The organism is Undibacterium sp. TC9W (assembly GCF_049339865.1).
Taxonomy (GTDB): domain Bacteria; phylum Pseudomonadota; class Gammaproteobacteria; order Burkholderiales; family Burkholderiaceae_D; genus Undibacterium.
Genome location: NZ_JBMPPJ010000032.1, coordinates 1 through 57,671, shown reverse-complemented (window position 1 = coordinate 57,671; position 57,671 = coordinate 1). Strand labels below are relative to the sequence as shown.

45 protein-coding genes, 1 tRNA gene and 1 riboswitch (1 of these 47 running past the window's edge) are annotated in these 57,671 nt (G+C 49.9%); of the genes, 24 read left to right on the top strand and 22 right to left on the bottom strand.

Annotated elements, in window-relative coordinates; genetic code table 11:
* Window positions 1-143: the beginning of a PD-(D/E)XK nuclease family protein gene (locus tag ACO0LN_RS27835; RefSeq protein ID WP_422979584.1), read on the bottom strand. 2,608 nt of this gene lie to the left of the window's left edge; only the first 143 of its 2,751 coding nucleotides appear in the window; it begins with the start codon at window positions 141-143; its stop codon lies beyond the left edge, outside the window.
* Window positions 144-419: 276 nt separating this feature from the next.
* On the opposite strand from ACO0LN_RS27835, the gene trxA reads away from it, so the two are divergent.
* Together trxA and rho are read left to right on the top strand one after the other, a co-directional pair.
* Window positions 420-746, top strand: a complete 327-nt coding sequence (gene trxA / locus ACO0LN_RS27830; RefSeq protein WP_422952738.1) for a thioredoxin TrxA — start codon at window positions 420-422, stop codon at window positions 744-746.
* 239 nt (window positions 747-985) lie between these two features.
* Window positions 986-2,248 carry a transcription termination factor Rho gene (rho, locus tag ACO0LN_RS27825; protein WP_110257254.1) on the top strand — a complete coding sequence of 421 codons (1,263 nt, stop codon included), beginning with the start codon at window positions 986-988 and terminating at the stop codon, window positions 2,246-2,248.
* 169 nt (window positions 2,249-2,417) lie between these two features.
* On the opposite strand, the gene ACO0LN_RS27820 is transcribed toward rho, so the two are convergent.
* The 4 genes from ACO0LN_RS27820 to ACO0LN_RS27805 all read right to left on the bottom strand — a co-directional run bounded on the left by ACO0LN_RS27820 (window position 2,418) and on the right by ACO0LN_RS27805 (window position 9,260).
* A complete protein-coding gene (locus tag ACO0LN_RS27820; protein WP_422979582.1) occupies window positions 2,418-3,002 on the bottom strand; it encodes a hypothetical protein in 585 nt (194 codons plus the stop codon).
* A 223-nt stretch (window positions 3,003-3,225) separates the two neighbouring features.
* Window positions 3,226-4,668: an efflux transporter outer membrane subunit gene (locus ACO0LN_RS27815; protein ID WP_422979580.1), complete on the bottom strand. Its 1,443-nt coding sequence runs from the start codon at window positions 4,666-4,668 to the stop codon at window positions 3,226-3,228.
* 2 nt (window positions 4,669-4,670) lie between these two features.
* Window positions 4,671-7,826 (bottom strand): efflux RND transporter permease subunit, encoded by a 3,156-nt coding sequence (locus ACO0LN_RS27810; RefSeq protein ID WP_422979578.1) that lies wholly within the window; start codon window positions 7,824-7,826, stop codon window positions 4,671-4,673.
* A 72-nt stretch (window positions 7,827-7,898) separates the two neighbouring features.
* The gene (locus ACO0LN_RS27805; protein WP_422979576.1) at window positions 7,899-9,260 is read right to left on the bottom strand and encodes an efflux RND transporter periplasmic adaptor subunit; all 1,362 of its coding nucleotides are present in this window, start codon (window positions 9,258-9,260) and stop codon (window positions 7,899-7,901) included.
* Window positions 9,261-9,925: 665 nt separating this feature from the next.
* Between ACO0LN_RS27805 and ACO0LN_RS27800 the strand changes: the two genes are divergently transcribed.
* Complete coding sequence (locus ACO0LN_RS27800) at window positions 9,926-10,609, top strand: TetR family transcriptional regulator (RefSeq protein ID WP_422979574.1); 684 nt, start codon at window positions 9,926-9,928, stop codon at window positions 10,607-10,609.
* Window positions 10,610-10,630: 21 nt separating this feature from the next.
* Here the strand turns inward: ACO0LN_RS27800 and ACO0LN_RS27795 are convergent, their stop codons facing one another.
* Window positions 10,631-11,260, bottom strand: a complete 630-nt coding sequence (locus ACO0LN_RS27795; protein ID WP_422979572.1) for a trimeric intracellular cation channel family protein — start codon at window positions 11,258-11,260, stop codon at window positions 10,631-10,633.
* 549 nt (window positions 11,261-11,809) lie between these two features.
* On the opposite strand from ACO0LN_RS27795, the gene ACO0LN_RS27790 reads away from it, so the two are divergent.
* The 9 genes from ACO0LN_RS27790 (at window position 11,810) to ACO0LN_RS27750 (ending at window position 24,813) form a co-directional block, all read left to right on the top strand.
* On the top strand, window positions 11,810-12,076 hold the full coding sequence (locus tag ACO0LN_RS27790) for a type B 50S ribosomal protein L31 (protein ID WP_186955279.1): 267 nt from the start codon (window positions 11,810-11,812) through the stop codon (window positions 12,074-12,076).
* A 183-nt stretch (window positions 12,077-12,259) separates the two neighbouring features.
* Window positions 12,260-13,984, top strand: a complete 1,725-nt coding sequence (locus ACO0LN_RS27785; RefSeq protein WP_422979570.1) for an ArnT family glycosyltransferase — start codon at window positions 12,260-12,262, stop codon at window positions 13,982-13,984.
* Window positions 13,981-15,405, top strand: coding sequence for an MATE family efflux transporter (locus ACO0LN_RS27780; RefSeq protein ID WP_422979568.1), 1,425 nt, complete (start codon window positions 13,981-13,983; stop codon window positions 15,403-15,405). Before ACO0LN_RS27785 ends, ACO0LN_RS27780 begins: the two co-directional genes overlap by 4 nt.
* A 93-nt stretch (window positions 15,406-15,498) precedes the next feature.
* Window positions 15,499-15,583, top strand: a tRNA-Leu gene (locus tag ACO0LN_RS27775).
* A 259-nt stretch (window positions 15,584-15,842) separates the two neighbouring features.
* Window positions 15,843-18,176 carry a type I restriction-modification system subunit M gene (locus ACO0LN_RS27770; protein ID WP_422979566.1) on the top strand — a complete coding sequence of 778 codons (2,334 nt, stop codon included), beginning with the start codon at window positions 15,843-15,845 and terminating at the stop codon, window positions 18,174-18,176.
* The gene (locus tag ACO0LN_RS27765; RefSeq protein ID WP_422979564.1) at window positions 18,173-19,192 is read left to right on the top strand and encodes a PDDEXK nuclease domain-containing protein; all 1,020 of its coding nucleotides are present in this window, start codon (window positions 18,173-18,175) and stop codon (window positions 19,190-19,192) included. The genes ACO0LN_RS27770 and ACO0LN_RS27765 overlap by 4 nt, the downstream gene beginning before the upstream one ends.
* Window positions 19,189-20,493 (top strand): restriction endonuclease subunit S, encoded by a 1,305-nt coding sequence (locus ACO0LN_RS27760; RefSeq protein WP_422979562.1) that lies wholly within the window; start codon window positions 19,189-19,191, stop codon window positions 20,491-20,493. Before ACO0LN_RS27765 ends, ACO0LN_RS27760 begins: the two co-directional genes overlap by 4 nt.
* Window positions 20,494-20,534: 41 nt before the next feature.
* Window positions 20,535-23,852 (top strand): type I restriction endonuclease subunit R, encoded by a 3,318-nt coding sequence (locus tag ACO0LN_RS27755; protein WP_422979560.1) that lies wholly within the window; start codon window positions 20,535-20,537, stop codon window positions 23,850-23,852.
* A 70-nt stretch (window positions 23,853-23,922) separates the two neighbouring features.
* Window positions 23,923-24,813, top strand: coding sequence for a GIY-YIG nuclease family protein (locus tag ACO0LN_RS27750; RefSeq protein ID WP_422979558.1), 891 nt, complete (start codon window positions 23,923-23,925; stop codon window positions 24,811-24,813).
* A gap of 42 nt (window positions 24,814-24,855) precedes the next feature.
* On the opposite strand, the gene ACO0LN_RS27745 is transcribed toward ACO0LN_RS27750, so the two are convergent.
* Together ACO0LN_RS27745 and ACO0LN_RS27740 are read right to left on the bottom strand one after the other, a co-directional pair.
* Complete coding sequence (locus ACO0LN_RS27745; RefSeq protein WP_422979556.1) at window positions 24,856-25,614, bottom strand: hypothetical protein; 759 nt, start codon at window positions 25,612-25,614, stop codon at window positions 24,856-24,858.
* An 88-nt stretch (window positions 25,615-25,702) separates the two neighbouring features.
* Entirely contained in the window at window positions 25,703-26,068 is a 366-nt protein-coding gene (locus tag ACO0LN_RS27740) for a hypothetical protein (protein WP_422979554.1), read from the bottom strand.
* Window positions 26,069-26,291: 223 nt separating this feature from the next.
* Here ACO0LN_RS27740 and ACO0LN_RS27735 point away from each other — a divergent pair, with 223 nt between their 5' ends.
* The 7 genes from ACO0LN_RS27735 (at window position 26,292) to ACO0LN_RS27705 (ending at window position 34,629) form a co-directional block, all read left to right on the top strand.
* Complete coding sequence (locus tag ACO0LN_RS27735; RefSeq protein ID WP_422979552.1) at window positions 26,292-27,962, top strand: VRR-NUC domain-containing protein; 1,671 nt, start codon at window positions 26,292-26,294, stop codon at window positions 27,960-27,962.
* Window positions 27,959-30,217 carry a helicase C-terminal domain-containing protein gene (locus tag ACO0LN_RS27730; protein WP_422979550.1) on the top strand — a complete coding sequence of 753 codons (2,259 nt, stop codon included), beginning with the start codon at window positions 27,959-27,961 and terminating at the stop codon, window positions 30,215-30,217. Before ACO0LN_RS27735 ends, ACO0LN_RS27730 begins: the two co-directional genes overlap by 4 nt.
* A 268-nt stretch (window positions 30,218-30,485) precedes the next feature.
* Window positions 30,486-31,217 carry a TetR/AcrR family transcriptional regulator gene (locus ACO0LN_RS27725; RefSeq protein WP_422979548.1) on the top strand — a complete coding sequence of 244 codons (732 nt, stop codon included), beginning with the start codon at window positions 30,486-30,488 and terminating at the stop codon, window positions 31,215-31,217.
* Window positions 31,214-32,566, top strand: coding sequence for an ABC1 kinase family protein (locus ACO0LN_RS27720; protein ID WP_422979546.1), 1,353 nt, complete (start codon window positions 31,214-31,216; stop codon window positions 32,564-32,566). The genes ACO0LN_RS27725 and ACO0LN_RS27720 overlap by 4 nt, the downstream gene beginning before the upstream one ends.
* A complete protein-coding gene (locus ACO0LN_RS27715; RefSeq protein WP_422979544.1) occupies window positions 32,550-32,939 on the top strand; it encodes a DUF6463 family protein in 390 nt (129 codons plus the stop codon). The genes ACO0LN_RS27720 and ACO0LN_RS27715 overlap by 17 nt, the downstream gene beginning before the upstream one ends.
* Window positions 32,936-33,445, top strand: coding sequence for a DUF2867 domain-containing protein (locus tag ACO0LN_RS27710; protein ID WP_422979543.1), 510 nt, complete (start codon window positions 32,936-32,938; stop codon window positions 33,443-33,445). The genes ACO0LN_RS27715 and ACO0LN_RS27710 overlap by 4 nt, the downstream gene beginning before the upstream one ends.
* Before the next feature lie 395 nt (window positions 33,446-33,840).
* Window positions 33,841-34,629 carry a hypothetical protein gene (locus ACO0LN_RS27705; RefSeq protein WP_422979541.1) on the top strand — a complete coding sequence of 263 codons (789 nt, stop codon included), beginning with the start codon at window positions 33,841-33,843 and terminating at the stop codon, window positions 34,627-34,629.
* A gap of 40 nt (window positions 34,630-34,669) precedes the next feature.
* Here ACO0LN_RS27705 and ACO0LN_RS27700 read toward each other — a convergent pair whose 3' ends face one another.
* Window positions 34,670-35,425: an ATP-grasp domain-containing protein gene (locus ACO0LN_RS27700; protein ID WP_422979539.1), complete on the bottom strand. Its 756-nt coding sequence runs from the start codon at window positions 35,423-35,425 to the stop codon at window positions 34,670-34,672.
* A gap of 198 nt (window positions 35,426-35,623) precedes the next feature.
* On the opposite strand from ACO0LN_RS27700, the gene ACO0LN_RS27695 reads away from it, so the two are divergent.
* Together ACO0LN_RS27695 and ACO0LN_RS27690 are read left to right on the top strand one after the other, a co-directional pair.
* On the top strand, window positions 35,624-35,998 hold the full coding sequence (locus ACO0LN_RS27695) for a hypothetical protein (RefSeq protein WP_422979537.1): 375 nt from the start codon (window positions 35,624-35,626) through the stop codon (window positions 35,996-35,998).
* Between the two features lie 126 nt (window positions 35,999-36,124).
* Entirely contained in the window at window positions 36,125-39,001 is a 2,877-nt protein-coding gene (locus ACO0LN_RS27690; protein WP_422979535.1) for a M16 family metallopeptidase, read from the top strand.
* A gap of 89 nt (window positions 39,002-39,090) precedes the next feature.
* Here the strand turns inward: ACO0LN_RS27690 and ACO0LN_RS27685 are convergent, their stop codons facing one another.
* The 6 genes from ACO0LN_RS27685 to ACO0LN_RS27660 form a co-directional block, all read right to left on the bottom strand.
* Window positions 39,091-43,257, bottom strand: a complete 4,167-nt coding sequence (locus ACO0LN_RS27685) for a translocation/assembly module TamB domain-containing protein (protein ID WP_422979533.1) — start codon at window positions 43,255-43,257, stop codon at window positions 39,091-39,093.
* A 1-nt stretch (window position 43,258) separates the two neighbouring features.
* On the bottom strand, window positions 43,259-44,992 hold the full coding sequence (locus ACO0LN_RS27680; protein WP_422979531.1) for an autotransporter assembly complex protein TamA: 1,734 nt from the start codon (window positions 44,990-44,992) through the stop codon (window positions 43,259-43,261).
* A gap of 157 nt (window positions 44,993-45,149) precedes the next feature.
* Window positions 45,150-45,593, bottom strand: coding sequence for an ExbD/TolR family protein (locus ACO0LN_RS27675; protein WP_422979529.1), 444 nt, complete (start codon window positions 45,591-45,593; stop codon window positions 45,150-45,152).
* Window positions 45,594-45,609: 16 nt separating this feature from the next.
* The gene (gene tolQ / locus ACO0LN_RS27670) at window positions 45,610-46,305 is read right to left on the bottom strand and encodes a protein TolQ (RefSeq protein WP_162040380.1); all 696 of its coding nucleotides are present in this window, start codon (window positions 46,303-46,305) and stop codon (window positions 45,610-45,612) included.
* A 58-nt stretch (window positions 46,306-46,363) separates the two neighbouring features.
* Window positions 46,364-46,774 (bottom strand): tol-pal system-associated acyl-CoA thioesterase, encoded by a 411-nt coding sequence (gene ybgC / locus ACO0LN_RS27665; RefSeq protein ID WP_422979527.1) that lies wholly within the window; start codon window positions 46,772-46,774, stop codon window positions 46,364-46,366.
* A 129-nt stretch (window positions 46,775-46,903) separates the two neighbouring features.
* Entirely contained in the window at window positions 46,904-47,656 is a 753-nt protein-coding gene (locus tag ACO0LN_RS27660; RefSeq protein ID WP_422979525.1) for an SDR family NAD(P)-dependent oxidoreductase, read from the bottom strand.
* A gap of 198 nt (window positions 47,657-47,854) precedes the next feature.
* Window positions 47,855-47,991: riboswitch (ZMP/ZTP riboswitch) on the top strand.
* An 89-nt stretch (window positions 47,992-48,080) separates the two neighbouring features.
* Here ACO0LN_RS27660 and glyA point away from each other — a divergent pair.
* Entirely contained in the window at window positions 48,081-49,331 is a 1,251-nt protein-coding gene (glyA, locus tag ACO0LN_RS27655; protein ID WP_422979523.1) for a serine hydroxymethyltransferase, read from the top strand.
* Between the two features lie 177 nt (window positions 49,332-49,508).
* Window positions 49,509-49,961 carry a transcriptional regulator NrdR gene (gene nrdR, locus ACO0LN_RS27650; RefSeq protein WP_422979521.1) on the top strand — a complete coding sequence of 151 codons (453 nt, stop codon included), beginning with the start codon at window positions 49,509-49,511 and terminating at the stop codon, window positions 49,959-49,961.
* A 27-nt stretch (window positions 49,962-49,988) separates the two neighbouring features.
* On the opposite strand, the gene ACO0LN_RS27645 is transcribed toward nrdR, so the two are convergent.
* The 6 genes from ACO0LN_RS27645 to ACO0LN_RS27620 all read right to left on the bottom strand — a co-directional run bounded on the left by ACO0LN_RS27645 (window position 49,989) and on the right by ACO0LN_RS27620 (window position 56,778).
* Window positions 49,989-50,435, bottom strand: coding sequence for a type IV pilin protein (locus ACO0LN_RS27645; RefSeq protein ID WP_422979519.1), 447 nt, complete (start codon window positions 50,433-50,435; stop codon window positions 49,989-49,991).
* 32 nt (window positions 50,436-50,467) lie between these two features.
* Entirely contained in the window at window positions 50,468-53,956 is a 3,489-nt protein-coding gene (locus ACO0LN_RS27640; RefSeq protein WP_422979517.1) for a pilus assembly protein, read from the bottom strand.
* A gap of 158 nt (window positions 53,957-54,114) precedes the next feature.
* Window positions 54,115-54,696 (bottom strand): pilus assembly PilX family protein, encoded by a 582-nt coding sequence (locus ACO0LN_RS27635; protein WP_422979515.1) that lies wholly within the window; start codon window positions 54,694-54,696, stop codon window positions 54,115-54,117.
* Window positions 54,693-55,631 carry a PilW family protein gene (locus ACO0LN_RS27630; RefSeq protein ID WP_422979513.1) on the bottom strand — a complete coding sequence of 313 codons (939 nt, stop codon included), beginning with the start codon at window positions 55,629-55,631 and terminating at the stop codon, window positions 54,693-54,695. Before ACO0LN_RS27630 ends, ACO0LN_RS27635 begins: the two co-directional genes overlap by 4 nt.
* 11 nt (window positions 55,632-55,642) lie before the next feature.
* Window positions 55,643-56,179: a type IV pilus modification protein PilV gene (pilV, locus tag ACO0LN_RS27625; protein WP_422979511.1), complete on the bottom strand. Its 537-nt coding sequence runs from the start codon at window positions 56,177-56,179 to the stop codon at window positions 55,643-55,645.
* Window positions 56,180-56,193: 14 nt separating this feature from the next.
* Entirely contained in the window at window positions 56,194-56,778 is a 585-nt protein-coding gene (locus tag ACO0LN_RS27620; protein WP_422979509.1) for a GspH/FimT family pseudopilin, read from the bottom strand.
* Between the two features lie 460 nt (window positions 56,779-57,238).
* Here ACO0LN_RS27620 and ACO0LN_RS27615 point away from each other — a divergent pair, with 460 nt between their 5' ends.
* Window positions 57,239-57,433: a hypothetical protein gene (locus ACO0LN_RS27615; RefSeq protein ID WP_422979507.1), complete on the top strand. Its 195-nt coding sequence runs from the start codon at window positions 57,239-57,241 to the stop codon at window positions 57,431-57,433.
* On the opposite strand, the gene ACO0LN_RS27610 is transcribed toward ACO0LN_RS27615, so the two are convergent.
* A partial coding sequence (locus ACO0LN_RS27610; RefSeq protein WP_422979505.1) for a hypothetical protein occupies window positions 57,434-57,671 on the bottom strand: 238 nt, incomplete at its 5' end.

Sequence of the window (57,671 nt, the reverse complement as noted above, 5' to 3'; positions counted from 1 at the left end):
GTAGGCACGATCACCCTTACCCCGGAAAAATCCCGCTCTTGCTCGCGCCCCCAGCCCTGCTCCCTGGCGGCGCGCAAAAACGCCTGTGCAGTCTGTTGCCAGAAGAGGGGGCCAGCAGGTATCAGTTGGGGATTATGTAGCATCAAGGATTAATGGTTTTGCCTGTAGAGCAAGTATACTATGCGACGGCTACAGCATTTTGGCTGCATGCATGACACTTTTCTAAAAAATAGGTTATTATCTACCGCATAGCTAACCAAGCCTGACTCATTTTGCTTTAGTCACGGTGCGACACTATTCAACACCATTGAATTTGTGACTATCACCCCCAGATTCAAATCAGAATGCGGCGCGGTTTCAAAATACCGACATTCAGTGGCGCTGTTACCCCTTAATTTTTCCCTCTCGTTGAGGATTCCATGAGCGAAAACATCAAATATGTAAGCGATGCTTCATTCGAAGCAGACGTATTAAACTCTAACGTACCGGTATTGGTCGATTTCTGGGCTGAATGGTGCGGTCCTTGCAAAATGATTGCACCCATACTGGAAGAAGTTGCCAAAGAATATAACGGCAAAATCATCGTAGCCAAGATGGACGTAGATGCCAACCAGGCAATTCCTGCTAAGTTCGGTATCCGTGGCATCCCTACCCTGATCCTGTTCAAGGATGGTAAATCAGCTGCACAAAAAGTAGGCGCATTGGCAAAAGGCCAATTAACCTCTTTCATTGACAGTAATATTTAAGGTATTATTGCGGTCTGAAACTTTAAAGCTGCGAACAACAAGATTGTTTGCAGCTTTAAAATACAGAAACAAGAGACAGCTGCCCCGGTTGATGACCCTCAACTGCTGCATGCAAATTCAGACCTGAATTACATAATATTAAATAAAACGAAACCAAGACAGAATTCTTTCTATCCTGTTTAATCTGTAGTTCCTCTGCTCACTCCCCCACCCCATAATCCCATCCCGGGACACTCACCATGCATCTATCTGAACTAAAGGCCTTACACGTATCCGCTTTATTGGAAATGGCCATAGGACTCGATATCGATAACGCTGCGCGTATGCGCAAGCAGGAATTGATGTTCGCGATCCTCAAAAAACGTGCAAAATCAGGCGAACAAATTTTTGGCGATGGCGCACTTGAAGTATTGCCTGACGGCTTTGGCTTCCTGCGCTCGCCAGATGCCAGTTACATGGCCTCGACTGATGACATCTATATCTCTCCTTCGCAAATCCGCCGTTTCAATCTGCATACTGGCGATTCCATCGAAGGTGAAGTACGTACACCAAAAGACGGTGAACGTTATTTTGCATTGGTGAAGGTGGACAAGGTCAATGGCGAATCGCCAGAAGCCTCCAAGCACCGCATCCTGTTTGAAAATCTGACACCGCTGCACCCGAACAAGGTATTGACCTTGGAACGCGAGATGCGCGGCGAAGAAAATACTACCGGCCGTATCATCGACATGATCGCCCCTATCGGCCGTGGCCAGCGTGGTTTGCTGGTAGCGTCACCAAAATCCGGTAAGTCCGTCATGCTGCAACACGTAGCACACGCGATTACCACCAATCACCCTGACGTTACTTTGATCGTTTTGCTGATCGACGAACGTCCGGAAGAAGTAACCGAGATGCAGCGTTCAGTACGCGGTGAAGTGGTCGCATCGACTTTCGATGAACCAGCTACCCGTCACGTCCAAGTTGCTGAAATGGTGCTGGAAAAAGCCAAGCGCCTGGTTGAAATGAAAAAAGACGTGGTCATCCTGCTGGATTCCATCACCCGTCTGGCACGTGCTTACAACACCGTCATCCCTGCATCCGGCAAGGTATTGACTGGTGGTGTGGATGCCAATGCACTGCAACGTCCAAAACGCTTCTTCGGTGCAGCACGTAATGTAGAAGAAGGCGGCTCACTGACCATCATCGCTACCGCCCTGATCGAAACCGGCAGCCGTATGGATGATGTGATCTATGAAGAATTCAAAGGCACGGGCAATATGGAAGTTCATCTGGAACGCCGCCTTGCTGAAAAACGTGTCTATCCAGCCATCAACCTCAACAAATCAGGCACCCGTCGCGAAGAATTGCTGATCAAGCCGGATCAGTTGCAAAAGATCTGGATCTTGCGCAAATTGCTGTATAGCATGGACGAAATCGAAGCGATGGAGTTCATCCTCGACAAGATGAAGGCCACGAAAAACAACGCAGAGTTCTTTGAAATGATGCGCAGAGGCGGATAAGTCCCCTCCTGTTTTCAGGCTGAAGAGCCGTCACTTTTGTGGCGGCTTTTTTATTGCCTGGAGCCCTGGCAAAAGTCGTAGCAGAAGTCGTAGCAACTGCCCTGGCAAAATAAAAAAAGCTGGCTTCCAGACAGGGAAGCCAGCTTTTTTATACTGCCTGTTTTACAAATTATCCACGTACCTGATCATCTGTTTTTTCTTTGTGGATTTTTTTGGATTGGTGATTCTCAGCGTGCTCAATATTGCGCTGCTCGGCTGCGCCAACATGACCATTTTTTGCCGCAACCGCTTCTTTATGATCGACTCTTGCCTGACCTTTCTCCAGCTTTGCCACTTCATGATTGGTCAATTCGCCAGACTTGATGCCATTCTCCACACGCTGTTGCTGGTTCACATTTCTTTGCACATCAGCCTGCATGCGTTTGCTGGATACTGAATTGGGATTGCCGACCTGGGCATCATGCTTTTCCGCATAAATATCGGCACTGGCCTTATCCTGCATTCTGGCCAATTTGTTTTTTTCTTGCTGACTCAGCTTGCCATCTTTTAAGGCCTTGTGTTCTTCATGGGCGACAGCCGCTTCCTCGCGTTCCAGCTTGCCTGCTTCTTTAGTCGTCAACTGCCCGGTTTTCAAGCCATCTTCTATGCGTGTTTGCTGACTCACATTGCGCTGTACATCGCTGCTGACCGTTTGGGCAAATACAGAGCCTGACAGCAAACCAGCCAATAACAAGGGGATAAATTTCGTTTTCATGATGCAATCCTTATCTGGGGTTATAAGTTACTTGTGCTAGTCACATGCCTATAACGACTCATCAGAAAGTGCCGATGACAGCCAAGCTGTAAGAGAGAGTAACAAGCGTAAGTAGCAAAATGTAACGCCTTGAAGAATCGCAAACCCAAAAAAGCAGCGGGCCAGTCTTGTGACTGGCCCGCTGCTTTTTTAATTTACTTCTTTTACTTTATTTCTTCATGCCTTACTTGCTGGCCAAAACCTCAGGCTTGCTCCAGCCACCACCCACCGCTTTGTAGATGCTGACCACGGCAGACAATTGCGCACGCTTGCTGTCGATCAAGCTTGCCTGCGCCTGGAACAGATCACGCTGTGCATTCAAGACTTCCAGATAGCTGCTATAGCCATTCTTGTAGCGCAAATCTGCAAGGCGTAATGAATCCTTCAAGGCAGTGACCCTGCGTTCGGAAGCCACATTGACTTGCTCATTGGCCGCCGTGTTGTTGAGCGCATCATGCACATCACGGAAAGCGCCCTGCACTGCCTGCACATATTGCGCCAGTGCCTGGTTCTTGCGGGCTTCGGCCCCTTGCACTACCGCACCAATTGCACCGGCTCGGAAAATAGGTTGCGCCAGGCTGCTACCCAGGCTCCACAGTAACGATGCCGGATTGATCAAGTCCTGGAATACGCGGGACTCATAACCAGCCGTCGTCGTCAATTTAACGCTAGGGAAATATTGCGCCTTGGCCTGGCCGATATCTGCATTGGCGGCAACCAGCGCCTGCTCTGCCGACAGGATATCCGGACGGCGGTTCAGCAAATCAGACGGCAAGTCTGCCGGCATGATCAATTGCTGATGCAGACTGTCTATCTCATTGCCACGTGCAATCACAGGTTGAGCGATCGCGCTGGCAGAACGACCCAGCAAGACTGCCAGCGTCGATTCTATGTTTGACAAGGCCTGTTTGGCTTGAGCATAACTGATGTCCGATGCGGCTGCTTCAGATTCAGCTACATGCAAATCAAGTTCGCTGGTTGCACCTGCCTTGAAACGGCGTTGCTGCAAACGCAGATTTTCCTGGCGGGTTTTCAGAGTCGAATCCGCCAGGGCCAGTTGTGCATCGGCTGCGCGCAGGCTGAAATAAGTCTGCGCGACATTTGCATACAGGCTGCTTTGCACCAGACCACGATTGGCTTCCTGCGCCAGCAAACGCGCACGGGCGGCTTCATCGGCACGCGCCAGCTTGCCCCAGAAATCAACTTCATACGAAGCTGTCAAGCTCAGTTGGAAGTCTTTGCTGTACGGGCTGACACCAGTACCCAGCTTGCCAGCATTTTCACTGGTACGGGTACGGGTTGCACCAAGGTTGCCATCAACACTCGGATAGCGGTTCGAATTGGTACCGACCGCAACGGCACGAGCTTCTTCTATACGTGCTGCGGCAAGAACCAGATCCTGGTTATTTTTGCTGGCTTCATCCAGCAAACTATCGAGAACCGGGTCCTGAAAGCTTTTCCACCAGGCGGCATAATCGACTGCTGCCAGTTTGTTTTGCGTGACCACCACACCAGGGCTGGCTGGAGTTTCCAGCGCCGGGCGCTGATAGTCAGGCCCTACCGAGGCACAGCCTGCCAGCATCATGCTGGCAACCAGTACCGTTAATATGAATTTTGTTCCAGACATTATTATTCCTTCACATCTGCTTGAGGCGCATTGTGCAAAATATGGACAGGGTGCTCAAAATCCTGCTCAGTGGTTTTCAAGCGTCTGTCATTGATCAGCTTGAAGAACAAAGGCACGAAGAAGATCGCCAGGAAAGTCGCTGCCAACATACCGCCCAATACACCAGTACCCAGGGATTGACGCGCAGCAGCACCAGCGCCATGCGAGAAAGCCAGTGGTACCACACCCAAAATAAACGCCAGCGAAGTCATCAGAATCGGGCGGAAGCGCAAGCGTGCCGCTTCCAGCGCCGCAGCCACCGGTGCATAACCTTCATTCACTTTCATGACCGCGAATTCCACAATCAGAATCGCATTCTTCGCCGACAAGCCCAACAGCGTCACCAGACCAATCTGGAAATAGACGTCATTGTTAAAGTGACGCAGATAGACCGCCAGCAAGGCACCGAAGATACCGAACGGCATCGCCAGCAAGACCGAGAATGGCAAAGACCATTTTTCATACTGTGCAGCCAGGATCAGGAAAATCATCAGTACACCAGCACCCAGTGCCAGGCCAGCGGCATTGCTGCTGCGTTTTTCCTGGAAGGATGCGCCGCCCCAGTCGTACACGACATCAGCAGGCAAGACATTTTTCGCCGCTCTTTCCATCGCAGCAATCGCCTGACCAGAACTGAAGCCTGGTTTGGCATCGCCGAGCAATTTGATTGATGGCAAGGCATTGAAGCGCTGCACAGAATCAGGACCGGTAATGAACTTGATGGTCGTGAAAGCACGTACGGGTATCATCTGGCCAGTGGCAGAACGCACATACATGCTGCCTATGTCATCTGGCTTGGCGCGGTACTGGCCTTCTGCCTGCAACTGCACGGTGTAGATACGGCCATTCTTGTTGAAGTCGTTGACGTAGTAACTACCCATGGTCGCAGCCAGGGTGTTATACACGTCAGACAAGGCCACCCCCATGGAGCGTGCTTTTTCATTGTCCACATCGACATACAACTGTGGTGAATTGGCTTGCCACAAAGTTTTAACGCCCGCCAGTTCAGGCTGCTTATTGGCTTCAGCAATCAGCAATGGCAACAGTTGCGCCAGACGCTTGACGCCACCTTCACCGGCATTTTGCATATAGAACTCAAAGCCACCCGTCTGACCCAGCCCCTGAATCGCAGGCGGGGCAAAGAACAGAGGCAAACCTTCCTTGATACGGCCGGTCTTCATATAGCTTTCGCCAACCATCTGCTGTGCCGACTGGTTACGTTCTTCCCAAGGCTTCAACGGGAAGAACATGGTTGCAGCAGAAGATTTCAAACCGCCACCACCCAGGAAATCCAGACCAACCAGCGCAAAGGTAGTGTCGATGTTCTTGTTGGTTTTCATGATGGATTCAACCTGACGCACCATCGCATCAGTACGATCCAGCGAAGCACCGTCCGGCATGATGGCCGCACCAATGAAATAACCCTGATCTTCATCTGGAACCAAACCACCAGGCACGTTTTTCCACAACACGCCAGTCAAGGCAACCATGCCCAGCACCAGTGCGATGCCCAGTACGGCACGCTTCATGAAGAAGGTCACGCCATTGGTGTAACGCTTGGTCAGACGCAGGAAAGCTGCATTAAACCAGGTAAAGAAACGGTTATGATTTTCTGAGCCTGGCTTGAGCAAAAGCGCGCACAAAGCTGGTGTCAAAGTCAGGGCAACGATACCGGACAACACCACAGCGATAGAAATCGTGACCGAGAACTGGCGATACAATTCACCCGCCAGACCACCAAGGAAGGCGATAGGGCCGAAAGCCGCTACCAGCACCAGCACAATCGCGATAACCGGGCCAGTCACTTCATGCATGGCCTCAATCGCCGCATCTTTTGGTGTCATGCCTTCTTCGTTGATCAGACGCTCAACGTTTTCCAGCACCACAATCGCATCGTCCACCACAATACCGATCGCCAGCACCATACCGAACAGCGTCAACGTATTGATGCTATAGCCCAGCAAATGCAGACCAGCCATCGTACCAATCAACGATACCGGCACCGCCAGTGTAGGGATAATGGTGGCGCGCCAGCTTTGCAGGAACAGATATACCACGATAAACACCAGCACCATGGCTTCTGCCAGGGTTTTCAACACTTCAGCGATGGATTCCGTCACGAAAGGTGTAGTGTCATAAGGCGTGGCGTATTCCATGCCTTCAGGGAACTTGGCTTTCAGGTCTTTCAGGGTTTGTTCTACTGCTTTACGCGTTTCCAGCGCATTTGCACCGGTCTGCAAGAACACACCGATGTTGGCAGATGGGTGACCATTGACGCGACCGTACAGATTGTAATCCTTGGAACCCAGTTCAACACGTGCGACATCACTGATACGGATGGCAGAACCACCCTTGGCCGACTTGACGATGATATTGGCAAACTCAGACGGTTCCAGCAAACGACCTTTGGCCGTCACTGTCATCGTCAGTTCTTCGGTATTGTTTGGTGGGGCACCTACTTTACCTGCTGCATACTGGGCATTTTGCTCAGTAATCGCGTTCGAGATATCGGCAACCGTCACACCCAGTTGTGCCATGCGATCAGGACGCATCCAGATACGCATCGCATAATCCTTGGCACCGAAAATCTGGATATTGGTGGTACCAGGCACACGCTTCAATGCATCCAGCACATTTTGCGTTGCATAGTTGGACAGATACAGCGCATCGTAACGGTTATCAGGTGAGAACAAGGCAGCTACGACCAGGAAGTTGGACGAGCTCTTGGACACTGTCACACCTTGGCGTCTTACCTCTTGCGGCAGCTTGGCATCAGCCTGACGCACGCGGTTGTTGACGTTAACTGCAGCGATATCCAGATCGGTACCGACTTCAAATGTGACGTTGATCGATACACGCCCGTCAGCAGAAGAAACCGAATCCATATACAGCATGTGTTCCACGCCGTTGATCTGTTCTTCGATAGGACCGGCGACGGTACGTTCAACCACCTCGGCAGACGCGCCTGGATAGACCGCAGTCACATTCACTACCGGCGGAGAAATCTCCGGGTAGCGCGAAATCGGCAGGACGCGCAAGGCGGCCAGACCGGCCAGCACGATGATCAGCGATAAAACTGTCGCGAAGATCGGCCGGTTAATGAAAAATTTTGAGAACATGAATTATTCCTTGTAGCCTTAGCTTTGTTATGCAGCGGATTTTCAGCTTGATACTTTGGCTTAATATAGGGCTTAGTGTTTTGCCTCAGCGCTTGCTGCCGGTGCCGCTGGTGCAGACGCTGCTGCAGATGCACTGGAAGCAGCTGGCTTACCTTCTGCCGCAGGAGCACCTGGTGCGCCCGCTGGAGCCGCCGGTGTATTAGCTGCCTTGGCCGTGATTGCCACTGGCGTTACCGTCATGCCTGGGTCATGTGCCTTGATGAAACCATCCACCAATACGCGGTCGCCACCTTGCAAACCCTTGGTCACTATCCATTCACCGTGTGACCAGCCATCCAGTTCAACCGGCTTTGGTACCAGCTTGTTATCCGGCGAAACCGTGAACACGATTTTGCCCATAGGGCTGTCAATCACCGCACGTTGTGGTATCGCGATAGCTGCGCTACGGGTAGCACCGCTGAGTATCACGCGTACAAACTGGCCAGGGCGCAATGTACCGTCAGCATTAGGGACCTGGGCACGTGCATCAAAACCACCAGTAGCCGGGTTCACTTTTTCGCTGACAAAATTCATCTTGCCTGTCACTGGGGCCATGCTGCCATCAGCCAGTTTCAATTGCACATCAAACGCCATACTACCGTTATTGGTTTTCTTGCCAGGCAAGGCAATCTTGCCCGCGCCTACGTCCTTGCTCAATTTCAGGTAATCCGCTTCTGGTACGCTGAAGTTGACATATACAGGGTCAGTCTGCACGATAGTAGTCAACAGGCTGTCGGCCGAAGTCACCAGGCTACCGTTGGATTTGGCAGCAACGCCAGTCACACCATCAATAGGGGCCACAACACGGGTATAACCCAGATTGAGTTTGGCTTCATTCACCTGTGCCTGTACTTGCTTGTAGCTGGCCTCTGCTGTTTCCAGCGCAGACTTGGCATCATCAAATTCTTTCTGGCTGATGGCTTTTTCTGCTGCCAGTGGTGCCAGACGGGCAAATTCGCGTTTGGACTGGTTCAGCTTGGCTTCTGCTACGCCAGCGGATGCTTCTGCAGACGCCAGTTGCGTGCGGTATGCACCCTGATCGATCTGGAACAAGACCGTGCCGGCCTTGACGCGGGAGCCCTCTTCATACAGACGGTTTTCCAAAATACCGGCTACGCGGGCACGCACTTCTGTTTCGCGTGAACCTGCGGTTTGCGCAGCATATTCAAAATCCATACCCAGGTTGCGTGGCTGTACGGTAACGACATTCACTTCTGGCGGAGGCATCTTGCCTGGACCGCCGGCGTTTGCAGCACCTTTATCGCCACAGGCAGCCAGTACCAGCAAAGGCAGGCTCACAGCAGCGATGCGCAAAGCAGGCAAAGCCTGCGTCATATGGCTGGTAATCGAAGATAGCTTAAATACATTTGTTATTGGTTTTGCAGGGGAGCGCATGGGAGATTCTTTCTTCTAAATGGAAAGGCGGTGTGCTATTATATACATTCACGAATGTTTGTAAATAAAGTTTTTCTACAGCCCTACGGTATTACAGGGATTTTGGCAATACTGAATTTATTCTGTCCTATGAAAACTGCCGCAGGATGCAGCATTTTTTCTAAGGCCTTGTTTCTTATTTAGCTTGACTCATCGTGAGTCGTTTTCAAAATAACAAAATTGCGTCATGCCATAAAAGCGCAAAATTCATCAATACGGCATCCGGTATTAATGACTTATAGCTCCGACAGATTAAAGCCTCATGACAAGCTAATAGTGCGCAATGGTACGAGCGGGCATTGACTAAATGTTTAAGCAAGAAAACAAGTATAAAGCAGGAAAAAAATTTCTGCTTTGCAGCAATTAATTTGATCTGAAGCATTGATCTAAAACAGCTCAGGGTTTGAAAATATGCTTCAGTATCAATCAGTAACAATGCAGGTCTGGCAAATACACAAAAGGTATATATATATATATATATATATATATATATACCTGATCATCAGAGTGAAATAAAAGCAGACAGCTTTTGAACCTTCACTCAAGTGATTACATACATGACGAAGAGACAGCAAAAAAATTGTACGTAGCGATAAAAATTAGCAGCGTACGCAAAGGAAACAGAAATGGTCAGGAAAACGAAAGAAGAAGCGCAAGAAACTTATAATACTCTGCTAGACGCAGCTGAAAAAGTCTTCGCCGAAAAAGGTGTCACCAGTACCACACTCAATGATGTTGCCACTGCAGCAGGCATGACGCGTGGCGCTATTTACTGGCACTTCAAGGATAAAAGCGCCCTCTTTCAAGCCATGTGTGACCGCGCCTTCCTGCCTATGGAAGCCCTGCTCAACGAGATTGTTTCCACACCGAACAAAGACCCGCTGGCGGGTATCAAGCAATTAAATGTCCACTTCCTCAATCTCGTCACCGGCAATGCGCGCCAGCAAAACGTGTTTGACATCATTTTTCATCGCTGCGAAAAGAATAGCGAACTGATCTTCTTCAGCGCCGAAAGTGAAAAACGGGTTGAATGCCTGTCCAAAGTGCAGGCCATGATCCAGCAGGCGGTCGATCAGGGGCAACTGCATCCTGACACCGACACCTGGATCGCCATGCAAGCCATCCACGCCTATGTCATAGGCATAGTCCATGAATGGCTGGAAGATTCTTCCGCCTATTGCCTGATGCTGCATGCCGAAGACATGATAGACATGTTCCTGGCAGGCATGGTCGCCCGCCCTCCCCTGAAAAAAGCCAGACCAGCAGACAAAGAATGCGGCCTGCAACTGGTCGTCAATAACCCGGACTAAGCGAAACAAGGGAAATAGCGGCTAAACCGGCAACTTCCAGTCAAAACGTACAGCCATCATGCGCAGTACGAAGCATATGCCCACGCCAAAACCCAGGGCCACACCTTCATTGAGCTCCAGCCAGTTCAGTATCAGGTAAGCCCAGCAACCGGCAAACGCACAAGTCGCATATAAATGGCTGCGGCGGAACACCAGCGGTATCTCATTACAGATAATATCGCGCAAGACACCGCCAAAAATGCCGGTGATGACCCCCATCATGACGCAGACAAACATCGGCATCTGCGCCTCTTGCGCCAGCGACGCCCCGGTCACACTGAACAAACCCAGGCCCAGTGCATCAGCCAGCACAATGGCATTCTCAGTCACGGCATTACGCAAATGCTTGAGAAACGGGATGGCGATAATCGACATGACAAAGATCAGGATAGGGTATTCCTGATTTTCTACCCAGAACAAGGGCCGACGGTCCAGCAGCAGATCACGTAGCGTGCCACCACCAAAGGCCGTAATAAACGCCACGGTAAACACTCCCACCAAATCCATACGCTTGCGCCGCGCCTCAATAAATCCCGAACTGGCAAAAGCCAGTATCCCGGCGACTTCAATGGTATGCAACATCGAACTCATACCCAGATAGCTCGTCGTCATGTTTCTCCTTCAGGATTTGGGTCAAAAATGGGGATTTTAGCAAGTTGGACGTGATTTTGGGCCTGGAGTTTGTGTGTGAAATTCAAAACCTCTCACCACAGAGACACAGAGACAAAGAGACACAGAGACACAGATTCGTCACAGAGAAAGACAAAGGAAAATCGAGGAGGCCAAGAGTTTACGCGAACAAAACGCCCTCAAATTCGTCGGTCCTGCGCAGGCAGAAACCTACCGGGCTGGCGCACCAGCGGCGTTCGTAGCAAACTAGAATAAGTCGCAACAAAATGGACGAAAACATACTCAATAAACAACATCACCTCACTCAAGCTCATCTTATCCACCTCAAATTAATCTGTAATAAGCCACCATCTCTGACAACATACCATCGCAAAAACCCCAATTTTCATTGTATAATCATCGGCTTGGCATTTTGGGCGTCCAAAATCCAGGCAATTATTTAACCTTTGGCAAGTGATAATGCAATCGGGTCAAGAAGCAAGACGACCGACGAAGTGCTTATTGGCTACCTACACTATTTTCGAGGCAAGCATGAGAGATGGCATTCACCCAAATTATCGCGAAGTTCTGTTCCACGACGTTTCTTGCGATTTCAAATTCATCACACGTTCAACGATCAACACCAAAGACAAAGGTGAGTTTGAAGGTAAAGAATACCCACTGGTAAAGATCGAGGTTTCTGCAGAATCTCATCCTTTCTACACTGGCAAACACAAAATCGTGGATACAGCCGGTCGCGTTGAAAAATTCCGTCAAAAGTTCGGCAAAGTCGGTTCCAAGACTTCTGTCGCCAACTAATTGGCCAGGGAAACACAGCACGGTTTCATGCCTTGGCAGGGCCAGCCCTGCTAATACAAAATTGCGGAGTACGCAAGACCGTCTGTGGTTCCCAAGAATTTTTAGTAAAAAAGGCAGCTCAGGCTGCCTTTTTTACTACAGCTTTACCCTACAATAAGCATCCTTTCCCTCCAACACCCAGATATGAAGCCAGTACGACTTCCTGCTGCCGCAACAGTTGCGCTACCGCGCTGGGGAATCATCGCCCTCTGTCTCCTGTATATCCTGCCCGGCCTGATAGGCCGCGACCCGTGGAAAGGCGACGACGCTGCCGGTTTTGGCATCATGTGGACCATGGCACAAGGCAACCTCGCTGACTGGCTGTGGCCACACATCGTCGGCCTGCCCATGCCAGAAGAAGGCCCGCTGGCTTTCTGGCTCGGTGCCATCTGCATTAAATTATTTGGCTGGCTGGTAGGCGAACCTATGGCCGCCCGGATGAGCACTGGTTTTTCTTTCCTGCTCGGCTCGCTCTCAGTCTGGTATGCCACTTACCTGCTAGGCCGCAGGCAAGAAGCCCAACCATTGAAACTGGCCTTTGGCGGCCAGCCAGAAGCGCGCGACTTTGGCCGCACCCTGGCAGACGGTGCCCTGCTGATTTATCTCGGCTGCCTGGGCCTGCTGTTACGCAGCCACGAAACCAGTGCAGAAGCGCTGCAAATATCCCTGATCGCTTGCACCCTGTATTTGTGCATACGCCTGCTGGATGATCCAGCCAAACTCACCGCAGCAAAAATCGGTGGCATACTCGGCTTGCTGGTTCTGACACGTGGCTGGGTATTGCCCACCGGCTTATGGATCAGCCTGCTGGCAGTCTGCGCTTATCGTCAGCAAGCCAAGCCGTTAAAGTATCTGCTCTACATCGCTCTGCCGGTTGCCATTGTGGTAGCAGGCATCTGGATTTGTGCCATCACTCTGGTCAATCCTTATGACAGCTCACCTTATCAGGCATGGATGCTGTGGAATTATCGCCAGTTCAATTTCCCCAAATTTGAGAGCATCAGCTATCTTTTCCGCTACGGCATCTGGTTTAGCTGGCCCGCCTGGCCCTTTGCTGCCTGGGCCATCTATGCATGGCGCAAGCAAGAGAAAGCCCTGCATATCTCATTACCAGTCAGCTTCTTGATTTGCTTTGGCGTGCTCGGCATGCTCAATCACCAGTCTGAAGAAGCGATACTTTTACCCATCTTACCACCGCTGGCCATACTCGCCGCCTTTGGCTTGCCGACCATGAAGCGCAGCGCCATCAACGCTGTGGACTGGTTCTCAGTGATTGTCTTTACCACGGCTGCCGGCTCCATCTGGATGTACTGGCTGGCAGACCAGACCGGCTGGCCACAAAACATGGCAAAAAAAGTCGTGCATGTGGTGCCAGGCTATCATTCCAGCTTCAACATTTTTGTTTTTATCATTGCACTGGCGGCGACAATTGCCTGGTTCCGTCTTGTATATTGGCGCATCTCACGACAACCAGCCGTGCTCTGGCGTGCTGTTGTCCTGTCGAGCGGTGGCGTAATACTTTGCTGGCTACTTTTCCAAAGCCTGTGGCTGCCATGGTTTGACCAAAAGATCAGCTATGCACCGCTGGCGCAAGAACTCGCGCAAAAAGTACCTGCCAATATGGGCTGCATACAAGCCCATGTCGGCCCATCACAACGCGCCTCATTTGCGTACTTTGGCAAACTGCATTTTGCCGGTTTCTCTGACAATGAATGCCGCCTCTTGCTAGTGCAAAACAGCAAAAAATCGCAAAATGAAAACCCATTACCAGCAGAATATAATCTGGATCAATGGACAATCATCTGGTCTGGTCACCGCAGTTCTGACAATGACGAATTGTTTACCCTGTACCAGCGCAAGCAGCAATGAAAACCGAGCACCCCAGCACGCTGAGCGGCAACATCAAGCGCATCGCCTCACTGTCATGGCCCATGATGGTGGGCCAGATGGCCGTGGTGGGTAATGGGGTGATAGACACAGCCATGACCTCGCGCTTCTCGGCGACTGACCTGGCCGCACTCTCCATCGGCATCTCGATTTACGTCAGCATCTTCGTCGGCCTCAACGGCATCTTGCAAGCCATATCCCCTGTCGTTGGCCAATTATTCGGTGCCCGCAAATTCAAAAAGATAGGCGAAGAAATCAAGCAAGGCGTGTGGCTGGGCGGCTTTCTCGCCTGCATAGGCTGTTTGATCCTACTGTTCCCGAATAGCCTGCTCTCCATCGCACAAGCCTCACCAACCTTGAATGACAAGGCTGCACAATATCTGCAAATACTGGCCATCGCCCTGCCCGCCACACTGGGTTTCAGGATTTACGGCGCACTCAATAACGCGGTTGGCCGTCCCAAGATGGTCATGGCCATACAGCTCGCCGCACTGGCGATAAAAATCCCGCTCAATACCCTGTTCATTTTTGGTGGCCTTGGCATACCCGCCATGGGCGGCCCAGGCTGCGCGGCTGCCACTGCCGTCAATGCCTGGCTCATGCTCATCACTGGCTGGCTCATGCTCAAGCACGTCAAATATTATGAATTGTTTGCACTATTTGGCACTGGCTTCGTCAAACCCAACTGGAAAGCCCTGCGCAGCCTGCTGCATCTCGGCATACCCATGGGCCTGAGCTATCTCATCGAAGTCACCGCCTTTGCCTTCATGGCCCTGTTCATCGCCCGCCTCGGTGAAGTCGCCGTATCTGGCCACCAGCTCACCGCCAACTTTGGCACCATCCTGTATATGCTGCCGCTGTCGATTGCCAGCGCCACTGGCACCCTGGTTGCACAAGCCATAGGTGCCAAACAAATGCAGGCCGCCCGCGTCACCGGCAATGCAGGCATCATCCTCGCGGCAATGCTGGCTGTGCCCATCGGTATCACCATCTGGTTCGCCCGCGACCTGATACTGCACGCCTACACATCCAACCCCATCATCATCGCAGCAGCCTTCCCACTGTTCACCTTTATTTCGGTATATCAGATTTTTGACGCAATACAAGTCACCACCGCCTTCATCCTGCGCGCGTATAAAATCGCCATCGTCCCCACGATTCTTTACGCCTTCGCGCTATGGGGCTGCGGCCTCGGCGGCGGTGTCATGCTGGGCCTGGACCCCTATAACATCAGCCCCGCCTTCCTGCACGGCGCAGCAGGCTTCTGGATGGCCAACAGCACCAGCCTCGCCATCGTCGCCTTCAGCCTGTGGTATTACCTGCGCATAGTCCAAAAACGCTTCCCCACCCCCGCCATGTGGCGCAGGAACGTGAATTTCGACCAGCCAGGCAGAAACCCATGATGAATAACAAAAATAAGAAAACCAGCAAACCCGGCAAAAGCAGCAGCCCGCTTGCAAAATTTTGACAGCTCTGTCATAATTTCGTTCTGCGTTGCCGAGATGGCGGAATAGGTAGACGCACGGGACTCAAAATCCCGCGCCGCAAGGCGTGCCGGTTCGATTCCGGCTCTCGGCACCAAACACTGATTAAGCTCTTGATTATTCAAGGGCTTTTTTAGTTTTTGGCGAACAAATTCCATTCTCTACTTCCCCCTCTTTCATAGCTTTTTTTTGAGCTACGCCAAGTGCATTCCCATAGGCAGCCAGTTGCCAGTCGGGTAAGATACAAATCAAATAAACGCATACAAGCGAAAACATCTCGTTTGTATGCGATGCACATTCGCAAGCAGAGATTTAGCTGCTTCAGCTCAACGATTTTAAAGAACCAAGTATCATCCATGACTCAAACATCGAATAACCTCGCGACCGAATCCTGGGCGATTGCCGACCTGCTCCGTGGTGATTTTAGACAAAGCCAGTATGGCCGCGTCATCTTGCCGTTTTGCTTGTTGCGTCGTTTGGAGTGCGTGCTGGAAGCAAGCAAAGAAGCCGTACTGGCAGAACAGCAAAAAATAGCAAGCATGAATTTGCCCGAAGAGGCGCAGGAAAAATTGCTCTTGCGTGCGACTGGTGGCTTAAGTTTCTTCAACACATCCAAAATGGATTTGTCCAGATTGGGCGAAAGCGACATCAAGGCCAACCTGGAAAGTTACATCCAGAGTTTTTCCAAAGATGCGCGTGAGATCTTTGAATACTTCAATTTTGCTGAATTCATAGGTCAGCTCAACGACGCCAATTTGCTCTATAAGGTCGTGCAAAAAGTACGCACCATTGATCTGAGCATCAGCGCCGTGTCCAACCATGATATGGGCCTGGTATTTGAAGAGCTGATACGCCGCTTTGCTGAGAGTTCAAACGATACTGCTGGTGAACACTTCACCCCACGTGATATCGTGCGCCTGACTACCTCACTAGTGTTTATAGAAGACAATGAAGCACTGACCACTCCAGGCATCATCCGCACCATCTATGACCCTACAGCAGGAACTGGCGGCTTCTTGTCGGCAGGGATGGAATATGTTCATGAACTAAATCCCAACGCCGTCATACGCGCGTATGGTCAGGAGTTGAATCCTGAAAGCTATGCCATCTGCAAAGCAGACATGCTAATCAAAGGGCAAGAAGTCAAAAACATCAAGCTCGGTAATACCCTATCCAACGATCAACTGTATGGCGAACGCTTTAACTACATGCTGTCCAATCCCCCTTTTGGCGTCGATTGGAAAAAGATAGAAGAAGACATCATCAAAGAGCACAATGAAAAAGGCTACGATGGTCGCTTTGGCGCGGGCCTGCCCCGTGTATCAGATGGTTCTTTGCTGTTCCTTTTGCACCTCATTAGCAAATTACGCGATGCTAAGGATGGCGGCGGGCGCATAGGTATTATCTTGAATGGCTCGCCCTTGTTCACAGGCGGTGCAGGTTCTGGCGAGTCTGAAATACGCCGTTATATACTGGAAGCAGATTTACTGGAAGCCATCGTCGCCCTACCGACCGATATGTTCTACAACACCGGCATCGCCACGTATGTCTGGATACTCTCCAACAAAAAGCCAAACGAGAAAAAGGGTCTGGTACAACTGATCAACGGCAGCAACCTCTACAGCAAAATGCGCAAGTCATTGGGCAGCAAGCGTAATGAAATGAGTGCCGACGACATCGCCACCATCATCCGTTGCTTCGGTGATTTTGAAGCTATTGATGCGCGCGAACTGGATAAACCCACAGAACAAAAAAGTAATCGCGGCAGGCAATCGGCAAACCCAAAAACTGAGGCAGCAAAAACCTTTGCCGCCAAGATTTTCAAGGCCCATGAATTTGGCTACCGCCGCATTACGATAGAGCGCCCATTAAGACAGTCTTACCAGTTCTCTGACGAGCGCATTGCCACGCTGCGCTTTGAATCAGGCGCATTGAACAGCATCATGCAATGGGCATACGCAGAGTTCGCCACTCTGCCAGGCGCTATCTGGAGCGATGCACCTGATTGCCCGCACTATGGTGAGCTTGGCCATCATGAAGACACCATACGCCGTTATATCAAAATACATTGTGCTGACCTCAAAGAAAAGCAAATCAAAGACCTGCTCAACCGCGATACCTGGATAAATACTAAAGCCAGTATGCTCAAAGCCCAGGCCCTGCAAGCGCAGATAGGCAAGTCACAGTTTGATGACATGAACGAATACGATGATGCCGTTGCCAAAGCAACCAAGCTGGCCAACATCAGCCTGGACGCCAAAGACAAAAAAGTCATCGAAGCCGCAGTAAGCTGGAAAAACCCTGCCGCCCTGCCCGTCATCAAAAAAATACACAAAACCAAAGCCGACCCTATCTATGGCCTCTTTAACGTGGATGGCAAAACCATAGAATACAAAGCCGATGGCGACCTGCGTGATTTTGAAAACGTCGCCCTCGATCCATCCAAAACAGTCAACGAGATCAACGAAGCCTACTTCAAAAAAGAAGTGCAGACGCACGTGCCAGACGCCTGGATAGACGCCAGCAAAAAAGATGATAAAGACCAACAAATCGGCATCGTCGGCTATGAAATCCCGTTCAACCGCCACTTCTACCAATACCAGCCACCGCGTGACCTGGCTGAGATAGATGCGGATCTGGATGCAGTCAGTGCAGAAATCATGAAGCTGCTGCAAGAGGTGCATTCATGAGCAAATCAAACATGAGCAATGTCGCGCAGCCCGATTTTGCTGAAGTCGTACACCTGATCACCGCCGCACGCCAGCATGCCTATCAAGCCGTCAACACCACCTTGATAGAACTGTATTGGCAAGTGGGTGCCTACATCAGCAATAAAATCAAGGCCGCAGAATGGGGTGATGGTGTGGTCGATGCGCTGGCGAAACATTTAGCGACCACGCAGCCTAACCTAAAGGGTTTTACCCGCGCCAATCTGTTTCGCATGCGCCAGTTTTATGAGACTTATCAAAGTGATCAAATTGTCGCAGCACTGCTGAGACAATTACCGTGGACGCACAATCTCATCATTATGAGCCGTAGTAAGCATGCTGAAGAGCGAGTTTTCTATCTCAACATGGCGGTTCAAGAAAAATGGTCTAGCCGTGAACTAGAGCGTCAATTCAACACGGCATTGTTTGAACGCATGGTCTTGAATCCAGTAAAACTCTCAACAACGTTGAGAGAAACGCACCCAGAAGCTTTAAACGTCTTCAAAGACAGCTATGTCGTCGATTTTCTGAATTTGCCGCAGGGCCATAGCGAAGCCAATTTACAACAAGGTTTAATCTCCAAGCTCAAGCAATTCTTGATCGAACTGGGGCGAGATTTTTGTTTCGTTGGTAGCGAATATCCGGTGCAAGTGGGGAAACAAGATTTCGCTATTGATTTGCTGTTCTTTCATCGCGGCCTGAACGCTTTGGTCGCGATTGAACTGAAAATAGATCGTTTTAGCCCATCGCACCTAGGGCAACTCAATTTCTACCTGGAAGCTCTGGATCGCGACCACAAAAAGCCACACGAAAACCCCGCCATCGGGGTGCTGCTGTGCGCCAGCAAAGATGATGAAGTGGTCGAATATGCACTGAGCCGCAGCCTTTCTCCCGCCATGATCGCCGAATACCAAACGCAATTGCCCGATAAAAAACTGCTGCAAGCGAAACTGCATGAATTTTATCTGTTGAATCTGGCGCAGGAGGATGGGGTATGACGCGGTATAAGGCTTATCCTGAATATAAGGATTCTAGGGTTGAGTGGCTAGGTGATGTGCCAAAGGATTGGTTTGTTAAAAAACTCAAGTATATCTGCAAGGTTAAAACTGGCAGCAAAGACACCGTTAATGCAATAGATGATGGAATTTACCCTTTTTTTGTACGATCACAAACCGTTGAGAGAATCAACTCTATTGGTGCAGATTGTGAAGCTGTCCTAACGGCTGGAGATGGTGTGGGGGTTGGTAAGGTGTTTCATTATTTCAATGGGAAATTCGACTACCACCAGCGTGTATATATGCTGAACAACTTTACAAACGTATTTGGACGGTTTGTTTTTTACTATCTGTCAAATAATTTTTATAAAGTTGCGTTGGAAGGAAATGCAAAATCGACCGTAGATTCATTACGGTTACCACAGTTTTTGAATTTTGAATTTTCGCTTCCTACCTTAGACGCTCAAAAAAACATCGTTGATTTCCTCGACCACGAAACCGCCAAGATCGATACCCTGATCGCGAAGCAGCAAGAGTTGATCAAGCTGCTGAAAGAAAAACGGCAGGCGGTGATTAGTCATGCCGTCACCAAAGGCCTCAACCCCAACTCCCCCATGCGCGACTCCGGTGTGGAATGGTTAGGCGAAGTGCCGGAACATTGGACGGTTGAGAAACTACGATATCTAGGTGAATGTCAAAACGGGATAAATATCGGAGCGGAGTCTTTCGGCTCTGGTTATCCATTCGTCAGTTATGGTGATGTGTATCGAAATGGAATTTTGCCGAAAGAGGTTACTGGGCTAGTGGAGTCAAATCCGCAGGATAGGAAGACATATTCAGTCGAATTGGGCGATGTAATGTTCACACGTACATCGGAAACGATTGACGAAATTGGATTTTCTTCAACTTGTCTTTCAACAATTGAAAACGCATCATTTGCGGGGTTCTTGATTCGCTTTCGACCAATTGAACACACCGTAGATCCAAATTATTCCAAATACTACTTTAGAAGTATTTTGTTAAGAGCTTTCTTTGTCAAAGAGATGAATCTCGTAACAAGAGCGTCATTGAGTCAAGACCTCCTTAAAAAATTGCCAGTGACCTTGCCGCCTTTGGCTGAGCAAAAAGAGATTGCGGATTTTTTGGATATTCGAACTACTATATTTGCGAAGTTGATTCAGAATGCGGAGAACGCAATTCAACTAATGCAAGAACGCCGCACAGCCCTAATATCCGCAGCCGTCACCGGAAAAATCGATGTACGCGACTGGCAAGCACCCAACGAAACAGCCTTAGCAGCCTGACAGTGTGTGACTAAACCAAGCCTCCACCAGAGAACCTCTTTATGAGCAAAGCCAACGAACTGACCTTCCAAAACGACATGATACGCCAGCTCGTTGCCAATGGCTGGCTGCTCGGCAAGGCGGAACATTACAACCGTGAGCTGGCTTTGTATCCTGAAGATGTGCTGGGTTTTGTCAAAGACACGCAAGATGAGCAATGGCAAAAGTTTTGTGCCTTGTATCCGGTACAGCCTGAGCAAAAATTCCTGGAGCGCTTGGCGCAGCAACTCAACAAGGCTGACCCAAATGCCGCGAATAAAGAGATGCGTACCTTTGGCACCCTGGGTGTCTTGCGGCACGAACTTAAAGACCGTGGCACGCGCTTTTCGCTTTGTCAGTTTGCGCCTGAACATGACTTGAACCCGGATACTTTGGCGCGTTATAAGCAGAACCGTTTGCGTGTGGTGCCTGAGTTGGTTTACAGCCACTGGGTGAAGGACGTTGATGGTACGCCGCTGGATTCCCGCCTGCGCGGGAATGACGACGCTACGGGTACGGATGAGGCAAGCAGTGCAAAAGCAAAAGCCTGGCGCATTGATCTGGTCTTGTTCGTCAATGGCATCCCGGTTGCGACGCTGGAATTGAAGTCAGAATTCAAACAGGCGGTGCATAATGCCATGCGCCAGTACCGCACTACGCGCCTGCCCATTGACCCTGTCGCCAAAAAGCCTGAACCACTGCTGACTTTCAAGCGTGGTGCGCTGGTGCATTTTGCGGTGAGCCAGTATGAAGTTTATATGACTACCCGGCTGGAAGGTGAAGATACCTTCTTCCTGCCCTTTAACAAGGGCACACATGATGGCGGCGCTGGTAATGATGTGCCTGAAGATGTCACGCAATATGCCACTGACTATTTGTGGAATGAAGTTTTATTGCCTGATAACCTGCTGAAGATTTTGGGCCGCTATGTGCATTTGCAGATAGAAGAAAAAGAAGACTGGGAAGGCCGCAAGTATAAAAAAGAAAGCCTGATCTTCCCGCGTTATCACCAGTGGGATGTGGTGAATAAATTATTGGACGCAGCACGTACTGAAGGGCCGGGGCATAAATACCTGATACAGCATAGCGCAGGGTCTGGCAAATCAAATTCGATTGCCTGGGTGGCGCACCAGTTATCGTCTTTGTATGATGAACGGGGCAATAAGCAATTTCATTCTGTGATTGTGGTAACAGACCGTACTGTGCTGGATGCGCAATTGCAAGACACGATTGCCCAGTTTGAACATACCGACGGCGTGGTTGGCCGCATCAATAATCAGGAAGGTGATGGTTCAAAATCAGAAAAGTTGGCCAAGGCTTTAGAAAGCTCACAACCTATTATTATTGTGACGATACAGACCTTCCCTTTTGTATTGCAGGCGATAGAAAACAGTGTGAGCCTGAAAGAGCGCAATTATGTAGTCATTGCTGATGAGGCGCATTCTTCACAAACGGGCTCGACAGCCCGCAAGTTGAAAGAAGTCTTGATGGTGGATGGCAGTGCCAGCGATGAAGATGAAATCACTTCTGACGATATCATCGACGCTGCGGTTGCCTCACGCCGTGCTTCCAAGAACCTGAGCTATCTGGCGTTCACTGCGACGCCCAAAACCAAGACGCTGGAATTATTTGGACGTCGCCCCCGTCCTGAAGAACAGGCTTCAAAAACCAATAAGCCTGCTGCTTTCCACGTATACAGCATGCGCCAGGCGATAGAAGAAGGCTTCATTCTGGATGTATTGCAGAACTACACCAATTACAAGGTGGCCTACAACCTGGCAATGCGTATCAACGATGCTGATCAACAGGTAGAAAGCAAGAAAGCCACTGTCAGGCTCAACCAGTGGGTGCGCCTGCATGATCACAATATCAGCCAAAAGGTCATGATCATCGTTGAGCATTTTAAAACACATATCATGGGCTTATTGGGTGGGCAAGCCAAGGCCATGATAGTGACCAGTTCACGCAAAGAGGCCGTGCGCTATAAAAAATCTTTAGACGCTTATATTGCCAAGAAAAGTGAAAGCGAACCTGCCTATCAACAGATAAGGGAGATGGTGGCATTTTCTGGCGAGGTAGAATTTAACGACAAAGACCCGAATGTCGAAGCGCTGCTGGATCAAAAATTCACAGAGTCGAATATGAACCCGGCCTTAAAAGGCCGCGACATGCGCAAGGCTTTTGATACGGATGATTATCAGCTCATGATCGTCGCCAACAAGTTTCAAACGGGTTTTGACCAGCCCAAGCTGTGCGCCATGTATGTGGATAAAAAACTGGGTGGTGTGGAATGTGTGCAAACCCTGTCGCGCCTGAACCGTACCTACCCCGGCAAAAAAGAGACTGGCACTTTTGTGCTGGATTTCTTTAATGAGCCGGAAGATATCCTTTCCTCCTTCCAGCCTTACTTTCAGACGGCAGAACTGGCAGATGTATCCAACCCCAACCTGATTTTTGATCTATTTGATAAATTGCGTACTGCAGACATTTTTACATGGGCAGAGGTAGAACAATTCTGCAAAGCCTTCTTTGTCCAAAGCAAGAGCAATGCCGCCATTGCCAATATCTGTAAGCCAGCAGTAGAGCGCTGGCAAAAGCGCTATAAGCATGCGGTAGAGGCTTACAAGCAAGCCAAGGAAATGTTTGAACGCACAAAGAAGTTTAATGATGCGGTACTGATTGCCAATGCGGAAAACAGTCTTAAAGACTGCAAGAAAGCCAGGGACGCACTGGAGATTTTCAAAAAAGACCTGGGCACTTTCGTGCGCTTTTATGAGTTCATGTCGCAAATTGTTGATTACGACGACAAAGATTTGGAAAAACTCAGCCTGTACGCCCGCAACCTGCGCCCCATGCTGCGAGAAACTATCGTTGATGAAGACGATATCGATTTATCGACTATCTCTCTGAGCCACTATCGCGTATCCAAAATCCGCCAGCAGCATTTGATGCTGAAAGAAGACCAGGAAGAATACCAGCTAGTGCCAGGTGAAGGCGCAGGCACAGCCAAGGCCAAAGACAAGAAAACCGAATTCTTGTCACAGATCATTCACAGGCTTAACGAGTTGTTCATCACCGACCACTTGACTGACCAGGACATGGTGAACTATGCCTTCACCATTCGCGACAAGGTCATGGAAAATACCATCGTCATGCAACAGATCGCCAACAACAGCGCCGAACAAGCCATGCTGGGTGATTTTTCCAGAGCTTTGGATGATGCAATCCTCGATAGTGACGACGCACATCAAAACCAAAAGATGCAGTTATTGTCAGACCCGATACGCCATGCCGGATTTGCGAAAACAATTTTTGATCTGGTGAGACGACCAGTAGCGTAAATCTTCGCAACCGCAAGTTATCAACAACAAACTGCCTTGAAGGCAATGATTTAAGATCAGGAAACACGCAATGCAACCATTTTCCATTACCCTGTTTGCCACTACCGGTGACCCGGAGGCGATTCGCCACGTGGACAAATCCAACTGGTCCGGCTATGGCGTGGTGTTCACCAAAGAACTGGTCGGCAGCCTAAAGCAGGAACCTGGCTATACGCAAGCAGGCATCTATATCCTGGTTGGCAACGCCGCTGAAGAAACTATTTATATCGGTGAAGCCGATCCGGTGGGTGACAGATTAAAGAACCATGTTACCAACAAAGAAGGCTGGGTCTGGGGCGTGTACTTTTTCGACCGCAACCATAAAATCGGCAAGACCGAGGTGCAATACCTTGAATCAGCACTACTTGCACTGGCTAAAAAGTATGACCGCTCCATTTTACTTAACAAGAATACGCCTACTGAACCGACCATGTCACCAGCAGCGAAAGCAACTGCACAGGCTTTTCTGGCGGACATGCTGTTGATCTTGCCCATGCTGGGCATTAATGCATTCACGCCCCCCAAGATCAAGGATGTGACGGAGCAGGTGCAAGCTGTAGGTTCAGAGAGCGGCACATTCGACACCATTGTCATCCCCGCGCGTGAAGATGGTTTTAAAGAGCAGTTTTTGAATAAAAACCGCTGGTTTGCTGTGCGGATCAACGCCAAACAAATCCCAAAATTAAAATACATCGCCGCCTACCAGGTTGCGCCTGTCGCGGCGATTACACATATTGCTGAAATTGATACTATCGTTCCTTACAACGACACTGGCAAGTACATGATCAATCTAAAGCACGCAGCAATCGCTATTAAGCCCATACCACGTACCGATACCAGCGAGGTTAATATGCAGTCGTCTCGCTACGCCTTGCGTGACAAGCTGCTGGCGGCGACGTATCTTGATGAAGTTTGGGTTTGATGCATTCATTAATTCACATATCGCCATTCAATCAAACTCAAGTTAATTATCTTCAACTGGTAAGTTTTGTTCTTTTCGCGCAATTGCCATTTCCAGCAATTCAGTCTGATAGATGTATCGCTGCAAATGTCGATGTAACAATATTGCACCGATGGCTATCCCCGCAAAAAAAGCTGCGGCATATTGCAGCAAAGTAGTAAGCGAAAATCCAGATTGAAGAATTGATAAAGTAGGGGCATTTTTTTCTTTAGCAGAAAATTCTTTAAGAATCGACCATGCCATTGTAGCCAATGAGAACAAGGCTACTTTATCTGGGCCCCCGATAAAAAACCCCATCCTATTTCTTATTCTTGTAATCTTAAGTTGAATAATTTTTAGTGCGTCTTCCAGATCCACTTTTGCAAACGACGTCAATTCATCCAAATGCTGATGATCATTTTTGATTTCGTTAAGAAAATATTCTAATGAATTATTTTGAAAACTGTACAAAGCCCAGATATTTGAAACAATACTCAATATCATCGAGAAAAGTGGCAATGTCATCGTTAATGCTGCAAAAAGCAGTAAAACCGCTTTTTCAGTTTCATTCAGTGGTCGAACATAATTGTTCCACAAGACAAAGCCGCCCAAAATTATCAGCATCAACGTAGCGAAGATAAGCATGAAATTCGAAATCTTCATGCACCATCGTTCAACGTTCGTCTCATTCAGTTTCGACTTGACTGGTTTCATCAAGTGTAATTTCTTGATGACTTCCGTTGGATCTGATTTTTTGCTATTGAGAAATTTTGCTTTCGTCATTTCTAAATTTTAGTAATTTATGAAATGACATATTAACATTAATTTAATTGCAATTATATTTTTACAATATCTAGTCAATCATAATAGACTAATACCTATGCTCATCCACCAAATGCTTATTAAAACTGTATTTGCTGCCGCCTTGCAGCACATCGGTCAGGCGTTTGGGGTTGGCGGATGAGATGAAGATGTCGGCGATGCCGTCCTTGACGCGGAACTTGGTGGCGGGGCTCAGGATGTTGTTGGCTTTGATCGTCAGGTGGCGGATGATTTTGGCTTTTTCGCTGCAGATGAGGAAGTGGTTTTCTTTTCTGAAGTTGGTCAGGGGGATGTTGAGCCACCAGCCTTCGTCGGTGCCGTAGCGGACGACTTGGGAGAATTGGGTGTTGCCTTCGTTGAGGACGTTGGCTTGCAGGGAATCGTTGGCGATTTGGATGGCTTCGGCTTTGTTCATTTTTTGTCTTCTTTGGCGTTTGGGTGGGATTCAGTGGTTAAATTGCTACTGGGTCTGCGATGGAAACCCATCCCCATCCCTGCCTTCCCCTTGAAGGGGAAGGGGTTTCAAGCCGTTATTGTAAACGCTTAAGCCAGCAATTTAGCTTGTTGGTTTACTGCGGCTCTTACATTGCGTTAAACTGTATGCATATACAGTTATTTAAACGCTACTCCCCTGCCCCATGCTTGCCAATCTGGATAATCCTTTTTACTACCTTGAAAACTTCCAGGCCGTGCTGGACTGGGTGGGTGGGCGCTATGCGGATTTGTTGGCGGGTGATGAGCAGGCGTTTATAGCGCAGTTTGGTAGCCTGCCGCAACCGTCGCGGGCTTTGTTTGTGCGGATGGTGATGCGCAAGGGTTGCGTGTTCAGGGCCAGCAAGCTGGTGTATGGCGAGATTGGTGAGGCCAGGGCGGCCATGCAGGCGCTGGTGGATGTGCACTGGGTGCAGGCTGATCCTGTGGTCGATATTGCTGGCTTGTTTGATTTGCTGCAAAAACCTGAGCTGGCGCTGGTGTTGGCGATGACGCCTGCTGAAAAGAAATTGCCCAAGGCTGAGCAACTGGGCTTGTTTAGCTTGCGGCGTACGGGTAGCCAGGCTTTTTCTGGCTGGTGTGCGGGCGCTTTGGGTACCGTGGACGATGTGGCTTATCAAGTGCTGAACAAGGATTTGTGTGACCGTTTGCGGCTGCTGTTTTTTGGCAATCTGTATCAGGACTGGTCTGAGTTTGTGTTGTCTGACCTGGGTATTTTCCAGTATGAGAAGGTGGAATTTTCTGCTGCCTCGCGTGGCTTTGGCAAGCGAGCGGATATAGATGCTTATCTGGCTTTGCATGCCTGCCGTGAGGCTTTTCATGCGGAGCAGCCTGTGCCTGAGGTGTTGGCGCAACTGGCTGCGACTGGTTTGCATGACTTGGACAATGCCTGGATTGCCAGCCGCCGCAACCGCTTGCTGTACCAGATTGGTGAACACCTTGAAAAGCAAAAGGATTGGGCGCTGGCGCAGCAGGTGTATGCGGGCTGCACTTACCCTGGTGCGCGCTTGCGGGCCATACGTGTGCTGGAGAAAAGCGAACAGACGCAGGCTGCATATGATTTGCTGACGCTGGCGCAGCAAGCGCCTGAGAGTGAGGCAGAGCATCAGCAGATATTGCGTATTGCACCGCGGCTTAGTCGCAAGCTGGGGCTGGCCAAAATTGCCAAAGCGGCTGGCAAGCCTCCAATAGAACAGGCCTTGCGCCTGCCATTTCCACAAGAAGATTATGTGGTCGAGTATGTAGTGCGTGATCATTTGCATAGTGATGATGCGCCGGTGTTTTATGTGGAGAATGCGCTTATCAATTCTCTGTTTGGTTTGTTGTGCTGGCCTGTGATTTTCAAGGCGATACCGGGGGCGTTTTTTCACCCTTTCCAGCGTGGGCCTACGGATTTGTTGAGTGTTGATTTTCAGGCGCGGCGGGCGGATGATTTTGCCACCTGTTTTGCGCAGCTTGATACAGGTGCTTATCGCCAGACCATACGGCAAACTTATGCGGCCAAGTCTGGTTTGCAGTCGCCTTTTGTGTTCTGGAGTGTGTTGTCTGAAGACTTGCTGGAGATGGCGCTGGCCTGCATACCAGCGCAGCATCTAAAGCATAGTTTTGAGCGCATCTTGCTGGACATAGGCGCCAATCGCAACGGCTTTCCTGACTTGATACAGTTTTGGCCGCATGAGCAGCGTTACCAGATGATAGAGGTCAAAGGCCCTGGCGATAAGCTGCAGGATAACCAGAAGCGCTGGCTGGACTTTTGTGCCACGCATGATATGCCTGTGACAGTGTGCTACCTTGAGTGGCAAGAGGCTGAACAGTGAGCAGTGAGAGCACCGCCAGTTATACCGTCGCCGTGCGTGCCCTGTGCGAATTCACGGCCAAGCAAGGTGACCTGGATTTGCGCTTTACCCCCTCACCCACTGCCGAGCAAGGTATGGCCGGGCATGCAACAGTGGCCTTACGCAGGAACAGCAGCTACCAGCGTGAAGTGAAGCTGGAAGGTCAGCATGGCAGCTTGCATGTGCGTGGCCGTGCTGATGGTTATGACCCCGACTTGCAGCAGGTTGAAGAAATCAAGACCTATCTGGGCGACTTGCGTGCCATGCCAGACAACCACCGCCATTTGCATTGGGCGCAGGCCAAGGTGTATGGACATTTGCTTTGCCAGAAACTGGGCTTGCAAAAGATCAGTGTGGCGCTGGTGTATTTCAATATACAAAGTCAGAAAGAAACGGTGCTGCAGCAGGACTTGGCTGCTGCTGAACTGGCAGATTTTTTTGCTTTGCTGTGTGGCCGGTTTATCGCCTGGGCAGAGCAGGAAGTAGCTCACCGTGCTGCGCGTGATCTGGCTTTGGCTGACATGGTTTTTCCGCATGCGACATTCCGGCCAGGGCAAAGGCAACTGGCCGAAGCGATGTACAAAGCCAGCACGCGCGGCTGTTGTCTGCTGGCGCAAGCACCGACTGGCATAGGCAAGACCATAGGCAGTTTGTTCCCTCTGTTAAAGGCCACTGCTGAACATAAGCTGGACAAGATTTTTTATCTGGCAGCAAAAACATCGGGGCGGCAACTGGCTTTGCATGCGCTGGGCAACATCCAGAACAGCACGCCAAGCATGGGCTTGCGCACGCTGGAACTGGTCGCCAAGACCAAGGCCTGTGAATATCCTGAAGCGGCTTGTCACGGTGATGCCTGCCCGTTGGCCAAAGGCTTTTACGACCGCCTGCCTGCTGCGCGTGCTGCCGCTGCTGAACAGCAATTGCTGGACAAAGAAGGCTTGCGCAACGTTGCTCTCGCTCACCAGGTTTGCCCTTATTATCTGGGCATAGAAATGGCACGCTGGGCCGATGTCATCATAGGCGACTATAACTATTATTTCGATCTCTATGCTTTGCTGCATGGTTTAACGATAGTCAACAACTGGCGCGTGGCTGTGCTGGTGGATGAGGCGCACAATATGGTGACGCGGGCGCGGCAGATGTATAGCGCAGAGCTGCAACGCGATAGCCTGAAGCGCTTGCGCAAGACACCGCCGCCAGCACTCAAGAAAACTTTGGACAGCTTGTATCGCGCCTGGCTGCAACTGGAAAAAGAGCAGGAGGCTGATTACCAGCCTCATGCCGAGATACCAGAAAAACTGCTGGCCGCGATAACGAGGCTATGCACAGAAATTGGTCTTTACTTTGCTGACAACCCCAGCCAGTTAGCGCCAGATTTGCAGCAGTTTTATCTGGATGCCTTGCTGTTCAACCGTCTGGCAGAAAGCTTTGCTGATCATTCGATATTCGATGTCAGCAAAGCGCATGGCACATCGACGCTCTGCATACGCAATATCGTGCCAGCGGCTTTTTTGACGCCGCGTTTTGCGGCCAGCCATACCACAGCCCTGTTCTCGGCCACGCTCAGCCCCTGGAATTATTATTGCGACACGCTAGGTATGCCAGAGGGCACAGCTTGGGTGGATGTGGAATCGCCCTTCTCTGCTGATCAGTTGCAGGTGCATGTGGTGGACAGTGTCTCTACCCGCTATGCCGATCGCGCCCGCTCTGTTGCCCCTATCGTGGCATTGATGGCGCGGCAGTATCATGCGCAGCCTGGCAATTATCTGGCCTTCTTTAGCAGCTTTGATTATCTTGAGCAGGTCAGCAGCAGCTTTATTAATCAGCATCCTGATATCCCTGTGCGCTTGCAAACCCGGCGTATGAATGAGGTGGATCGTGAAGACTTCCTGGCGCAATTTACTGATGATAGCCAGGGGATTGCTTTCGCTGTGCTGGGTGGCTCATTTGGTGAAGGTATTGATTTGCCTGGTGCGCGGCTGATTGGTGCGTTCATTGCCACGCTGGGTTTGCCGCAAATCAATCCCATCAATGAGCAAATCAAACTGCGCATGGATAAGATATTTGGGTCGGGGTATGACTATGCTTATCTTTATCCTGGCTTGCAGAAGGTGGTGCAGGCAGCCGGGCGGGTCATACGGCAGACGGATGATCAGGGGGTGGTGTATTTGATTGATGACAGGTTTGGGCGGGGCGATGTGCTGGCTTTGTTGCCGGGGTGGTGGGTGGTGGATTGACGCAATTGTATTTTTGCCCCTTCGTAGGTTGGGCTACGGTTTACCAGCCTAGCGAGGCCCGGCCCAACACTCTGCCTCTGCAAACGTTTATGTTATTTAAACGCCCAGTGTTGGGCTGATAAATCGTAGCCCAACCTACACCACGCTCACCTTCCGCCCTCGCAATCAACACAAACCCTCCATTAAACAAGTAAACCTTGTTATTTAACGAAACAATGTATACATTAATGGAACTCAACCACCATTTTTATAGAAGTTCGTCTCGATTATGAAAACTTCCAAGTCCCAGCAAGAGCAAACCCGGCGCACCTTGATACGCACTGCCGTTGATCTGATTACAGAAAAAGGCTATGACGCCGCCACCATGAAACAGATTGCCCGTGAGGCGGGTATAGGGGATGCGACGATTTACAAGTACTTCCCCAGCAAGGAAAAAATCCTGCTGGCTTACTATGAGCTGTGTATAGAAATAACGCTGGAAGTTGTGCAAGAAACACCAGGTTGGGACGAATTTACCCTACAAGAAAAGCTGCAAAGGCTGGTGGACGCCTTGCTGGAACTCTTGCTAGGTGACCGTGAATTTGTCGAGATCACGCGCGATATATTTGGCAAATCGCCACTGCTGATGATGCGCGACAATATGCCGGGTCAACAGACCCTGAAACAGGAAATTATCAGCCTGCTGGATGAAGCAGAACAACGTGGCGAGATATCGCCTTGCGATTTTAAGAACCTGATAGGTGGCCTTTTTGGCGATTATCTGTTTGCTGTCATCGCTTACTGGCTCAAGGATGACTCAGAAGAATTCTCGAATACCACACAACTGGTGGATATGACGCTGGCGATACTGGTGATGGCTTTGAAGAGTGGCATCGTCAATAAAGTATCAGAGCTTGCCAGCTTCATGCTGCGCAACCAGTTGTCACGCATCATGCAAAATGGTTCTGGCTTGCTGGAGATGGTCAAGCTTGTGCGCAATGGTCTAGGGGATGCGCGATGAACAAGGCACCGCCCGCCAGCAAGCTGGGCAGAACTGCCATCACTGGCCTGGCGCTGGCACAGGCTGGTGCCAGCAAGCTGGGGCACAAGGCGCGGCAAATGCTGCGCAGCGATGATGACAAGCAAGCTGCGCAAGAGCGGCATGAAGCTGAGCTGGGTCGCATATTGTTCAAGGCACTGAACCAGTTAAAAGGCAGTGCCCTCAAGGTGTCGCAATTGCTGAGTATGGAAGCCGATTTTTTACCGGAAGGCATACGCCGCGAACTGGCTAAAGGCTGCCACCAGGTGACGCCTTTGAATCGCGCCCTCATCCATAAAGTATTTCAACGTGAATTTGGCAAGGCACCAGAACATCTGTATGCACAATTTGATGCACACGCGTTTGCTGCAGCCAGCCTGGGCCAGGTGCATCATGCACAGCTGGCCGATGGCCAGCAACTCGCGGTAAAGGTACAGTACCCCGGCATTGCATCTGCCATAGGCAGTGATTTGCACATGCTGCGCGGCATTTTTCAAACACTGGCCATGGGCACCACCGTCTTGCCGCGTAAAGAGGTGATAGACCGCTTCATGAGTGAGCTTGAAGTAAAGATGGGTGAAGAGCTGGATTATGAACATGAGGCGATGCAGCTCAACTGGTTTCATGAGCATGTGAACTTGCCCGGCATAGTCATCCCCAAATGCATCAATGAGATGTCGAGCAAGCGGGTCTTGACGATGGAAAGACTAGATGGCCTGCACCTGGATGCATGGCTGGCGACAGCGCCTGACCAGGTACAGCGCAATCACTACGGGCAATTGCTGTTTGACTGGTTCTGGTTCAGTGTTTGCGAACTGGGCCGCATACATGCAGACCCGCATCCTGGCAATTTTTTATTCATGTCGGGTGGGCGTTTGGCGGTACTGGATTTTGGTTGCACGAATAAAATCTCGTTCAGCTTTTGTGATGCGATGGCGCGCAGCTGGCGTGCCTTGCTGATGCCAGATGTGGCTGAGCGTAATCGTGTCCTGCGGCTGGCGTATATAGATCTGGGTTTGTTTTCTGATACGGTCACACAAGATGAATTTGATCATAGTGTCATGACTGCACTCGCCGACCTGCATGCCTGGAAGATGGAAGCATTTCAAAGCAGCGAGTTTGACTTTAGCAATAAATCGCCCTACCCCAAAACCATCAATGCCGAACATAGCAGACTGCTGTCGGGCATCCTGGCGGGCTGGCATGAAGACGTACCTTATTTTGACCGCGCGTATCTGGGGTTAATGAATATGCTCAAGAAAATGGGTGCAGTCGTCAGTACAGAAATAGCCTGGACCAGGCAAGGAGCCGTTCATGCCAACACCAACTAAAACCCGCAAAATCTGGATAGGCCGTTATCTGATCGCCGTTGCAGCCCTGCACACGATAGCGGCCTTTTTATTCTTTGGTCCTGTTTTTATGGGCATGCTGGAGCGAGGAGTATTCAATACCGTCAATCGTGATCCATTACGGTCTGCTGCAACATGGTTCCTGCTATTTGGTGGCCCGCTTTTGCTATTGGGAATGTGCATCGATAGCCTGGAACGGAAACCTAACTTTTCTGAAGCAGGCATGATGGGTCTGGGCTTACTGCTCTGCTGCATACTGGCAGTAATACTGATGCCCTTGTCCGGCTTTTGGCTGGCCATGCCTGCTGCAATAGCTTTGATGAATATACGTGTAAACCAAGGACAGGCAGCATGAGAAACAAGATCACGGAAACAGCAGTCCCGGCATCAAGCAAAATCGCTGAAGATGTACCCGGCGCTTACTTTTATGACTGCTTTCAAACACCCTTCCCTCATACAGATTTGAGCGCCATGCAAATCTATATGGATACCTTTGCCAAAACACCAGACTGGGTCAATGCCATGATGGGAATACGTAATCGCGTGGTGGTTTTATTTGGTTTAAAAAACGTAGGTGGAATGAAGGCATTGAACAAGAGCAAACCTGCAGAAGCCTATCAGGTCGGTGACAAGGCCGGGATATTTTCTCTGGTGTACAAGTCAGATGAAGAAGTCATACTCTGCGATTCTGACAAGCATCTGGATGTCAAGGTATCCGTCTCCAAGCAAACCAGGGATGGCCAGCCCTTTATCGCTCTCAGCACCGTGGTCCATGTACACAATAATCTGGGGAGAGCATATATGTTGTTCGTCGGCCCCGCGCATAAAATCATTGCGCCCGCCGTTTTAGCCAGAGCATAAGATAGAATTTTCTGTTAAGTCGGCGCTAAACTAGAACTCATTTCATAAATACGATGAGTGCGAACAAGGCGATTGGGGATGCAGTGCAAGGCGTGACCTGCAGCTAAGGCTCATGCCTTAGCAAAGGGCACAACACAGCAATGCGCCCAAATCGTCAGTTCCCGAAGGGTTTGCCTTATAACGCATGTTGGACCACGTTGGATTCATTATCCGTAGCACCGCTATTGACGGCCTCACCCGCTTGCCTGCTCACGTTATGAGGCAAACGCATCTCACCCTATTTATGAAATGAGTTCTATATACGTATTTTCCCTCATCATTTTTGTCATGCATTTGTCATAAATCTCTTCTAAGATGGAATCATTAAAACAAAAGAGAAAAGGAGATTAAAGACGATGCTAAGTAAATTAAAACAAAAATACCAAATGATGCGGGCGAGAAATATCACCGAATTTTCCGACTACAGGCGTCAGTTAGTTGACATACCAAATGCAGTATTCTTGCATTGGCAGGCAACAGCAAAAGATGAATTCCCCGGCATCCCTAGTGATGCCGTTTTTTTTGCCCGCGCCGCTGAGGGCTTGATGATGTTCTTCGATTATGTTAGCCGTAGCAAACAGGCCTGCGCCCTGCCCTCAAAGGCGGCTGATTCTGTCTGGCATGCATGGAATAGCTGGTCATCCATCAATCTGGATCGCTTCTGCCTCAAACACTATCAACGCACGATACCGCATGTTGAAGCAGAACAAATGGCCAGCGAAATGGATGCTGCACTGGCCAATTGCCTGATCACTGCACAGCAAGCAGAAGGCAGCGTACCAGGCAGCCCCTCCGTACCCCGGTTGTTTGCCCTTGACCGCAAATTGCACATGCCGCTGGGTTACTCCTACTTTGGTACTTATGCCCGCATAGGCTTTCAAAATATGAGTGCACGGGGTGTTGGGGTCGGTAAATCCACCTACCCGGAAAGCTTTGGCGCAGCCCAGTTACTGGCCGCAGGTTTGATTTCTACCCTGGCTTACGAAGAAATGATCAAGAAACAGGCGCAAGCCGCGAATACAGGATCATCCTGCGGCGGCGGCAGCAGTTGCGGCAGCAGCAGTGACTCAGGCGGTTGCGATGGCGGCGGATCAAGCTGTGGCAGCAGTTGCGGTGGTGGTTGTGGTGGGGGTTGCGGTAGCTGAAATCTATCCACCGAGGCGCTGCTCAGCTAAAAAGTCTCAACTAAGAAAATGCCTGCTGTATCGCATCAACATACTTCAACACATCGCTGGCATAAAAACCGGAACTATTGATGTTGTTAAACTCAATCACCTTATAGCTATCTTCAGACAGGCAGACATCCATGACAAAAGCCTGAGCTGGCGTCCACTTGCTGATAATGGTTTGTGCGTACATAAGCACTTCATCGTCCAGGTCAGCAGACACTTGCGGCCTGCCAGCCATTTTGTAAAGCGAACCTGTGACAACCCTGCCATTCACCACAAACAAACGGTATTCGCGATAAATATCCTTGACTGGAGATACCATGACATCCAGTTTCAATAAATTATTTTTTGCCGGATCGCTGCGCCAGTCGGCCAACATTTCGTTATCAATGACTGTGCCATCGAAGGCTTTATTGTCTTCCATGGGGCGGATAAAGAATTGCTTATACCGGGTTGTATCAATATCTGCCAGCTTACCGGTACCCACGGCATGGTTAAGCAGCTCTGAGCCCAAATGCTGTTGCCAGACATTGAAGTTGAAATTTTCATTTAATAAACTGCCAGGTAGCCAGCCACGCTCATTCGCTATCCTGGCGAGTTTGATGGCGCCGCAAACATAGACTTTTCCAGTCAGGTTGACATCCGGCTCCAAATCGTAAGTACCTGGCTTGATCGTCACGCTTGTGTAAGCAACTTCCAGGCTATCAAGCGCCTGTATCAGCAAATCATAATTGCCTGGTTTAAAAATTCTGCGTTGTATTACCCAATGCATGGTCATCCCTATAAAATTGCCTTGCAAGTTCAAAAAGCTGGAGCAGCAAACATGGCAATGCTACCATTAGCAATAACATAGCTAATTTGTGATGTAAATCCACGCAAGTACAATACATAAGTACAAGACATAAATAAAAGAAATCAGGCAAAAATGAATTTATCAAGAATGACAATTATTTCAACAGCCTTACTGGTAATGGCTATCAGCGCCTGCGCAAGTGGCAACCGTTATTATCTGGGAGTTTCAGAAACAGATGCGCCGCAAAAAATGGCAAGTATTAAATTTTCTCATGCACTTAAAGTCAATGAGATCGATAACAAAGCATTCTTACCCAACTCAGGCGCATCCAATTCCACCTTGCATCAGGTATTTTTGCCTGCAGGCGTGCATAAATTTACCTTCAGGTATCGCAGTGGCATTTCGCACAGCCTGGAAGATGTGGTATTGGCACGTAATCTGGAAGCGGGGAAAAACTATGCCATCATGATGTCGGCACCAATAGAAAGTAAAAATGGGAATGCTTCTCAGCGCACGATGGCATTCAAGATTGAAGAAGTGGCAAAACCCTGACCGCCTGCGAGTTACGCGTAGCGCAGCTAAAGCGGCGGGACTGTAGCAAATCGATACAAAGCCCGCCTCACCCGCATCCCGCCAACAGGGTACACTGGCATTTTTATCTAGCCTGCGCTGCTATTTATGCCGAATACCATTGATACCACAGTCTCCATTTCACCGACTTATGCCAAAAGGCTGAGCAAAGGCTCGGCAGCCAGCCTGCTGTTGCTGGCGTTTAGCCTGTCTTTGAGCCTGCCTGCACTGGCAGAGATCAAGCTGAATGATCCGCTTCCCATCAATCCCGACCTGAAAAAGGGCAAGCTGGAAAACGGCCTGACTTACTATATCCAGAAGAATGACAACCCACAAAAGAAAGTCGAGCTGCGCCTGGTGGTAAAAGCCGGGTCGGTGCTGGAGGACGATGATCAACAAGGTCTGGCGCATTTTACCGAGCACATGGCCTTTAATGGCTCGAAGCACTTCAAGAAACATCAACTGATTTCTTACCTGCAGTCGATAGGCGTTAAATTTGGTGCTGACCTGAATGCCTATACCAGTTTTGATGAGACGGTATACATCCTGCCCATTCCTACCGACAAGCCTGCTTACCTGAAAACAGGCTTTCAGGTATTGGCTGACTGGGCGCAAGGTGTAGATATGAAGGATGTCGATATCGACAAGGAGCGCGGTATTATCCTTGAAGAGGCAAGGCTGGGCAAAGGTGCCAGTGACCGCATGATGCGCCAGTTTTTGCCAGAGGTATTCAACGGTTCCAAATATGCAGAGCGCCTGCCCATAGGTAAAGAAGACATCATCAAGCAATTCAAGCATGATGCCCTGCGCCGTTTTTACAAAGATTGGTACAGACCAGAACTGATGGCCGTGGTTGTTATCGGTGATGTGCAGCCTACAGAAGCCGAGAAGATGATACGCAAGTATTTTTCAGGCTTGAAAAATCCTGTGCCTGCCCGCGTCAGGCCACAAATCAGCATACCAAAAAACACGGCCTCCAAGGCCATGGTGGTCACCGATAAAGAAGCCACCAATAACCTGCTGATGCTGCGTTACCCGCTGGTAAAGCAGCCTGCGCATGATGTCATTGCTGACTACCGGCAAGATATTATTGCCGGCTTTTACAAGTCTATGCTGAACCGCCGCCTGGGCGCATTGACTGAGCAAGCCAACCCGCCCTTCCTGGGTGCTTCTGCAGGTAGTGAACAAGTCGTGCCTGGCTATGATTCATTTATCTCGACAGCGATGTTGTCACAGGCAGGCATACAGCCAGCGCTCGATGCCTTGATGCAAGAGAAAAACGGCATACGTCAATTTGGTTTTACTGCAGCGGAGTTTGACCGCGCTAAGAAAATCGAAGCGCGTGAATATGAAAGCATGTTCAATGAACGCAGCAAGTCCAATTCTGCGACCTTTGCCGCAGAATATATACGCAACTTCCTGACCAATGAACCTATCCCTGGCATCAAGAATGAATACCTGTACTTCAAGGAATTTGCCGAAGGTATTTCACTGGAAGAGATGAATCAGTTCGCCAGGAACGCAACACCGGATGACAGTATCAGGCTGGCGTTTTATGTGGGTTCAAACAAGACAGGCGAGACCATACCAAGTGAAACAGATTTGCTGGCGATGACTGCCACGGCAGAGCAAAAGCCATTGCAGGCCCGCACAGAAAAAGCAGCCAGCGCCAGCTTGATGACTACTCTTCCTACGCCCGGCAAGATCGTTTCTGAAAAAGAAAACAAACTGCTGGGTCTGGTGGAGATGACTTTATCGAATGGCGTTAAAGTCAGCTTGAAAAAAACCGACTTCAAGAATGACCAGGTCTTGATGAGCGCCCGTCGTGCAGGCGGCATGTCTTTGTTCTCTGACGCAGATTATTTTAATGTGTATTACAGTAATCCCGTCGTCTGGGGCATGGGCATGGGAAATTTCAGCCAGAAAGATTTACAGGAAACCCTGGCAGGCAAATCAGCCAATGTCCGCACCAGCATGGATAATTATTCTGAAAGCATAGGCGGTGCGTCTGGTGCCAGCGATATAGAAACCATGTTGCAGTTGCTGTACCTGCGTCTGACCAGTCCGCGCAAGGATGAAGCAATGTTTCAGTCACTGATCAGCTCACAAAAGGAATTGGCAAGGAACACCTGGGCACGTCCTGAAGCCGTCTTCTCAGAAGCAATTACCACGACCATCTACAAAGACAATCCACGCGTGCCGCGCCTAGCAAGAGTAGAGGATTTTGACAAGATTTCGCTGGACCGCAGTATGGAAATTTATCAATCCCGTTTTGGTAGCGCCAAGGATTTGCACTTTATTTTTGTTGGCAGCTTTGAACTGGACAAGATCAGGCCGCTGATCGCCACCTATCTCGCCAGCTTGCCCAATACGGACATCAAGACCGAATATCAGGATTTGCATATCAATCCTGTGCAGGGTGTCGTCAAGAAAGATGTCTATGCCGGCAATGAAGAAAAAAGTACTGTGGTACTCAGCTTCAACGGCACATCCACTTATACGCGGGAAGAAAATGCACGCTTTCATGCGATGGTGGATATCCTGAATCTGAAGGTCATTGATGTGCTGCGCGAAAAGCAGGGGTTGATTTACAGTGGTGGCCTGAATGGTTCTTTTGAACGTATTCCATCAAATAGGTACAGCATAGATGCAGAATTGCCTTGCAGCCCAGAAAACGTGGATAAGGTCATTGCTGCCCTGTTTGCCGAAATCAAGAAAATACAGCAGTCTGGCCCGCAACTGGAAGATTTGAACAAGGTCAAGCAATCCTGGCTGAAAGCACATCAGGAAGAATTGCGCAGCAATGAAAGCTGGCTGAACCACCTGCAAGGCGCGGTCTATTATAAAACCGAGGCAGAGGCCATCTTGTCGGTGGATAAACGCATACGCGCCATCACGCCGGCACAGATCAAGGAGGCAGCGCAGCGTTATTTCAATTTCCAGAACTATGCGCAGATTGTGCTTTATCCTGAACAGAAGAAATAATCCGGTGCAATGTCTGCGGCAAACATGCGCGCGGAAAAGAGAAAGGGAAGACAATCCAGACAGATTGCCTTCCCTTTTTTTATAGGGTGTTAATTAAAGGAGAAAGTGTAATTCACATCCACCGCAGACTCAGCACCAGTACGGCCTGTGATGCTGATGCGCCGGGTCAGTTGCCAGCTCAGCTTGATACCGCCGCTAGCGTCTGACAAGCCACGCTCCACAGACAACACCAGGCCCGGCATAATACGTTTGCCTACGCTGACGACCTGATCGGTAGTGGCATTGGAGGTACCGGTTGAACCGGCAATCGTCTGCAATGGCAGGCGGCTGCCTGAACCATTCGATGAAGAGCCTATCGAGAACTCATCAAAGCCCAAACCTTGCACAATATCGCGCGGCACATTGCGGCTGCCATCGCCGCCAAATATCGCGGTGGCTGCCGACATCAACAATGAGGCATCGCCACTGGCAAGCTGGTCTGAGCCACGCCCCAATACCAGCCATGAGAGTTTTTCAGCATCCGGCACTTCTGGTTCTGACACCAGCCTGACTTGCGGTGCGCTGACTGTGCCTGCCACTTCTACCCCTGCTTCAACAGGCAAACCCTTGCGCAAGGCACGGATATTTAGGCCAGGGTTGGCCGGTGGCCCCTGGAAGTTCAGGATACCCCGCTCTATCGCCAGTTGTTGGCCATAGCCTTCATATGCGCCCTTGACGGTGCGTATCGACCCGTTCGCCTGCAAGGGGCTGCCATCGCTGGAACGCAGGCGCAGGCTGCCCTCCAGGCCCGTATCGAGGCCACGACCAACAAACACGAAGCGCGGCCCCATGTCGAAGCTGACATCAATGCGGGTCTTGAGACCTTTTCTATTACTGTCTGCCTCTGCTATTTTGGCAACCGCCTTGTCAGTCTTGCGTACGACAACGACATCGCTGGAAAGGCTGGGCGGCGGCAACTTGGGCAGCCTGAAGTAGGCACCATCGGCCAGCACTTTGCCGGTCAGGCTCCAGATATTATTGGCTTCAACGATATTCGCCTGGCCAGATACCAGCAACCATCTGTCCTTGCGCTGCAGTAGTGGAAATTGTGTCCATTGTGCCTGTATGCTGCCAGTCTCTTTGCCCATGTCGATATCACCACTGGCCTTGAACTCACCTTTGCGGCCTATCCAGTTCTCATCCCTGAATTGTGCATGACGCGGCATGTTGGCGACGGTGTTGGAGAATTGCAGATTCGTCAGCTTCAAATGCTTGTCTTCTATCTGCGCATCCAGGCTGCCGTTTGGCAATAACAAACCCTCTGAGGCAAAAGCGATTTCCATCTCGCGTCCCGCCAGGTTGGCGCGATAGCCAGGCTTGCCTATGGTGCCAGACAGCCGCGCATCGGCGTTCAGCTTGCCCTTGAGTACCACCCCAGGATTGACAAATGGCCCCAGCCATTGCAAGTCGGGAACTGCTGCCGTGACCTGGCCACTGAGGGGTGCACTGGTCAGTATGGTCCAGGCATCGTTTTGTTTGCTTAGGCGGGAATTGAGCTTCGCTTGCCATTGGCCCAGGCGGCTGCCATCGGCAAGCAGATCAAGACTGAGGTTTTCGCTATCGCTACCGGCGACCAGGCCACCCAGTTTCATCTGCAATTGCACATCACGTATGCCCAGGGCGACTGAAGTACCGGTTCCCTCAGGATCATTGAAGCGCACATCACCGCTCTGGCGTTGCAATTTGATTTCGCCCTGGGCTTGCTCGGTCAATTGCAATTTCCATTGTGCATTCAGGCGCAGATTACCTGTGACTGCATTTTGCGGGTAAAACAGTTTGGCAATTTCCAGCACCTGTACATCGCTGATTTGCCCTTTGGTTTTGAGTGCGGCAGGTGTCCATTCCAGTTCTTCCAGGTCCAGCTTGCCCAGTGCGCTCTGTAGCGACAGGCTACCCAGGCGTACAGACTGTGTCGACACCTGCAATGGTGCTGAGCTTTGCAAGCGCAGGTCAGGATTGCCATTCAAATTCAAGGCCTGTAATTGCCCATTCCATGACCAGGCAGTGTCATTTTTTGCACTGGCCTCCATGCTGCCATTCGCGACCAGGCTTAGTGCCTGCTTGTTAGGGAAGATGGTTTCCAGGCTCAGCTTATGGGCGTCACGCCTGCCCTGCAATTTGAGACTGACTTGCGCAAGTTTATCGGGGTTATCAGGCGCAGAGCTCAGGGCCGGAAGATCACCACCCAGATGCTGGGCCACGAGCTCGCCATCAAACTGGCCTTTGGCACCGTTAGCCAGATTCAGGCTGGACTTTAACTGGGCAATGGTAAATTGCTGCTTGCCACGCTTGATCACGATCTGCTGTGCCACTGCGTCGAGACTGCCAGCGGGCTCATTGAAACGGCCCCGCAATACGGCATCTGCCTTCAGGTTGCCGCCCAATGCCAGTTGCCAGTTGCTGAGCAAGGGATTCAGGTGACTCAAATCCTGGGCATCAATATTGAACTTCAAGCTGTCGCCGGTACCGCCCCAGTTGCCTTGTGCTGTCACTGTATTTTTACCAAAGTGCGCATCCAGTTGCCTGACTTGCAGTTGCTGGTCTTGCAGCCAGCGCGCATCCAGCGCTGCCTGCACAGGCTGGCCCGCATATTGACCCTGTAATTGCTGCAGATTGACTTGTACATCAAGGCGCGGCGACAGTTGGCCACGCGCGCTGAAGTCTGCCTGCAAGCGGCCTGCCGGTGTCGCCACCCAGCGCGCGGGGTCAAAATCTTTGAGGCTGGCTTTGATGTTGAATACCTGCTTGCCGGCAAAGCTGATGTCACCTGCGCCCTGCAGGTGAGCATTTTCTGCCTGCAGATCAAATTTATTCAAATCCAGCAGCAGTTTCTCGGGATGGTAACTGGCTTCTGCTTTTAGGCTGGCGCGTGCGTCTTGCAACTGTGCTTGCAGATTAATGCTCTTGTCTTTCGCTGTCTGTGCAGAAAACTGGCCCTTGATATTACTGGCATGCAGGCGCTGGTCGATCTGGTTCAGGTCTATATTGGCTAGATTCAGTTTCAGGTCAGCCTGCAATTGCGCCGCTTGCCAATTAACATCAGCCTGACCTTGCAACTTGCCTTTGCCGGCCAGTTGCACTGCCAGGTCTGTCAGGCTCAGATGCTGACCTTGCCAGAATAATTTGGTACTCAACGACTGCACTGGCAAACCTTGTTTATTGATGCTGGCCACCTGGCTGTTCTGAATATTGATAGGGCCAGTCAAACCAAATACAGTATTTTTTTGCGCGTTTTTTGTAGTATTTTTCTCCGCATTTTCCACATCGATTACTGGCTTCAACTTCGTCAATACACGCAAGTCTGCATGAGGTGCATTGACCTGCCATGCGGACGGGTCAAAGTGTTGGACATCAATGTCAAGCTCGCGTACATACGGTGCGACAAATGAATTGATACGCCCCCGGGCATGTCCTTGCAGGTTTGGATTGCGGATATTTTTTTCTGCCGCATTATCCAATGCAGCTTCCAGCGCGATTTGCATCTCATGCAGGTTGCCAGAAACCACGCCCTGCAGAATAACAGGCGGTATGCTTTCCTGGACCTGGCCTTGCAGGCTCAGGCGACTATCCAGCTTGAAAGGCGTGTGGCTGCCCAATGCAGCTTCGCCTTTCAAATTACCCCAGGGGCTGCTGAATGCGGTTTGCGCTTTGTATAAATTGTCCTGATAAGAAAAACTGCCAGTCAATGCACTGAGCTTCAGAGTCTCCAACTGTTTGCCATCATCAGCCAGAGTAGCGATATGCAAACGCCCCAGTGCCAGCTTTGGTGCACTCAGGCTAAAGGGTAGTCCTATATCAACAGGTACGCTGGCGGTTTTTTTGCTGGATCTGCTGGCGATAGTCAAAGCGCTTAATTGCAGACTGGTGACATCCAGCTGACGTCGCCATAAAGCGCCAGGCCGCCAGCGCAAGGAGATGGCGCTGCCATCGATATGCAAATCCTGGGCTACCAAGCTGAATTCGTCGAGTTTGAGTTCGTCATCCAGTGTGCCTTGCACACCACGGAACTTGAGGCTGCCAAGGCTGATATTTTCTATCAGTGCCAGCGCAGTTCTGGTGCCACTCTCAGTTTTGTAAATCCAGGTCAGGGCTAAGCCTGACAAGACAATAAATAAAAAACACAACTTGAGAATGAACAGGCTCAAGCGGCGCAAATGACTCCGCTTTTTTTTAGCGGGCGTTTTTTGCTCTGGCTGATTTTTTTCGTTTTCGCTCATATCAGAAAGCAATCGCGATAGAAAAATCCAACCGCACCTTCTTGGTCTGGCGACCGTAAGCCAGATCAAGTGCAATCGGCCCCGCAGGTGTCTTGTAACGTGCACCGACACCCATGCCCTGCTTTAAATTCAACTCACGAAAATTGTCGGCGGCATTGCCTACATCGAGGAAAGTGGCAGCACCCCAGGAAGAATTAAGCCAGTGTACATATTCAGCACTGGCCGTTGCCAGCACGCGGCCACCACGTGTGCTGCCTATGTGCTGTATGCCCAGGGTTTGATAACCATAGCCACGCACGGTGGTGCTGCCACCAGTGCGGAACAGGTAATCTTCAGGGATACCCTGTTCATCTTTGGAAAAAACTGCGCCTAGCTCTGCGCGCAAGATCACGGTATCGGTTTTGCGTACTGGTATCCAGCGCTGATATTTGGCGTAGCTGCGTATGAAGCGCTGGTCAGAGAACAAGGCTTTTTCAGAGCCAGCAAGATCGAACTGCAAGATCTGCCCTTTGCGTGGATCAAAAGGCTGATCAACATCACGCCATGTCCACCCTATGCTGGCAACCAGTGCCTTGTTGACCTCTTCCGCTTCGCCATCAGGAGAAATTTTTTCCCTGACGATGTTCAGACCCAGGCGTTGTTCGAGATGCCCGCGCGTGCTGGTGCGCTTGATACCCAGGGCATAGCGGCTGGAACGCACACCGGCGATATTTTCGCGCTCCACCAGTACACCAAAAGAATCGAGGAATTTGCTTTCGCGCGGTGGCAGGTAAATATCGGCATATCCGAGTTGCCTGCGCTGCTCCAGCCTGACAGCACTACGCAAATCCCAGGCCTGCTCCAGTATATTGCGGTCGCGGTAGGCAACTTCGCTACGGTAACCGGTATTGGTGCTGTAACCAAGGCCAAAGCTCAGGTCACGTGCCTGACGCTCTACCACGGTCACATCCACAGGTACGGCGTCGGCTTTTTCTGGGTCAGGATCTATGCCAACAGCGACGGTGGCAAAGTAAGCAGAGTTTTGCAGGGAGCGCTGAAAATCCAGCAAGCGCGAACGTGAATAGACCTCGCCTTTTTTGGGTGCCTGATAGCGCTCTATGAGCCAGGAGGGGTAACGCTGCAAACCGGTGACACGCAAATCACCCAGGGTAAATACCGGGCCACTATCGACTTCTACTTGCAAAATGCCGCTATGCTGGTCAGCGTCTATTTTTGCTTCACTGGATGTCATGCTGGCTGAAGCATAGGCATCTGAGCGCAGGCTTTCCAATAGCTGGTTTTTGGAATCACTCCAGTCAGCATCACGAAATGGCTGGCCAACTGCCAGACCCCAGTCTTCCTGTAAGGCCCGTCGCCTTTTGGTAACGGCCTTGTCGCCAGCATCAATCGAGTCTGCCATGGGGCCCTGCACCTTCACAGACACGTTTTCTATAATGGTGCGCTGGCCGGCTCCCACTGTCACATGGATGATTTTATTTGTGGAGACTGGCGCCAGCGCCTGATCTGGATTATCAAACTGGATTTGCGGCGAGAAATAGCCTTCAGTCGCGAGGATATTGCTGATATCCAGGCGCAATCTCTTGATCAGTGCGGGAGTAATATTCTGCGCTTCAGCATTGCTGGCAAATTCAGGAATATGTTCCCTGAGCAGATCAGCCCAGTGTGATTTGGCAGCGACCAGTTGCAAACGGCCACTGCTGGTACTGGAAACAGCCTCGTTGTCTGCCTCAGACACTTGCACAGACGGAGCAGACGCAGCAGCTGGAGTTGATTGAGCGGAAGAGGTTTCAGTTTGGGCTGACTGCTGCGCTCTCACCAAGCCTGCACCGCATAAACCGGCAGCACAGAACAGTATAAGTAAGGGGCGCAGTCTTATCTGCATCTGCAAAAACTCACTTGGTCGCCAGACCAACGCGATTGATACCCAGTTTTTTTGCTTCTGAAATCACTTGTATGACCTCGTCATAAATTATGCCCTTGTCGGCAGACACCAGCACAGACAACTCTGGCTTGGCATCATGGTACTCACGCAGTTTTTGCATCAGTTGCTTTCGGTCTTTGGCTTCTTCCTTGCTTTCCTGGCGGTTGTTGCCATTGTTACCGGCTTTGCTATTGATGCTGATGGTGGAAGCGGCATCGGGCCGCAAGGTGATTTCTATGTAATCAGATGGCGGCTGGGTAGATTGCCCGGCAGTAGGCAGGTTGATGACGCTGGGATTGGTCATCGGTGCGCACACCATGAAAATCACCAGCAACACCAGCATCACGTCGATATATGGAACAACGTTGATCTCTGCCTTGAATTTGCGTTTACGTTCGCCACGCAGGGTACTCATACTATCTCATTCTGCCTTAGCGTGACTGACGCTGGAGAATGTTGGAGAATTCCTCGATAAAGGTTTCAAAGCGTATCGCGAGCCTGTCGATATCGTGGGAGTAACGGTTATAGGCCAGCACGGCAGGTATAGCAGCAAACAAGCCTATCGCAGTAGCAATCAGGGCTTCAGCAATACCAGGAGCGACGGCAGCCAGTGTCGCCTGCTGCACATTCGCCAGACCACGGAAAGAATTCATGATGCCCCAGACCGTGCCAAACAGGCCGATGTAAGGCGAGACCGAGCCGACGGATGCAAGAAAGGACAGGTGTGATTCCAGCAAATCCATCTCACGCTGGTAAGACGCACGCATGGCACGGCGTGCGCCATCGAGCATGGCGGTGGCATCCAGCGTGGTTTTATTGGCTGTCTTTACCTTGTGGTATTCGCTCATGCCGGCTTCAAAGATGCGTTCGAGCGCACCACTGGTGTCGCGGCCAGTACGACGGCTATTGGTCGCCGCTGCATACAGATCAACCAGATTGCCACCAGACCAGAAATTGCGTTCAAACTCTTCAGTTTGTCCACGCGCTTTTTTGATGGCGAACATTTTACTGAAGATATAAGTCCAGCTCGTCAGTGACACGCCTAGCAGCAATGCCATGACCAGTTGCACCAGAATAGAGGCATTCGTGATCAGACTTAAAAATGAAAGGTCTTGGGTAACAGTCATATTGAATCAATTCAAAAACAAAACACCGGGCAATGTTGCCGCCCTAAATAAAATAATTTCAGCCAGCATCTCTGTCTATCTGTGCCAGCACGTCAGCAGGAATTGCCGCCGGTCTGACCTCAGTCTTGCTGACACAAGCAACCTTGATCTTGCCTGAGGCAAGCAAACGCTGGCCACACCAGGCATCTTGCACGAACTGCACAGATGCCCTGCCCAGTTTTTCGACCACAACGGTGAGTCTTAGTTCATCATCCAGCCTCGCGGGTGCATGATACTCGACTGCAGTGGCTTTGACGACAAACATCAGGCCATGCTCATCTGCCATTTGCTGTTGATTGACGCCTGCCGCCCTGAGCCACTCGGTACGGGCACGCTCAAAAAACTTCAGGTAATTCGCATAAAAAACGATGCCACCGGTATCAGTATCTTCATAGTAGACCCTGACCGGCCATACAAATTCTGTTTTCATAGTATAAACTTTACCAGCTATTCAGTGCGCATATTTACTCTTTGTCACTCAAAGGAGCTACTGCTGCCATCAATTTGGCAGCAGGCAGAGCAAATTTACATCTCAGCAAAGCCTGAGACCTGATGAAAATCACGCAGTATTGCGCTTGATGACCAGTGGCCCATAGCCCTGGCAAGTAGGCATCATTTCTATGTGATTGATATTCACATGCGCAGGCAAAGTAGCGATCCAGTAGGCTGTTTCAGCGATATCAACAGCCGTCAGCGGTACAGTTCCCTCATAGACCTTGGCTGCCGCATCATCATTGCCACGGAAGCGCACATTGGAAAACTCAGTGCCGCCGCAAAGGCCAGGAGCAATATTGGTAGCACGAACGCCTGTACCAACCAGATCGGCACGCAAATTGCGGGTGAACTGATCGACAAAAGCCTTGGTCGCGCCATAAACATTGCCACCTGGATAAGGTGTCTCACCAGCCACAGAGCCTATATTGACGACCGTACCAGTGCCACGCGCCACCATATCTGGCAGGATCGCTCTGGTGACTGTCACCAGACCCTTGGTATTGGTGTCTATCATGGTATCCCATTCATCCTGGGACGCCAGATGGGCAGGTTCCGTACCCAGGGCCAGGCCGGCATTATTGACCAGCACATCGATGTTTTTCCATTCGGCACTTAATCCAGCCAAAGCCTGTTTGATGGAATCTTTGCTGGTCACATCCAGCGTGACTGGCAACAAGGCAGCGCCAAGCTCTGCTTGCAAGGCGTCCAGCCTTTCTGTGCGGCGCGCTGCAGCAATGACTTTATGGCCTTCGCGGACAAATTTGCGTGCCATTTCTTCACCAAAACCTGAACTTGCGCCTGTAATCAAGACGATCATGCTGAATTCCTTCAATTTTTGTGGGTAATTTGCCTAGCTGACGTTTGCAGCTCTGAAGCGTACTATTTTAAGTGGTTTTGCCATCCAATATCGGGAAGCTAAAAATTTCAGGGTAATACTTGTGTGAAAATTAATTTTTGCTATACCACTGCTTGCACTTGCCCATTCAAACGCCATCACGTAAAATCCTTGCACCATTTCATCTCACGTGACTGGCGAAGTGGCCATATCTGCCCTGTTAGACGGGCAAGCATCCTGGCCCAAGATGGAGATCCATCGGGAAGCGTGAGATTTCGGAGTCTATCTGACTCCAGCCGTGCGCCTGGGTAGCCTGATGGTAAAAGCAATGAGGCTGCCCCTATCCGTTTCAGACACCTCATTAACAACAATCATTGTTTATTAACAGGAATAATCAGGAACCGCCATGTTTGCAAAAAATCATACCCTCGCCAACGTAGATCCAGAACTGTTTGCTACGATACAAAAAGAAAATGTCCGTCAACAAGAGCATATCGAGTTGATCGCCTCTGAAAACTATTGTTCCCCTGCCGTCATGGAAGCCCAGGGCTCCCAGTTGACCAACAAATATGCTGAAGGCTATCCAGGCAAGCGCTACTACGGTGGTTGCGAGCATGTGGATGTGGTCGAGCAACTGGCCATTGACCGTCTGAAGCAATTGTTCAATGCCAATTTCGCCAATGTGCAGCCTAACTCCGGCTCACAAGCCAACCAGGGCGTGTTCTTTGCCTTGCTGAACCCAGGCGACACCATCATGGGCATGAGCCTGGCTGAAGGTGGTCACCTGACTCACGGCATGCCTTTGAACATGTCTGGCAAATGGTTCAATGTCGTCTCTTATGGCCTCAACGCTCAAGAAGATATCGACTACGATGCCATGGAAAAGCTGGCGCGTGAAACCAAGCCTAAACTGATCATCGCCGGTGCTTCCGCATTTGCGCTGCGCATCGACTTTGAGCGCTTCTCCAAAATCGCCAAGGAAATCGGCGCTTACTTCATGGTCGATATGGCCCACTATGCTGGCCTGATCGCGGCAGGTGTGTATCCTAACCCAGTACCTTTTGCAGATGTTGTCACTTCTACTACCCACAAGAGCCTGCGCGGCCCACGTGGCGGTATCATCTTGACGAATGACGAAGCGATCGCGAAGAAGATCAATTCTGCGATTTTCCCTGGTTTGCAAGGCGGCCCGCTGATGCACGTGATCGCTGGTAAAGCGGTTGCATTCAAAGAAGCACTGACACCAGAATTCAAGGCTTACCAGGAACAAGTCGTCAAGAATGCTGCCGCACTGGCAGATACCTTGACTGCGCGCGGCCTGCGTATCGTTTCTGGCCGTACAGAATCCCACGTCATGCTGGTGGATTTGCGTCCTAAAAACCTGACAGGTAAAGAAGCCGAAGCCATCCTGGGTTCTGCCCACATGACTTGCAACAAGAACGGTATCCCGAACGACCCGCAAAAACCAATGATCACTTCCGGCATCCGCCTCGGCAGCCCGGCTTTCACTACCCGTGGTTTCAAGGAAGAGCAAGCAGTTAAAGTGGGTAACCTGATTGCGGACGTGCTCGATAATCCGCATGATGCAGCAACGATAGAACGCGTGAAAGCTGAAGTCAAACAATTGACAGATGCATTTCCCGTGTATCAAGCGTAATAGATTCATCAAGCGTAATAGATTCATCAAGCGTAATAGATTCATCAAGCTTAAGAGATTCAACCAAAGCAGGGCTTAAGTATAAGGCAGCACAATAAAAAGCCACTCGCCTGAGTGGCTTTTTTGTATCATCGAATTATAAAATCAATTATAAAAACCATTGGAGCACGATACCTCATGAAATGCCCTTTTTGCCACAACGATGATACCCAGGTCATCGACACCCGCGTTTCAGAAGAAGGCAATGTCATACGCCGCCGCCGCCGTTGTGCCGACTGTGACAAACGTTTTACCACCTATGAGCGTATAGAACTGGTGATGCCTGTCATCGTCAAGAAAAACGGCAGCCGCACAGAATACGAAACCGGCAAGCTACGCGCCAGCCTGATGCTGGCCCTGCGCAAGCGCCCGGTATCAGCCGAGGCAGTCGAGACAGCCATACAGAGAATAGAAGAAAAATTATTGTCCAGCGGAGAGCGCGAGGTCATGTCCGGCCACCTGGGTGAACTGGTCATGCGCGAATTGAAACGCCTCGACAAAATCGCCTACATCCGCTTCGCTTCTGTCTATAAAAGCTTTGAGGATGTATCCGAATTTGCCGAGGCGATACAAGAGGTCAGGAAGAGCTAAAAATTGACTAAGCTCTTCCCGATTTGATTACTTGGTCCAGCAGGTATCCGCCAATAAAGGACCGCTATTCGACCTTGCACCACTTTCGTTAATCGTATATGTGCCGCAACCATCTGTAGCCATCCGGCCACCAGCCCGCGGTACGGCACGTATGCTGAAAGTCGTTGGAGTTGGTGCTATCGTGAAGCTGATGTCATAGTCAACATTACTTCCTGTGGCACCTACCGGGCTGACCAGCATGGGTAATGCAACCGCAGTACCATCACGCATCACATTATATTTGTCATTTGCTGTATAAAAACTCTGCATGAATTGCGCATTTTGCACGAGTACAGAACGTGCATCCGCACGTCGGCTACGCCTGACATTATCGGTGTATGCGGGGACAGAGATTGCGGCCAATATCCCCAAAATAACGACCACAATCAATATCTCTATCAGAGTAAAGCCAGCTTCAGATTTCTTAATTAACACTTGAGCACCTCTATGATTTTAATCAAAGCAGTTTAATCACTGCGCAAAATCTGTTTCCAAATACGTCTTGTAGGATTGTAATTCGGGCTTGCCGTTGTTGGATTAGTACCATAGCTACTAGGAGAGCTACCAGATGATATTGGCTGATAAATAATCGCAGAACGCCCATTTTTCAGCAAAGTCGATCCAAAGGTCAGGTCGCCTTGTTTACCCGCTATAAGTACATCGGCAGAGGTTACTGCCTTATCTCCATTAGTATCGAAAGTGGGATAAGGGAACAAACCACCACTCAAGGCATTCAGGATGAAGGTAGTTGACTTACCGTCAGAGGAACATGTATCCACTGCACTGGCCGGGATAATAGTAGTCAGCACAACTTCGTCAAAGAACACTTGCGGGTCTATGGTAAGACGCTCACCTGTGCTCAAGTTCAAATCAATGAACCAGCCTCGCTTGTTATTCCAGTCAACGGTTTCATTAGTAAGTCCGTAACCAATAGTACCAACCCAACTCAAAGTATGTCTTTGCAATGCAGACTGACTGCCTGAGATTTTATCAGGAGAACTGACGCCTGTAGCTCCTGTCTGATCCCATACGCCATACAAAGACTGAACGTCAGTATTCAGGGCATCTTCAGTTTCAAAAATTTTTCCTGTACCAAACAATACAACTACACCACCACGGCTGTGCTGAATGATATCAGGCTGCACAGTGATAGGCTGTACCACGCTACCAATCTTTGCCTGGAACAATGGGCTACCAGAAAATGCCACCGTAGTACCCGAGTTCTTCACGTCAAACTTCCACAGATTGCCTTGAATATCACCGGCAAAGATTGCTTTGATTGTTGCATCGGGTCCAACTACCAACCTTGGCGTAGCCAGCCCGTTTGGCAAACTCGCGCTGCCGACACCCGTGTCAATTTTTGTGACAACGCCATCATTAAGACGAATAATGAACAACTGTGCACGCTTCGAGGAACTTTCATAGCCATTTCCAAGGACTGCAACCCAGTCGCCATTTGGCATACGCCCAATCTGGGGAGTGCCTATGGTATATCCCAATTCTGGTTGCGTTGTGGAATTGATTTCCCACAAGATTTTGCCTTCGTTAAAAGTAGGACGAGTAGGCTCAGTAATGTCCATGGCAAATACGGCTTTGCCGCCAGCGCCAGTTGTACCAACCAGAGCTGTTTTCCAGCCACCATTATAGTAGTCACCTACAGCTGGCGTGCTATCGACATAAAATCTGTGCCCATAAGTAGTGCGGGACAGCAAGGGCAAATTACTCATCACAGCTTTAGGAATATAAGCAAACTCCTCTACACCTGTCAGGCCATTAATAGCATGCAACATACCGTCATTTGAGCCTATGTACACCATGGGTGTACGATTATATTTGGCCAACAGATATGCACCGTAAGTATCTTTGCCAGGTGTGCCTGCTGGTAAATAACTATAACCGCTGTCGTCACCCTCTTTAAGATATTGCGGTGCCGAGTTAACAAAATCACCGAAAGGTACGGTACGTGGACGAAGACGGCTCAAGTCTGGACCACCAGCTATGTAATCGACTATATTGGCGCCGGTAACCGTGGCAGTTGGATATGTCGCAGCCTCCGTATCAAAATAAGCCTTGTCCGTAAGTGCGAGATTAGTGTAATTGAAGACCTTACCTTTGATCGTCGGATCAATATAAGTGAAGACATTATTTTGTCTGGTCGAAAATACTGGAGTCGTCGCAGTCCAGCCATTTCCAGTAATGACGCCGTTATCATCCAGTAATCTTTGTATAAGTTGACCTGACCAGTCAGATGTACGGTAAGTAGAGGTAAAAATACTGCCCCCTGCGCGCACAGTATTACTGGAAGTACCCACAGCAGCTGCATCACCAACCCGCTCTGCGATTGCGCTCAGCGAATCTTCGAGTGCCTGGGCAAATTTGGTCGGATTAGATGCACTAAAATACTTGCCGTGGGAATTGACTGCAGCATGCCATAGGTCATCTACCTGATTAGTTGCACCATTCGGCCAGACTTTGGCGCCGCTTGTTAACGCAGGTAAATCATTATCCTCATCCAGGGTACCTTTAACACCCAGACCAACCGTGAATTGTGTCAAATGCTGCCAGAAAGCGGGGTCGGCCAAAGTCGGCGGCACATTTTTCTTCGCTGCAGGCCAGTCAGGACGCAAATCATTAACCCAGTAATAGAAGGCGATGTCTGCCAAAGTATCACTATAAGTGTCTGTATATGGTTTTGCAGGCGTATATTGATAAGTACTTCCATCGGGCCTGGTGATGACTGGTCCGTTAGATCCATCATAATTACCGTTGCGCCCACCACCTGCAGCCGTACCGTTCCAATAGCCATCAGTCATTAAGATATTATAATTTTGACGGCAAGTTAATTGCGTTGAGGCCAAACCGACACCAGAAGTCGTCTGCCATGGACCGGTAATTGACGTGTCTTTGAAATATTGACCAACCTCATCAACAGCCTTGCGCAATGGCGTACCGGCAGCTGGCATTCTTTGCTTGTACAAAGTATTCAAGAAATTGGTTTTATTGGCGGCACTGAAGTCATTTGAGACCTTGTTAATGACAGTGCCATTGGTATTAATGGTACCAAATCCAACCCGGATTGTGGAATTTTGCTTGGCAAAAGCCTGCCCACTGCCGCCACGCGCGGTCAGAATACGGGACCGGTGATATTGGAACCAGTTGGCAAAGTTTTGCAGCTCTTGCGCTACTGTACATGCACTGAGATCACAGTCAGTACGGGCTGGCGCCTTCGCAGGAAAAACTGTCCCAGTCCTGATTTCATAACGATCAAAGCAAGCCAGCGTGGACTGGTTGCATCCTGGGGTACCTTTATAGACATAATAAAGGGCAGGGAAAATCGTTCTGCCATTTGTGTTATACGATTTAGCGTCATCAGCAAGCCATCCATAAGCGCCGTTGGCATAAGTCTGATTAACTGACAAATTAATTGCATTGGTATTTGTCCCGCCATTAGGCGCAACAGGATTATAGAGAGCAGATAAGGGATTGGCAGGAGCCATCAGACCACCATTTGGGTCCGCCCAAGGCTGATAAAAAATCTTGGGATCATAATACGCCTTGTTAATATCAGAAGAACGCCAGCGTGCTACAGTAATATTATGATTAAAACCTACAACGACGGAGTTCGAGATACCATAATCACCTGCACCGCCAACGTTATACACATTGGCTGGCTTGGGAAATACATTGGTAACCCAGCAAGCCCCCCCCGTTTCGCAATAGTCATCATAACCTGTGCCTGTAACATCCCCATTACCTGTCCGGGGAATATCATCAGGCATCATTTCCCACATCATGGAGCCAGAATCGTCCAGAGTATAAAAAATGTTAGGGGGTACATTGGGTTTTACTAAAGGCGGAGCATTCGATATTGTGGCGTATGCCAGGCTTGGCGCAACCAATTGCCCAATCATGGAGGCAATCAGGCACACGATTAGCGATTTATTTATTTTCTTCATGGTCTTCCCCTGAGTATTCATTGGTCTGCGGCAAGCGATCATCTACTATCGCAATAGACCTCAAACGATATCAATCAGCAAACAGCAAGTGCCGAATCGACGAAACACACTGTCTCAAATAAAGTTGTATTAAATAATTTTCCTGTATGTGAAACTGCTTAATTTCCCGCGCCAATATACAGGACCACTTGCAGCCAGATAACAGAAAGGTTAGAGGTCCCCTGCCCTCGTGCAGTAAACACATAGGCGTATTGGCTTCCCAGGTTTCCACCACCTTGTCCGGAAGACGAACCACCAGAAAAATTACCAGTAAGAAGGGGTTTATACCAAGCCTCTACCATGCACTCTGGCTGTTGCCCTGCATCCAGGTTCGCTACCGTACCCGCTGGCAAACGAAAGCCTTTCGTAGCCCAGTTCGACCTTACCGACCACAGCGTTGGAGGCGGGTTTGAGGGATCACCTCCCTGCGAATACTGATTGACAGGAATATTACCTACAAGCTTATCAAGCCCCGCAGGCAAAACATCGCCTTTATTGGTCAATTCAAAATTCTTCTGACAATAACGCAGTGCTGTTTCTGCTGCCTGAAACGCTATATTCTGTTCTCTTATGCTGCGTGCAAAGCGCTCTTCCTGGGTTGCGCGCCTGACTGCAGTGATTGCAAGCATGGTAAGCACCATCAAGAAAATCATGGATGTCAGCATCACAAAACCACGCTGAGCTGAATGCAATTTCCTCATAAAGTCCTCCCATTTGTGCGGCCGCGCAAGGAAACCACAGTAGAAAATGCTGAATACAATCTCTTATCAACAGGCGTCACCAGAGCACCACTACAATCACGATATTTTTGCGGAGTAGGCGTGAGATTGTCATTGGCGGAGCGCACCACAATACAGATTTTTGCGGACAGTACTTTATAAAACCGATCCGTCATCAATAATTGGATTTCGGGGGAAAGTAATGAAACGTCTGGATCCTGGTATGCAGGCATGGGCACCGATGAACTAGGTCCCAAAGAAGCAGCTGAGTAGAAACCATCAACAGACTGGTTATCATCCTGGTCGTATCCATACATCACTTTCATGTCTATGACATTGTCTGCAATTGGTTGTCCAGCCAGCAAAGTCCCTGAACCAGGCGTTCCACCATTACCAGCACAAAACAACTCCCTACGATTTGTGACTGGATTCAACTGCACATAAAAACGATTTTCCACGATACCACCAGCAACAGGTTGCCCCAGACAATCCGTAGGCACCCCCCCACTTTGATTGGAGTTGACACCGTCAATCACATAGCGCACCAGGAATGAATCAGGCGTAGTACCACCAGCACAACTCATAGGCACTGCCAAGGGTGATGAGAATCCACCAGTACACCCCTGCAAGGCCTGGCCCGCTCCGGTATAACTTGATGAACCGCCACCGGATTGACGCGAGGGTGAGGCATTAGTCAATTGACCATAACCAGCCATCCTCACACTGAATGCCATAGTTGCCAATGCCAGCCTGCCGTCCTCTTCCAGCAGCGCCTTATCATCAGTCACTCTGTATGTCTGCGTATTGGTTACATATAAAGTACTGACAGCAAGCATGATAATCAGACCAATAGTCAAGGAGATCATCAGCTCCACGAGGGTACGACCTTGCGCATAACGTAAATTCATATTTTTCATATTTACCTCAGTTATGGCGTAAACCTGACGGTGAAACAACGCACACCGATACCTGGGGCCGGGGGCACGCCAGCAGGACAAGAAGGATCAACAATAGTCAGGTTAGCCTCTTTCCACATGACGATAACATCGTAACCAACAGGAGCGACGGGAACGATATATCCGGCACCATCAGTCAATCGATTTGACAACCCCCTTAGCCATTCATTAATATCCATGGCAGCAACCTCGGCAGGGGTACAGGTCGAAACTGCACAGCTGGGCATGGCAGGCAAACTTGATACCGTCGTTGCATAGGCAGTTGTATAAGTGTATGAGGCAGCTCCTGTAACTGAGTTTTTGACCCCCTGGCCATTCGCGCGCATGCGCTCACTCAAATCATATGCAGCTACCGTAGCCTCGGTACGTTGATTAGCCACTTTTAAATACCGCATAGTGTTTGCCTGCAAACTCGCCACACCCAGCAAACCGATAGCGATAATAATGATAGTCACAACGATTTCTACCATCGACGCACCAGCCTGCTTATTCAATTTATGTTGTTTCATGGCGCTCTCAATTCTCAGTTACAGGCTGCAGTTTTGGAAACCAAGATACGTCCACCCAGACCAACGCATACATAGCGGTTACGTGTAGTATCAGGATCATTGCCCTGAACATAGAAACTCACAGCTCCCCCCATATTTTGTCCGGTCGCATTAAAAGTCAACGCCTGCACATTTGGATTTGGAACTACGGATCCCTCATTAAAAGTGCGCATAGTTGATGGTTGGACAAACAACAAAGTATCAGTCCCATTAAATTGTGCATCACCATTTACATCCTTGAATGCTATCCAGCCACTCGCCCAACCTGTATTACCCAATGGATTGCTTGCAACAGCGGAGCAAGCCGGAGGAATAGCTTCTGGATTATCACTTTTGCAGATCACAATTCCACCTCCTTGCTCGCGGGCAGCAGCCTTTACCAGGATCAAATCATGCAATAGTGCATCCGTCGTAGTACGCACACGACCACCACTCAGCGTATTCCGAAACTGGGGTACTGCAAATACTGAAATAATTCCGATAATGGCAACAACAATCATCACTTCAATAATTGTGTACCCGCTATGCCGCTCAGATCGGTTTTGATGTTGGTTGGTCATTATTGTCACCTTAGTTTCAGACATGATATGCGTAATTGCATCCCGGAATCAAAAGCTAGTCGATTAACGGTATGCTTAAACTGATGAATGGATATTGAAAATCGTATCCGTAGTACGGGAGGCATCAGTTTATACCATGCGAGTTCGCTTTTTTGAGCTTTAACTTGTGTCGTTAGTGTTGCCACCAACAGTCCTAACGCGCCGATCGCCGATTCGGAAGGCGCGAAGATGTGAAGTTTTCAGGTTGGTTCTTTTGCGCACAAACACAAGAATCTACTATTTCACTAGCGGCACTGTCAGTGCTTCTAACATTGAAACAAACACATTCAGATATAAAAACGACATAAATTCTTTTCTAAAAAGACTCGATTAATGCAAACGCTAAAGCGAAGATCTCTGTTAATCCACGAAAGCCACTGGAGCGCCAGCCTGGTGGCCTCCTGCCTGCGCAGGAGCGACGATGTTAAGTTTTCACGTTGAAGTACGCGCATACGGACGCAAAGATTTGAACGACAGCTTCAACAATGGTAGCGATGCTGGCAGCCAGCCACATAGGTTGCCAGAGAGCCAGCCTCAAATTCGTCGCTCCAGCGCAGGCTGGAGTCCAGTGTCGTTGGTCGATGCATCGAGCAGTGATCAGAGAGAGAATAAGTGATCAGACAGTGGTGCGCACGGCGCGCACTACTGCGGTGAGGAAGCGTTGAGCCCTAAGAATTAAATAAAAAAGCAAAGACACAGAGTAAAAACAGAGAAGTTCTCGTGTTTTTTGCGAGCCTGTAAATAAAAGTGTGTAAGTAATTCTGGCAGATGAAGCTCCTATAATGAGGAATTGCCAAAATGACGACAAACGCAATGGAAAGAAGCAAACTGCAGGCGCTGGCCAAAGAGCTGGC

Coding starts and splice junctions, on each gene's coding strand:
- trxA (WP_422952738.1), top strand. CDS start 420: ATGAGCGAAAACATCAAATATGTAAGCGATGCTTCATTCGAAGCAGAC.
- rho (WP_110257254.1), top strand. CDS start 986: ATGCATCTATCTGAACTAAAGGCCTTACACGTATCCGCTTTATTGGAA.
- ACO0LN_RS27820 (WP_422979582.1), bottom strand. CDS start 3,002: ATGAAAACGAAATTTATCCCCTTGTTATTGGCTGGTTTGCTGTCAGGC.
- ACO0LN_RS27815 (WP_422979580.1), bottom strand. CDS start 4,668: ATGTCTGGAACAAAATTCATATTAACGGTACTGGTTGCCAGCATGATG.
- ACO0LN_RS27810 (WP_422979578.1), bottom strand. CDS start 7,826: ATGTTCTCAAAATTTTTCATTAACCGGCCGATCTTCGCGACAGTTTTA.
- ACO0LN_RS27805 (WP_422979576.1), bottom strand. CDS start 9,260: ATGCGCTCCCCTGCAAAACCAATAACAAATGTATTTAAGCTATCTTCG.
- ACO0LN_RS27800 (WP_422979574.1), top strand. CDS start 9,926: ATGGTCAGGAAAACGAAAGAAGAAGCGCAAGAAACTTATAATACTCTG.
- ACO0LN_RS27795 (WP_422979572.1), bottom strand. CDS start 11,260: ATGACGACGAGCTATCTGGGTATGAGTTCGATGTTGCATACCATTGAA.
- ACO0LN_RS27790 (WP_186955279.1), top strand. CDS start 11,810: ATGAGAGATGGCATTCACCCAAATTATCGCGAAGTTCTGTTCCACGAC.
- ACO0LN_RS27785 (WP_422979570.1), top strand. CDS start 12,260: ATGAAGCCAGTACGACTTCCTGCTGCCGCAACAGTTGCGCTACCGCGC.
- ACO0LN_RS27780 (WP_422979568.1), top strand. CDS start 13,981: ATGAAAACCGAGCACCCCAGCACGCTGAGCGGCAACATCAAGCGCATC.
- ACO0LN_RS27770 (WP_422979566.1), top strand. CDS start 15,843: ATGACTCAAACATCGAATAACCTCGCGACCGAATCCTGGGCGATTGCC.
- ACO0LN_RS27765 (WP_422979564.1), top strand. CDS start 18,173: ATGAGCAAATCAAACATGAGCAATGTCGCGCAGCCCGATTTTGCTGAA.
- ACO0LN_RS27760 (WP_422979562.1), top strand. CDS start 19,189: ATGACGCGGTATAAGGCTTATCCTGAATATAAGGATTCTAGGGTTGAG.
- ACO0LN_RS27755 (WP_422979560.1), top strand. CDS start 20,535: ATGAGCAAAGCCAACGAACTGACCTTCCAAAACGACATGATACGCCAG.
- ACO0LN_RS27750 (WP_422979558.1), top strand. CDS start 23,923: ATGCAACCATTTTCCATTACCCTGTTTGCCACTACCGGTGACCCGGAG.
- ACO0LN_RS27745 (WP_422979556.1), bottom strand. CDS start 25,614: ATGACGAAAGCAAAATTTCTCAATAGCAAAAAATCAGATCCAACGGAA.
- ACO0LN_RS27740 (WP_422979554.1), bottom strand. CDS start 26,068: ATGAACAAAGCCGAAGCCATCCAAATCGCCAACGATTCCCTGCAAGCC.
- ACO0LN_RS27735 (WP_422979552.1), top strand. CDS start 26,292: ATGCTTGCCAATCTGGATAATCCTTTTTACTACCTTGAAAACTTCCAG.
- ACO0LN_RS27725 (WP_422979548.1), top strand. CDS start 30,486: ATGAAAACTTCCAAGTCCCAGCAAGAGCAAACCCGGCGCACCTTGATA.
- ACO0LN_RS27720 (WP_422979546.1), top strand. CDS start 31,214: ATGAACAAGGCACCGCCCGCCAGCAAGCTGGGCAGAACTGCCATCACT.
- ACO0LN_RS27715 (WP_422979544.1), top strand. CDS start 32,550: ATGCCAACACCAACTAAAACCCGCAAAATCTGGATAGGCCGTTATCTG.
- ACO0LN_RS27710 (WP_422979543.1), top strand. CDS start 32,936: ATGAGAAACAAGATCACGGAAACAGCAGTCCCGGCATCAAGCAAAATC.
- ACO0LN_RS27705 (WP_422979541.1), top strand. CDS start 33,841: ATGCTAAGTAAATTAAAACAAAAATACCAAATGATGCGGGCGAGAAAT.
- ACO0LN_RS27700 (WP_422979539.1), bottom strand. CDS start 35,425: ATGCATTGGGTAATACAACGCAGAATTTTTAAACCAGGCAATTATGAT.
- ACO0LN_RS27695 (WP_422979537.1), top strand. CDS start 35,624: ATGGCTATCAGCGCCTGCGCAAGTGGCAACCGTTATTATCTGGGAGTT.
- ACO0LN_RS27690 (WP_422979535.1), top strand. CDS start 36,125: ATGCCGAATACCATTGATACCACAGTCTCCATTTCACCGACTTATGCC.
- ACO0LN_RS27685 (WP_422979533.1), bottom strand. CDS start 43,257: ATGAGCGAAAACGAAAAAAATCAGCCAGAGCAAAAAACGCCCGCTAAA.
- ACO0LN_RS27675 (WP_422979529.1), bottom strand. CDS start 45,593: ATGAGTACCCTGCGTGGCGAACGTAAACGCAAATTCAAGGCAGAGATC.
- tolQ (WP_162040380.1), bottom strand. CDS start 46,305: ATGACTGTTACCCAAGACCTTTCATTTTTAAGTCTGATCACGAATGCC.
- ybgC (WP_422979527.1), bottom strand. CDS start 46,774: ATGAAAACAGAATTTGTATGGCCGGTCAGGGTCTACTATGAAGATACT.
- ACO0LN_RS27660 (WP_422979525.1), bottom strand. CDS start 47,656: ATGATCGTCTTGATTACAGGCGCAAGTTCAGGTTTTGGTGAAGAAATG.
- glyA (WP_422979523.1), top strand. CDS start 48,081: ATGTTTGCAAAAAATCATACCCTCGCCAACGTAGATCCAGAACTGTTT.
- nrdR (WP_422979521.1), top strand. CDS start 49,509: ATGAAATGCCCTTTTTGCCACAACGATGATACCCAGGTCATCGACACC.
- ACO0LN_RS27640 (WP_422979517.1), bottom strand. CDS start 53,956: ATGAAGAAAATAAATAAATCGCTAATCGTGTGCCTGATTGCCTCCATG.
- ACO0LN_RS27635 (WP_422979515.1), bottom strand. CDS start 54,696: ATGAGGAAATTGCATTCAGCTCAGCGTGGTTTTGTGATGCTGACATCC.
- ACO0LN_RS27630 (WP_422979513.1), bottom strand. CDS start 55,631: ATGAAAAATATGAATTTACGTTATGCGCAAGGTCGTACCCTCGTGGAG.
- pilV (WP_422979511.1), bottom strand. CDS start 56,179: ATGAAACAACATAAATTGAATAAGCAGGCTGGTGCGTCGATGGTAGAA.
- ACO0LN_RS27620 (WP_422979509.1), bottom strand. CDS start 56,778: ATGACCAACCAACATCAAAACCGATCTGAGCGGCATAGCGGGTACACA.
- ACO0LN_RS27615 (WP_422979507.1), top strand. CDS start 57,239: ATGTTAAGTTTTCACGTTGAAGTACGCGCATACGGACGCAAAGATTTG.